Annotated in this window: 52 protein-coding genes (1 of these 52 cut by a window edge); 16 read left to right on the forward strand and 36 right to left on the reverse strand. The window is 70.6% G+C overall.

All coding sequences use genetic code 11. The features are described 5' to 3' along the window. The first annotated feature begins 82 nt into the window (after window positions 1-82). The 3 genes from J3S20_RS30935 to J3S20_RS21910 all read left to right on the forward strand — a co-directional run bounded on the left by J3S20_RS30935 (window position 83) and on the right by J3S20_RS21910 (window position 3,187). Window positions 83-2,455 (forward strand): mechanosensitive ion channel domain-containing protein, encoded by a 2,373-nt coding sequence (locus J3S20_RS30935; RefSeq protein ID WP_216838684.1) that lies wholly within the window; start codon window positions 83-85, stop codon window positions 2,453-2,455. Window positions 2,456-2,587: 132 nt separating this feature from the next. Then, window positions 2,588-2,893: a hypothetical protein gene (locus J3S20_RS21905; protein WP_216838685.1), complete on the forward strand. Its 306-nt coding sequence runs from the start codon at window positions 2,588-2,590 to the stop codon at window positions 2,891-2,893. Window positions 2,894-2,935: 42 nt separating this feature from the next. After that, window positions 2,936-3,187: a hypothetical protein gene (locus J3S20_RS21910; RefSeq protein WP_216838686.1), complete on the forward strand. Its 252-nt coding sequence runs from the start codon at window positions 2,936-2,938 to the stop codon at window positions 3,185-3,187. Between the two features lies 1 nt (window position 3,188). Here the strand turns inward: J3S20_RS21910 and J3S20_RS21915 are convergent, their stop codons facing one another. Then, entirely contained in the window at window positions 3,189-5,414 is a 2,226-nt protein-coding gene (locus tag J3S20_RS21915; protein WP_216838687.1) for a primosomal protein N', read from the reverse strand. Window positions 5,415-5,512: 98 nt separating this feature from the next. Between J3S20_RS21915 and fsa the strand changes: the two genes are divergently transcribed. Genes fsa through J3S20_RS21930 form a run of 3 tightly spaced genes read left to right on the forward strand, consistent with a single transcriptional unit; the run spans window position 5,513 to window position 7,811 of the window. Further along, entirely contained in the window at window positions 5,513-6,169 is a 657-nt protein-coding gene (gene fsa, locus J3S20_RS21920) for a fructose-6-phosphate aldolase (protein WP_216838688.1), read from the forward strand. Further along, the gene (locus J3S20_RS21925; RefSeq protein ID WP_216838689.1) at window positions 6,166-6,876 is read left to right on the forward strand and encodes a DUF484 family protein; all 711 of its coding nucleotides are present in this window, start codon (window positions 6,166-6,168) and stop codon (window positions 6,874-6,876) included. The genes fsa and J3S20_RS21925 overlap by 4 nt, the downstream gene beginning before the upstream one ends. A 2-nt stretch (window positions 6,877-6,878) precedes the next feature. Further along, complete coding sequence (locus tag J3S20_RS21930) at window positions 6,879-7,811, forward strand: tyrosine recombinase XerC (RefSeq protein ID WP_216838690.1); 933 nt, start codon at window positions 6,879-6,881, stop codon at window positions 7,809-7,811. Window positions 7,812-7,853: 42 nt separating this feature from the next. On the opposite strand, the gene J3S20_RS21935 is transcribed toward J3S20_RS21930, so the two are convergent. The 4 genes from J3S20_RS21935 to lpdA form a co-directional block, all read right to left on the reverse strand. Continuing rightward, a complete protein-coding gene (locus tag J3S20_RS21935; protein WP_216838691.1) occupies window positions 7,854-8,390 on the reverse strand; it encodes a DUF4142 domain-containing protein in 537 nt (178 codons plus the stop codon). A gap of 92 nt (window positions 8,391-8,482) precedes the next feature. Beyond that, window positions 8,483-8,773: a hypothetical protein gene (locus J3S20_RS21940; RefSeq protein ID WP_216838692.1), complete on the reverse strand. Its 291-nt coding sequence runs from the start codon at window positions 8,771-8,773 to the stop codon at window positions 8,483-8,485. Window positions 8,774-8,831: 58 nt separating this feature from the next. Further along, complete coding sequence (locus J3S20_RS21945; protein ID WP_216838693.1) at window positions 8,832-9,911, reverse strand: DNA adenine methylase; 1,080 nt, start codon at window positions 9,909-9,911, stop codon at window positions 8,832-8,834. A 255-nt stretch (window positions 9,912-10,166) separates the two neighbouring features. After that, complete coding sequence (gene lpdA / locus J3S20_RS21950) at window positions 10,167-11,591, reverse strand: dihydrolipoyl dehydrogenase (RefSeq protein ID WP_379793697.1); 1,425 nt, start codon at window positions 11,589-11,591, stop codon at window positions 10,167-10,169. Window positions 11,592-11,681: 90 nt separating this feature from the next. Between lpdA and J3S20_RS21955 the strand changes: the two genes are divergently transcribed. Continuing rightward, the gene (locus J3S20_RS21955) at window positions 11,682-12,539 is read left to right on the forward strand and encodes an AraC family transcriptional regulator (protein WP_216838695.1); all 858 of its coding nucleotides are present in this window, start codon (window positions 11,682-11,684) and stop codon (window positions 12,537-12,539) included. Window positions 12,540-12,542: 3 nt separating this feature from the next. Here the strand turns inward: J3S20_RS21955 and J3S20_RS21960 are convergent, their stop codons facing one another. The 6 genes from J3S20_RS21960 to J3S20_RS21985 form a co-directional block, all read right to left on the reverse strand. After that, a complete protein-coding gene (locus tag J3S20_RS21960) occupies window positions 12,543-13,943 on the reverse strand; it encodes an amidase family protein (RefSeq protein ID WP_216838696.1) in 1,401 nt (466 codons plus the stop codon). A gap of 52 nt (window positions 13,944-13,995) precedes the next feature. Next, window positions 13,996-14,772: an enoyl-CoA hydratase/isomerase family protein gene (locus tag J3S20_RS21965; protein ID WP_216838697.1), complete on the reverse strand. Its 777-nt coding sequence runs from the start codon at window positions 14,770-14,772 to the stop codon at window positions 13,996-13,998. Continuing rightward, window positions 14,769-15,416: a 3-oxoacid CoA-transferase subunit B gene (locus tag J3S20_RS21970; protein WP_216838698.1), complete on the reverse strand. Its 648-nt coding sequence runs from the start codon at window positions 15,414-15,416 to the stop codon at window positions 14,769-14,771. The genes J3S20_RS21965 and J3S20_RS21970 overlap by 4 nt, the downstream gene beginning before the upstream one ends. A gap of 290 nt (window positions 15,417-15,706) precedes the next feature. Then, window positions 15,707-16,387: a 3-oxoacid CoA-transferase subunit A gene (locus tag J3S20_RS21975; RefSeq protein WP_216838699.1), complete on the reverse strand. Its 681-nt coding sequence runs from the start codon at window positions 16,385-16,387 to the stop codon at window positions 15,707-15,709. A gap of 55 nt (window positions 16,388-16,442) precedes the next feature. Then, complete coding sequence (locus J3S20_RS21980) at window positions 16,443-17,303, reverse strand: MaoC/PaaZ C-terminal domain-containing protein (protein WP_216838700.1); 861 nt, start codon at window positions 17,301-17,303, stop codon at window positions 16,443-16,445. A 2-nt stretch (window positions 17,304-17,305) separates the two neighbouring features. Further along, window positions 17,306-19,396 carry an acetate--CoA ligase family protein gene (locus tag J3S20_RS21985; RefSeq protein WP_246603150.1) on the reverse strand — a complete coding sequence of 697 codons (2,091 nt, stop codon included), beginning with the start codon at window positions 19,394-19,396 and terminating at the stop codon, window positions 17,306-17,308. Window positions 19,397-19,704: 308 nt separating this feature from the next. On the opposite strand from J3S20_RS21985, the gene J3S20_RS21990 reads away from it, so the two are divergent. Then, window positions 19,705-20,133 (forward strand): hypothetical protein, encoded by a 429-nt coding sequence (locus tag J3S20_RS21990; protein ID WP_216838702.1) that lies wholly within the window; start codon window positions 19,705-19,707, stop codon window positions 20,131-20,133. A gap of 6 nt (window positions 20,134-20,139) precedes the next feature. Here the strand turns inward: J3S20_RS21990 and J3S20_RS21995 are convergent, their stop codons facing one another. From J3S20_RS21995 to J3S20_RS31160, 3 genes are all read right to left on the reverse strand, one after another. Beyond that, window positions 20,140-20,412: a hypothetical protein gene (locus J3S20_RS21995; protein WP_216838703.1), complete on the reverse strand. Its 273-nt coding sequence runs from the start codon at window positions 20,410-20,412 to the stop codon at window positions 20,140-20,142. A 208-nt stretch (window positions 20,413-20,620) separates the two neighbouring features. Further along, complete coding sequence (locus J3S20_RS22000; protein WP_216838704.1) at window positions 20,621-21,256, reverse strand: acetyltransferase; 636 nt, start codon at window positions 21,254-21,256, stop codon at window positions 20,621-20,623. Between the two features lie 2 nt (window positions 21,257-21,258). Continuing rightward, a complete protein-coding gene (locus J3S20_RS31160) occupies window positions 21,259-22,767 on the reverse strand; it encodes a lytic transglycosylase domain-containing protein (RefSeq protein WP_343215275.1) in 1,509 nt (502 codons plus the stop codon). 378 nt (window positions 22,768-23,145) lie between these two features. On the opposite strand from J3S20_RS31160, the gene J3S20_RS22010 reads away from it, so the two are divergent. The 4 genes from J3S20_RS22010 (at window position 23,146) to J3S20_RS22025 (ending at window position 27,926) form a co-directional block, all read left to right on the forward strand. Continuing rightward, window positions 23,146-23,751 carry a glycine zipper 2TM domain-containing protein gene (locus J3S20_RS22010; protein ID WP_246603151.1) on the forward strand — a complete coding sequence of 202 codons (606 nt, stop codon included), beginning with the start codon at window positions 23,146-23,148 and terminating at the stop codon, window positions 23,749-23,751. Window positions 23,752-23,814: 63 nt separating this feature from the next. Continuing rightward, on the forward strand, window positions 23,815-24,657 hold the full coding sequence (locus J3S20_RS22015; protein WP_216838706.1) for an ABC transporter permease: 843 nt from the start codon (window positions 23,815-23,817) through the stop codon (window positions 24,655-24,657). Between the two features lie 12 nt (window positions 24,658-24,669). After that, the gene (locus J3S20_RS22020) at window positions 24,670-25,407 is read left to right on the forward strand and encodes an ABC transporter ATP-binding protein (protein WP_216838707.1); all 738 of its coding nucleotides are present in this window, start codon (window positions 24,670-24,672) and stop codon (window positions 25,405-25,407) included. Next, window positions 25,404-27,926 carry a glycosyltransferase gene (locus J3S20_RS22025; protein ID WP_216838708.1) on the forward strand — a complete coding sequence of 841 codons (2,523 nt, stop codon included), beginning with the start codon at window positions 25,404-25,406 and terminating at the stop codon, window positions 27,924-27,926. The genes J3S20_RS22020 and J3S20_RS22025 overlap by 4 nt, the downstream gene beginning before the upstream one ends. Window positions 27,927-27,950: 24 nt before the next feature. On the opposite strand, the gene J3S20_RS22030 is transcribed toward J3S20_RS22025, so the two are convergent. The 9 genes from J3S20_RS22030 to J3S20_RS22070 form a co-directional block, all read right to left on the reverse strand. Beyond that, window positions 27,951-31,085 (reverse strand): glycosyltransferase, encoded by a 3,135-nt coding sequence (locus tag J3S20_RS22030; RefSeq protein WP_216838709.1) that lies wholly within the window; start codon window positions 31,083-31,085, stop codon window positions 27,951-27,953. Window positions 31,086-31,087: 2 nt separating this feature from the next. Beyond that, complete coding sequence (locus tag J3S20_RS22035; RefSeq protein WP_216838710.1) at window positions 31,088-32,080, reverse strand: GHMP family kinase ATP-binding protein; 993 nt, start codon at window positions 32,078-32,080, stop codon at window positions 31,088-31,090. Continuing rightward, the gene (locus J3S20_RS22040; RefSeq protein ID WP_216838711.1) at window positions 32,077-33,015 is read right to left on the reverse strand and encodes an NAD-dependent epimerase/dehydratase family protein; all 939 of its coding nucleotides are present in this window, start codon (window positions 33,013-33,015) and stop codon (window positions 32,077-32,079) included. The genes J3S20_RS22035 and J3S20_RS22040 overlap by 4 nt, the downstream gene beginning before the upstream one ends. Further along, entirely contained in the window at window positions 32,999-34,012 is a 1,014-nt protein-coding gene (locus tag J3S20_RS22045; protein ID WP_216838712.1) for an NAD-dependent epimerase/dehydratase family protein, read from the reverse strand. The genes J3S20_RS22040 and J3S20_RS22045 overlap by 17 nt, the downstream gene beginning before the upstream one ends. After that, complete coding sequence (locus J3S20_RS22050) at window positions 34,009-35,286, reverse strand: class I SAM-dependent methyltransferase (protein ID WP_216838713.1); 1,278 nt, start codon at window positions 35,284-35,286, stop codon at window positions 34,009-34,011. Before J3S20_RS22050 ends, J3S20_RS22045 begins: the two co-directional genes overlap by 4 nt. Further along, entirely contained in the window at window positions 35,279-36,211 is a 933-nt protein-coding gene (locus J3S20_RS22055) for an NAD-dependent epimerase/dehydratase family protein (RefSeq protein ID WP_246603152.1), read from the reverse strand. Before J3S20_RS22055 ends, J3S20_RS22050 begins: the two co-directional genes overlap by 8 nt. 82 nt (window positions 36,212-36,293) lie before the next feature. Then, window positions 36,294-37,550 (reverse strand): glycosyltransferase, encoded by a 1,257-nt coding sequence (locus tag J3S20_RS31165; RefSeq protein WP_216838715.1) that lies wholly within the window; start codon window positions 37,548-37,550, stop codon window positions 36,294-36,296. Further along, complete coding sequence (locus J3S20_RS22065; protein WP_216838716.1) at window positions 37,547-38,752, reverse strand: HAD-IIIA family hydrolase; 1,206 nt, start codon at window positions 38,750-38,752, stop codon at window positions 37,547-37,549. Before J3S20_RS22065 ends, J3S20_RS31165 begins: the two co-directional genes overlap by 4 nt. After that, window positions 38,745-39,317: a D-sedoheptulose-7-phosphate isomerase gene (locus J3S20_RS22070; protein WP_216838717.1), complete on the reverse strand. Its 573-nt coding sequence runs from the start codon at window positions 39,315-39,317 to the stop codon at window positions 38,745-38,747. The genes J3S20_RS22065 and J3S20_RS22070 overlap by 8 nt, the downstream gene beginning before the upstream one ends. Window positions 39,318-39,444: 127 nt before the next feature. On the opposite strand from J3S20_RS22070, the gene J3S20_RS22075 reads away from it, so the two are divergent. Beyond that, entirely contained in the window at window positions 39,445-40,431 is a 987-nt protein-coding gene (locus J3S20_RS22075; protein WP_216838718.1) for a methyltransferase domain-containing protein, read from the forward strand. A gap of 18 nt (window positions 40,432-40,449) precedes the next feature. Continuing rightward, window positions 40,450-41,655, forward strand: a complete 1,206-nt coding sequence (locus J3S20_RS22080; protein WP_216838719.1) for an FkbM family methyltransferase — start codon at window positions 40,450-40,452, stop codon at window positions 41,653-41,655. Here the strand turns inward: J3S20_RS22080 and J3S20_RS22085 are convergent. Continuing rightward, complete coding sequence (locus J3S20_RS22085; RefSeq protein WP_216838720.1) at window positions 41,652-42,770, reverse strand: ATP-grasp domain-containing protein; 1,119 nt, start codon at window positions 42,768-42,770, stop codon at window positions 41,652-41,654. The two genes, J3S20_RS22080 and J3S20_RS22085, sit on opposite strands and share 4 nt — an antisense overlap. Further along, window positions 42,770-44,164: a cytochrome P450 gene (locus tag J3S20_RS22090; RefSeq protein ID WP_216838721.1), complete on the reverse strand. Its 1,395-nt coding sequence runs from the start codon at window positions 44,162-44,164 to the stop codon at window positions 42,770-42,772. The genes J3S20_RS22085 and J3S20_RS22090 overlap by 1 nt, the downstream gene beginning before the upstream one ends. Before the next feature lie 68 nt (window positions 44,165-44,232). Between J3S20_RS22090 and J3S20_RS22095 the strand changes: the two genes are divergently transcribed. Further along, entirely contained in the window at window positions 44,233-44,973 is a 741-nt protein-coding gene (locus tag J3S20_RS22095; RefSeq protein WP_216838722.1) for a hypothetical protein, read from the forward strand. A 4-nt stretch (window positions 44,974-44,977) separates the two neighbouring features. Further along, a complete protein-coding gene (gene crtD / locus J3S20_RS22100) occupies window positions 44,978-46,462 on the forward strand; it encodes a 1-hydroxycarotenoid 3,4-desaturase CrtD (RefSeq protein ID WP_216838723.1) in 1,485 nt (494 codons plus the stop codon). On the opposite strand, the gene crtI is transcribed toward crtD, so the two are convergent. The 11 genes from crtI to bchC all read right to left on the reverse strand — a co-directional run. After that, window positions 46,459-47,985 (reverse strand): phytoene desaturase family protein, encoded by a 1,527-nt coding sequence (gene crtI, locus J3S20_RS22105; protein WP_216838724.1) that lies wholly within the window; start codon window positions 47,983-47,985, stop codon window positions 46,459-46,461. The genes crtD and crtI overlap by 4 nt on opposite strands. 16 nt (window positions 47,986-48,001) lie before the next feature. Continuing rightward, window positions 48,002-48,430, reverse strand: a complete 429-nt coding sequence (locus J3S20_RS22110) for a YqaA family protein (RefSeq protein ID WP_216838860.1) — start codon at window positions 48,428-48,430, stop codon at window positions 48,002-48,004. Between the two features lie 144 nt (window positions 48,431-48,574). Then, on the reverse strand, window positions 48,575-49,648 hold the full coding sequence (gene pufC / locus J3S20_RS22115) for a photosynthetic reaction center cytochrome PufC (RefSeq protein ID WP_216838725.1): 1,074 nt from the start codon (window positions 49,646-49,648) through the stop codon (window positions 48,575-48,577). Continuing rightward, a complete protein-coding gene (gene pufM, locus J3S20_RS22120; RefSeq protein WP_216838726.1) occupies window positions 49,645-50,655 on the reverse strand; it encodes a photosynthetic reaction center subunit M in 1,011 nt (336 codons plus the stop codon). Before pufM ends, pufC begins: the two co-directional genes overlap by 4 nt. 21 nt (window positions 50,656-50,676) lie before the next feature. Further along, window positions 50,677-51,504 carry a photosynthetic reaction center subunit L gene (gene pufL, locus J3S20_RS22125; protein WP_216838727.1) on the reverse strand — a complete coding sequence of 276 codons (828 nt, stop codon included), beginning with the start codon at window positions 51,502-51,504 and terminating at the stop codon, window positions 50,677-50,679. A gap of 150 nt (window positions 51,505-51,654) precedes the next feature. Further along, window positions 51,655-51,840, reverse strand: coding sequence for a light-harvesting antenna LH1, alpha subunit (gene pufA, locus J3S20_RS22130; protein WP_216838728.1), 186 nt, complete (start codon window positions 51,838-51,840; stop codon window positions 51,655-51,657). A gap of 36 nt (window positions 51,841-51,876) precedes the next feature. Beyond that, window positions 51,877-52,056 (reverse strand): hypothetical protein, encoded by a 180-nt coding sequence (locus J3S20_RS22135; RefSeq protein ID WP_168034689.1) that lies wholly within the window; start codon window positions 52,054-52,056, stop codon window positions 51,877-51,879. 139 nt (window positions 52,057-52,195) lie between these two features. Beyond that, on the reverse strand, window positions 52,196-53,656 hold the full coding sequence (gene bchZ / locus J3S20_RS22140) for a chlorophyllide a reductase subunit Z (protein ID WP_216838729.1): 1,461 nt from the start codon (window positions 53,654-53,656) through the stop codon (window positions 52,196-52,198). A gap of 3 nt (window positions 53,657-53,659) precedes the next feature. Then, window positions 53,660-55,141: a chlorophyllide a reductase subunit Y gene (bchY, locus tag J3S20_RS22145; protein ID WP_216838730.1), complete on the reverse strand. Its 1,482-nt coding sequence runs from the start codon at window positions 55,139-55,141 to the stop codon at window positions 53,660-53,662. Window positions 55,142-55,144: 3 nt separating this feature from the next. After that, window positions 55,145-56,164, reverse strand: a complete 1,020-nt coding sequence (locus J3S20_RS22150; RefSeq protein WP_246603153.1) for a chlorophyllide a reductase iron protein subunit X — start codon at window positions 56,162-56,164, stop codon at window positions 55,145-55,147. Then, on the reverse strand, window positions 56,161-56,246 hold the final stretch of the coding sequence (bchC, locus tag J3S20_RS22155) for a chlorophyll synthesis pathway protein BchC (RefSeq protein ID WP_216838731.1). It continues 844 nt past the right edge of the window; only the last 86 of its 930 coding nucleotides appear in the window; its start codon lies beyond the right edge, outside the window; it ends in the stop codon at window positions 56,161-56,163. The genes J3S20_RS22150 and bchC overlap by 4 nt, the downstream gene beginning before the upstream one ends.

Genomic DNA, 56,246 nt, shown 5'->3' on the forward strand with positions numbered 1-56,246 from the left:
CGCTGCAACATGGCGGGAGCGCGGAGGCGCGCCCGGGCCTTCAGGGTTGACCTTCGGCAGACGCAGGGGGATCACGCCCCGCATGCGCCATCTCCTCCATCTCCTGCCGGTCCTGGTGCTGCTGTTCGGCGGCACCGCCTTCGGCCAGACGGCCGCACCCGCCGCCCCCCGGGCTGCGACACCCGCCGCGACACCTGCCGCCGCCCCCGCCCCGTCGGAACTGGAGCGGCTGCTGTCCACGCTGCGCAATGACGCCGCACGGGCCGATCTGCTGCGCAACCTGGAGACGCTGCTGGCCGCCCAGCGCAGCGCCGCGCCCCCCGCCGCCAGCGGCACGGCGCCCGCCACCCCCGCCCCTGCCGCCCCCGCGCCCGCCGCCGCGCCCGCGCCGGATGCCGCCCCGCCGGCCGCCGCCCCTGCCGCGGATCTGCTGGCGCCCAATACGCTCGGCGCGCAGCTGCTGACCGGTGCCTCCCAGCGGCTGCAGAGCTTCTCCGAAAGCCTGGTGGCGGCGGCGGAGGCGGCGACCGACCTGCCCTCCCTCGCCCGCTGGGCGTCGGACTTCGCGCGCGACCCGGTCACCCAGACCCGCGTCATCGATGCCGCCTGGAAACTGGCCCTGCTCTTCGCCGCCGGCCTGCTGGCCGAATGGCTGACGCGGCGCGGCCTGCGGCGCTGGTCGGACAGGCTCGATGCCCTGGCGCCAGAGAACGGCGATGCCTGGACCTGGATGCGCCGGGTACCGCTGGTGCTGGCCCGCCTGATCCTGGACCTGGTGCCGCTGGCCGCCTTCGCCGTCATCTCCTACGGCATGATCAGCGCGGTGCGGCCGCTGCCGACCACGGAACTGGTCCTGCTGCTGGCGAACAATGCCTATCTGGCGCTGCGCGCCATCATGGCGCTGTCGCGCATGCTGTTCTCCCCGGCGTCGAGCCATCTGCGCCTGGTGCCCTGCCAGGACGAGACGGCGGCCTATGTCACCGTCTGGGTCCGGCGCATCGTGGCGGTGGCCATCGCCGGCTTCGCGGTGGCCGAGGCCGGGCTGCAATTCGGCCTGCCCTGGGCCGCCTATGACGGCGTGCTGCGGCTTTCGGCGCTGATCGTCTCCCTGCTGCTGATCATCGTCATCCTGCAGAACCGCGCCGCCATGGCCGACCTTCTGCGCGCGCCCGAGCTGAAGCCCGGCGACCAGCCGGACCGCATGCGGCGCCTGCTGCGCATGCTGCGCGACCGCCTGGCGGAGGTCTGGCACGTCCTCGCCATCCTTTGGCTGATCGCGCTCTGGGGCGTCTGGGCGCTGGAGGTGCGCGACGGCTTCGAACGGCTGCTGCGCGTGTCCCTGGTCACGCTGGCCATCTTCGGCATCGCCAAGCTGGTGGATGAGCTGGCGCGGCGGGCCATCACGCGCGGCTTCAGCATCGGGCCGGACCTGGCGCGCCGCTATCCGGGGCTGGAAGCGCGGGCCAATCGCTACGTGCCGGTGCTGAAGGGCATCCTCAGCGCTCTGATCATGATCGTCACCCTGCTGTTCCTGCTGGAAGCCTGGGGCGTCTCGGCCTTCGCCTGGTTCCGCCGCGGCCAGCTCGGCGCCCGGCTGCTGGCCTCCCTGGTCTCGATCGGGCTGACCGTCGCGGTGGCGGTCACGGTCTGGGAAGTGGCCAATGCCGCCATCCAGCGCTACCTGGTGCGCCTGTCGCGGGACGCGCAGGCGGCGCGATCGGCGCGGGTGCGGACGCTGATGCCGATGCTGCGCACCCTGCTGTCCGGCACCATCCTGGTCTTCGTGGCGCTGAACGTGCTGACCGAGATCGGCATCAACGTGGCACCCCTGATCGCCGGTGCCGGTGTCATCGGCCTGGCCATCGGCTTCGGGTCCCAGACCCTGGTGCGGGACGTCATCACCGGCATCTTCCTGCTGTTCGAGGATGCCGTGGCGGTGGGCGACGTGGTCTCGGTGGGCGGGCTTTCGGGGGTGGTGGAACAGCTGTCCATCCGCTCCATCAAGCTGCGGGCGCAGGACGGCTCGATCCACATCATCCCCTTCAGCGCCGTCACCACGGTGACCAACATGACGCGCGACTTCTCCTTCGCCGTGCTCGATGTCAGCGTCGGCTATGGCGAGGACACCGACCGGGTTGTGGAGGTGATGAAGGAGGTGGCGGCCGATATCCGCGCCGATCCGAAATTCGCCCCGATCGTGCGCGACGAGCTGGAGGTGCTGGGCGTCGAGCGGCTGGCTGATTCCGGCGTGCTGATCCGCGCCCGCATCAAGGGCGAGCCGATGGCGCGCTGGAGCATCGGCCGTGAGTTCAACCGCCGCATCAAGCAGCGCTTCGACCAGCTGGGCATCGAGATCCCCTATCCGCACCAGAAGCTGGTCATCGACCGCCAGCAGGCCCGCCACCCCGCGGAGGACTTCCCCGAGGGCCAGGAAGGCGCTAAAGCGAAGGCGTGACGACCTTCCGGATCCTCACGGGCCGAATTACCGGCCCGGCCGCCTGACCCGATCCCCCCGCGGGGGGATGGGCGCATGCGCGGCCGGGTGCCTGCACGGTTCTTCGCCAGCCCGATCCGGAGTTTTCTAAAGATGTCCTTCTACGATCCCGAGCCGCTTTGCGCGGCGCGTTTCACCGTCACGGCCGATGCCGAGCCCGGCCTGCTGCCGCGCATCCTGGAGCCCTTTGCCAAGCGCGACCTGATCCCCGATGTCGTGCGGGCCTCGCGGGAGGGGGAGCTGATCCGCGCGGAGGTGGCGCTGCAGGCCATGCCGCTCTGCATGGTGCATCTGGTGGCGGGCAATCTCGGCCAGATCATCGGCGTGCGGCGGGTGGAGGCGATGGAAGGCCGCGTGGTGCGCCCCCCTTCGCTGGTCGAGATGGCAACGGCCGCGTGATCGGCGCCACCGATTGAACCAGGGGGGTGGCAGGGCGATATCATGGCCATCATGCAATACCTCCTCGCCTTGCTCGTCCCGCCGCTGGCGATCCTGTTCGCCGGCAAGCCCTTCCAGGCCGTGTTCAACGGGCTGCTGTGGATCGGCGGCCTGCTGTTCATCCTGCTGCCCTTCGTCGCCGGCCAGGCGGCCTGGGGCATTGCGGTGATCTGGGCGCTGGCCGTGGTGCACGGCCGCCGCAGCGAGGCGCGCGACCGGCAGCTGGTCGAGGACGCGCTGCGCCGGCGGGGGTGAGCTACATGAACCCCACCGGGTCCACATCCACCTGGACCCGAACGGAGTTCGGCAGCACCACCCGGTCCAGCCACTCCCGGATCAGCGGCTGCACTTGCACATCTTTCCGGGCCTTCAGCAGCAGCCGCCGCCGGTGACGGCCGCGAAGTAGCGCGAGCGGCGCCGGCGCCGGCCCCAAAACCTCCACCCCCTCGCCTCGCGGCGCCGCCAGGCCCAGGTCGCGGGCGGCGCGGTCGGCCTCCCGCTCATCCTCCGAACTCACCACCAGCGCCGCCAGCCGGCCGAAGGGCGGCCAATGCCCGGGCCGGCGTCCCTCGGCCTCGGCTTGCATGAATGCGTCGAAATCGCCGGAGACGAGGGCCTGCATCACCGGGTGGTCCGGGTTGAAGGTCTGCATCAGCACCCGCCCCGGCGCCTCCGCCCGCCCGGCCCGACCCGCCACCTGGTGCAGCAGTTGCAGCGTGCGCTCCGCCGCCCGCAGGTCGCCGCCGGCCAGGCCGAGGTCGGCATCCACCACCCCCACCAGCGTCAGCCCCGGAAAATGCCAGCCCTTGGCGACAATCTGGGTGCCGATGATGAGGTCCACCTGCCGGTCCGAGATCGCCGCCGCCGCCGCCGCGGCCGCGGCCGGGCCGGGGATGGTGTCGCTGGCCATGACGATGCGGCGGGCATCGGGGAACAGCGCGGTGGCTTCCTCCACCACCCGCTCCACCCCCGGCCCCACGGGGGTCAGTGTGCCGGGCGCGCTGCATTCGGGGCAGATGGGCGGGATCGGCTCGGCATGGCCGCAATGGTGGCATTGCAGGCGTTTCTGGGCGCGGTGCTCCACCAGCCAGGCGGTGCAGTTCGGGCAGCGCATGCGGTGGCCGCAGGCGCGACAGAGGGTCAGCGGCGCGTAGCCGCGGCGGTTGAGGAAGAGCATCGCCTGCTCCCCCCGCGCCAGCGTGTCCCGGATCGCCTCCACCAGCGGCGGCGCCAGGAAGCGGCCGCGCTCGGGCGGTGTCTTGCGCAGGTCCAACGCCTCCACCACCGCCATGCCGGCGGCGCCGTGGCGCTCGGGCAGGTCGAGGTGGCGGTAGCGGCCGGATTCCACATTGGTCAGGGTCTCGAGCGAGGGTGTGGCGGAAACCAGCACCACGCTCGCCTGGGCCAGCCGGGCGCGCACCACGGCCATGTCGCGGGCGTGATAGACCACGCCTTCCTCCTGCTTGAAGGCGGTCTCGTGCTCCTCATCCACCACGATCAGGCCGAGATCGGGGAAGGGCAGGAACAGGGCGGAGCGTGCGCCGACCAGCACGCCCACACCCCCCTCCGCCACCGCCCGCCAGGTCTTTGCCCGGGTCTTGGCGCCCAGTTCGGAGTGCCACAGCGCCGGGTCCACCCCGAAACGCTTGCGGAAACGCTCCAGCCACTGGGCCGAAAGGGCAATCTCCGGCAGCAGCACCAGTGCCTGGCGGCCCTGGCGCAGGCATTCGGCCACGGCATCCAGATAGACCTCGGTCTTGCCGGAGCCGGTGACGCCGGTCAGCAAGGTCACGCCGAATTCCCGCGCCTCCACCTGCGCCCGCAGCGCCGCCGCCGCCGCCGCCTGTTCCGCGCCGAGCACCGGGCCGGGATGGTCCGGATCGGGTGGGGCGAAGGCGGCGCCCTCGGGCAGCAGCGCCGGCACCAGCATCCCGGCATCGGCCAGGCCGCGCACCACGGCGGGGGAAACCCCGGCGGCGGCGGCGATTTCCGCGCCCATGCGTACCTCCCCCGGCCGCAGCACCGCCAGCACCCGGGCGCGGCCGGGCGTCACGCGCCTGGGCGGTTCGGCGTTGGAAAGCTGCCAGCCGGCGCGGGCCGGCGGCGGTTCCAGCCCGCCCGGGCTGCTCATGGCCATGCGCAGCACGGCGCCGGGCGGGCTCAGCGTATAGGCGGCGACCCAGGTGACGAAGCGGCGCAGCGTCTCCGTCATCGGCGGCGCATCCATCACGCCCAGCACGTCGCGCAGCTTCTTCTCCGGCAGGTCAGGGTCCGCCACCCCGTCCCAGGCCACCCCCACCAGCTGCCGCCCGCCCAGCGGCACCACCACGAAATCGCCGGGCTCCACCGCCAGGCCCTGCGGAATGCGGTAGTCATAGGCCCCGGCCGCCAGGGGAAGGGGCAGCAGCACACGGATTCGTGGCCTGGAAGCCACGCCTGATGGTTGGTTCGACTCCGACGACTTCCACCCGGGCGGGCGCATGCTATAAGCTCCGAGACGAACGAAACCGAAACAAACTGTCGCGGAATGTGATTGCGAAGCCTGTTTCGCACGCGCCGCCGACAAGGGAACCGAGCCTGATGAAATTCTTCGTGGATACCGCCGATGTGGCCGAGATCCGGGCCCTGGCGGAATCCGGCCTGGTCGATGGCGTCACCACCAACCCGAGCCTGATCGCCAAGTCCGGACGCAAGATGTCGGAGGTGATCGCCGAGATCTGCGCCATCACCGAGGGCCCGGTCAGCGCCGAGGTCACCGCCACCGATTTCGCCGGCATGCTGGCCGAGGGCAAGTACCTGCGCGGCATCGCCAAGAACGTCGCCGTGAAGGTGCCGCTGACGGAGGCCGGGCTACGCACCTGCCGCGCCCTGTCGCAGGAAGGCACGCCGGTCAATGTCACGCTGTGCTTCTCCGCCGCCCAGGCCCTGCTGGCGGCCAAGGCCGGCGCGGCCTTCATCTCCCCCTTCGTCGGGCGGCTGGACGACATCGCCCATGACGGCATGACGCTGATCGGCGACATCGTCCAGATCTACCGCAACTACCCGGGCATCAAGACCGAGGTGCTGGTGGCCTCCGTCCGCCATCCCGTCCACCTGGTGCAGTCGGCCAAGCTCGGCGCCCATGTGGCCACCCTGCCGCCGGCGGTGATCCGCCAGTTGCTGAAGCACCCGCTGACCGATAGCGGTCTGTCCGCCTTCCTCGCCGACTGGGCCAAGACGGGGCAAAGCATCCTGTGAGCCAGAACGCCGCGACCATCCTCGACTGTGGACTCGATCCGACGGCCGAGGAGGTCGCGGCGTATCTGCGCGACCACCCGGATTTCCTGCTCCACCGGCCGGAGCTCTACCGCACCCTGCTGCCGCCGCGGCGCCTGCATGGGGACAACCTGACCGACCACATGGCGGCCATGATCCTGGCCGAACGCGCCCGCACCCGCGCGCTGGAGGCCGAGGTGCAGGCGGCCATCGAGGATGGCCGCGCCGGCGCCACGCTGGTGATGCGCGTGCGCCTCGCCGTGCTGGCCCTGATGCGCGCCCGCGACGTGGTGGAGACGGTGAGCCAGGAACTGCCCGCGCTGATGCGGGTGGAAAGCTGCACCCTGCTGATGGAACCCGCCCCGCTGCCCGCCAGCCGGACCGCCGACCGCAGCTTCGCCGGCTTCCGCCGCGCCGGCATCCTGCCCCTGCCCGCCGGCGCCGTTTCCCGCCTCGTCGGCCGCGGGCGGGATGCGCGAGTGCGGACGGAGGTCACCGAGGCCCTGATGCTGCATGCCGAGGCCGCCGGCCTGGTTTCGCGCGACGCCCTGGTGCGGGTGCCGCTGACCTGCGGCACGCCCTGCCTGCTCGCCCTCGGCGCGCGGGAGGCCGCGGCCCTGCCGACCCGGCAGACCACGACAACGCTGGCCTTCCTGGGGCGCACCGTGGCCGCGGCGCTGTCGCGCTGACGATGACGGGTGAGCAGGCCCTGGCCGGCTGGCTCGCCACCCTGGCCAGCGAGCGCCGCGCCAGCCCGCATACGGTGGAGGCCTACCAGGCCGACCTGTCGCTGTTCCTTGGCTTCCTGACCCGGCATCTGGGGGAGGAGCCGGATGTGGCGGCACTCGGCGCCCTGCGCCCGGCCGATATCCGCGCCTTCCTGGCGTTCCGGGCGCGCGAGGGGGATGGCAACACCACCCGCGCCCGGCGGCTGGCCGCGCTGCGCGGCTTCCTGCGGCACCTGGCGCGGCGGCACGGGCAGCCGGTTACCGCCATCTCCGGCCTGCGCGGGCCGCGTGCCGCCAAGCCGGTGCCGCGGGCGCTTTCGGCAGAGGAAGCTCGGGAGGTCGCCTCCGGCATCGGCGCGGTGCACGACCCCGATCGCGCGCAGCAGCCGCGCATGCAGGCGGCGCGGGATGTGGCGCTGTTCACCCTGCTCTATGGCTGCGGGCTGCGCATTGCGGAGGCGCTGGCGCTGGATGTGCAGGATGCGCCGCGCCCCGGCCAGCAGGGCGCGCTGCGCGTCACCGGCAAGGGCGACAAGCAGCGGCTTGTCCCGGTGCTGCCGGCGGTGCGCCAGGCGATGGGCGAATGGCTGGCCGAACACCCGGATCCGCGGCCGGAGGCGCCGCTTTTCGTCGGCGCCCGCGGCGCGCGGCTGGACCCCGGCGTGGCGCAGCGTTCGGTGCGCAACTGGCGCCGCCTGGCCGGCCTGCCGGAACATGCGACGCCGCATGCGCTGCGCCATTCCTTCGCCACCCATCTGCTGGGCGGCGGGGCGGATCTGCGCGCGATCCAGGAATTGCTGGGCCATGCCAGCCTTTCCACCACGCAGCGCTACACAAGCGTGGATGCCGCCGCGCTGCTGGAGACCTGGCGGGCCGCCCATCCCCGCGCCGATTGACGGGGGGCGGATCGAGGGGGCCGGGGCCCCCTTCCCGCGGCCTTATTGCGGACGCGGCGCCTGCAGCGCCTGGGCCCGCTGCAGATGCATGCGGATGGCCGGCAGGTGCTTGGCGGCGAAGGCCTTCAGCGCCGGAACCTCGCCGTTCTGGGCATAGGATTCGTACAGCGTCGCGGCGTCCTGATGCGCCTCGACCTGCATCTGCACATACCAGCGGTTCAGCTCGTCGCCCTCATAGCCGCGCAGCGTCGCAAGCTTCGCCTGCATCCGGTCGTCGCCCGTGGCGGGCGTGCGGGTGGAGGCCTCCGGCAGCGCGCGCAGCTCGGTCGACATGGCGGTATGCGCCGTGACCATGTCCTGCGCGAACTGGCGGATCTGCGGATGCGTGCTTTTCTCCAGCAGGTACTGGCTCGACTGGATCTCGAAGTTGTTGGCGATGGTGGCGCGCTCGACGAAGACATTGGCGCCGATGCTGGTGCTGCTCAGCAGGTCCAGCACCGCGGTCGGGCGGTCCTGCGCCATCAGGGCGGTGGCGGGCAGCAGCATGGCGCCGGCAAGGAAAAGGCTGCGTCGGTTCATCGAGGTCTCCTGGCGTTGTTGGCTTCTGCACAGGAAACGTGGCAGGCCCGGACGGGTTGCGCCGGAGACGGTGACAGACCTGGGGGCGGCGCTCAGCGCCTGAAGATGCGGCGGTAGCCGCCCCGCAGGCGCTGCATGGTGCTGTCGGCGCGCAGGATCATGCGCGTTTCCATCACCTCCACCTTCGCCACCGTCTGCGGCCAGCGGGAATCCGCCCAGGCCAGGCCGCGATGCGCCCAGAAATACTGGTGGCGCAGGATGAAAAGCCCGAGGGCGAAGAACACCACGCCGGGCAGGATCGGCAGCAGCCCGCCGAGCGGGCTGATCGCGATCAGCGACCAGCCGGCGCATTTGCGCCGGAAGGAGGGGCGGTATTCCATCATGGGCGGCAGATGGTCCTGCCGTAGCCGGCATGCAACGCCGCCCGGCATCGCCCATCCCTCAAACGGCCTCAGGCAGCCGGACGGCCACCGCGCGATAATCCTGGTCCCGCGGCAGGTCCAGGCGCCGGTCGCTGGCGACATAGAGCCGCTCCATGGTCGCCTCCGGGCCCGGCGTGCCCACCTTCTCCCCCCGCGCATTGTGGATGCCGAGGCGGGTGCCGGCATAGCGGCGGTGCGGCACCTCCAGCACATGCAGGAAGCCGCGCCCGGCCAGCATCCGCTCCAGCTCCGCCCGCGCGAGAAAACCCTCGGCGCCGAAGGAGACCACCAGGGTGCGGGCGCGGAGGCTGCCGATCAGCCGGGCGAAGGCGGGGCCGATGCCGGCGCGGCTGTTGAAGGGGCTGCGATGGATCCTGCAGGCCGCCCGTTTCTGGGCGCGGCCATAGGTCTGCGGCCGGTCCCAGCGCACCAGCGTCTCCCACAGGTGGTAGTTGGAGAGATAGGCGTGCTGGTCATAAGGCGGGTCGAGATAGGCGACATCGCAATCGATCGACCCCGCCAGCGCCAGCGCATCCTCCCCCAGGGCCAGGCAGGGGCCGGAGGCAGGCTGCGGCAGCAGTTCCGGCAGGCGCAGCGCCAGCGGCTTCAGCGCCCGCGGCGCCAGTTCCCGCATGAAGGACATCTGGTGGCCGGCGCAGCTATCGACCCGGTCCGCCGCCTGGACCAGGGCGGTCAGCAGCACGGCGCGCAGCTCCGGCTCCGGGTCCAGCCGCTCCACCGCCTGCCGCATCGCCTCCAGCCGGGCGGCATTCACCGGGTGCAGGTAGCGGGCGGTCTCGGCATAGGTGGCGGTGAACCAGCCGGGGGCGGGCGGCAGGTGCGACAGATCCGCGAGCAGCTTTTCCGCGCGCCGGCCCCAATGCTCGGTATCGGCCTGAACCAGGCCGCAGGCCAGAGTCCGGGCGAATTCCAGCTCGTCATTCGCCACCACGCGCCAGCCGGCCGCCTTCAGGGCATGGGCGACGCGGGCGGAGCCGGAGAACAGATCTGCCACCACCGCCCGGTCCCCGGCCGCGGCCCCCACAGCCCGCAGGATCTGCGGCAACAACCCGCGCTTCGACCCCAGGTATTTTATCATGCTGCCGCGGTCTGGCGGCGAAGGGGGCCGCCCCCCTCCCGCGCGGTAGGCCAGCCGGGAGGTTCAGGAACGTCCTGCAAGTCGAGCGCTCCCACACACCCCACGCTGGCGGCGCGGCACGCGCCGAGGCCGCGAATGCGGCCCGCGCCCAAACCATCCTCCCCACCCGCGCGCCAGTGCACCGGCGCGCAAGGCAAGCGGCCGTAGGCCGCGCCCGTCACGCCTCCGGCGTGCCTGGGCTACGCTTGAGGGCTACTAAATATGCAAAGCCCGGCCGCCGACGGCCAGCGCGGCTTCCTTCACCGCCTCGTTCAGCGAGGGATGGGCATGGCTGGTGCGGGCCACATCCTCCGCGCTCGCGCCGAATTCCATGGCCACCGCGATCTCCGCGATCAGCGTGCCGGCATCGGCGCCCAGGATATGCGCGCCGAGGATCCGGTCCGTGGTCTTGTCCGCCAGGATCTTCACGAAGCCGTCCACATCGCCCATGGCGCGGGCCCGGCCATTCGCCGTGAAGGGGAACTTGCCGACGCTATAGGCGGCGCCGCGAGCCTTCAGCTGCTCCTCGGTCTCGCCGATGCTGGCCACTTCCGGCCAAGTGTAGACCACGCCCGGAATGGCATTGTAGTTCACATGGCCATGCTGGCCGGCCAGGATCTCGGCCGCGGCCACGCCCTCCTCCTCCGCCTTGTGCGCCAGCATGGCGCCGGCGATGGCGTCGCCGATGGCGTAGATGCCCGGGACATTGGTGGCGAAATGCGCGTCGGTGACGACGCGGCCGCGCGCATCCGTCGCGACGCCGATCTCGGCCAGGCCGAGGCCCGCGGTATAGGCGCGGCGGCCGATCGCCAGCAGGACGACATCGGCCTTCACCGTCTCCGCCGCCCCACCGGCGGCGGGCTCGATGGTGAGCGTCACGCCGTCCTTGCCCTTCTGCGCGGCGGTGACCTTGGACTTCAGCTTGAACTTGATGCCCTGCTTGGCCAGCACGCGCTCGAACTGCTTGCCGAGTTCGGCATCCATGGTCGGCACCAGCCGATCGAGGAATTCCACCACCGTCACCTCGGCGCCGAGGCGCCGCCAGACGCTGCCGAGTTCCAGCCCGATGACGCCGCCGCCGATCACCACCAGGTGGCCGGGTACCTTCTCCAGCTCCAGCGCGCCGGTGGAGGTGACGATCTGCTTCTCATCCACCTCGACGCCGGCCAGCGGCATGCTTTCGCTGCCCGTGGCGATGACGATGTTCTTCGCCGCATAGGTGGTCTCGCCCACCTTCACCTGGCCGGGGGCGGGGATGGAGGCCTCGCCCTTCAGCCAGGTCACCTTGTTCTTCTTGAACAGGAATTCCACGCCCTTGACGTTGGCGGAGACGACCTCGCCCTTGCGGGCCTGCATGCGCGCCAGGTCGATCTTCACGCCTTCGACGATCACGCCATGGTCGGCCAGCTTGTGCTTGGTTTCCTCGAAATGCTCGGAGGAATGCAGCAGCGCCTTGGAGGGGATGCAGCCGACATTCAGGCAGGTGCCGCCCAGCGTCGCCCGCTTCTCCACGCAGGCCACCTTCATGCCGAGCTGCGCCGCGCGGATGGCGCAGACATAGCCGCCGGGACCGGCGCCGATGACGATGAGGTCGAAGCTTTCGGACATGTAGAAGGATCCTGCGAATGCTGGCCGGACCATAGCCCGCGCCGCGCGGGGTGCAAGTTCGGCGAAGCCCGCAAGCGCGATCAAGCGGCGCTGGGGCAGGATGCTGGCGCAGAGGGAACCCGCATGGCCGCAAAGCTTCTCACCCGGCAGGATTACGGACGGCGCATCGCCCGCGCCATCGCGCTGATCGCCGCCGATCCGGCGCGGCCGCCGAGCCTGGAGGCGATGGCCGAGGCCGCCGCCTTCAGCCCCTTCCACTTCCACCGCATCTACCGCGAGCTGACCGGCGAGACCCCCGCCGAGACCCTGGCGCGGGAGCGCCTGTCCCGCGCCGCGGCGATGCTGGTGCGGCAAGGGCTGCCGGTGGCCGCCGTGGCGAAGCGCTGCGGCTATGGCTCCGCCGCCGCCTTCACCCGCGCCTTCCGCGCCGCCTATGGCGTGCCGCCCGCCGCCTATCGCGACGGCGGCGGCATCGGCGCCCCCCTGCCCCCACCCGCCCCGGAGGAGACCGGCATGTTCGAGGTGACCATCCGCGAGGAGCCCGCCTTGCGCCTGGCGGCCCTGCCGCATCGCGGCAAGTATGAGGCGATCGGCACGGTCTATGACCGGCTGATGGCCTGGGCCGGGGCGCGCGGCCTGATGACGCCGGAGGCGCGCTTCATCGCGCTGTATCACGACGACCCGCATTCGGTGCCGGAGAAGGATCTGCGGTCCGAGGCCGGGATGACGGTGCCGCCGGGCGTGGAAGCCAGCGAGGGGGTCCGCATCCTGGACCTGCCGGCCACGCGCCTGGCCGTGCTGGTCTTCAGGGGCCCCTATGCGGAGCTGGAGGGCGCCTATACCTGGCTCTACCGGCAATGGCTGCCGCAGAGCGGAGAGGAGCCGGCCGACCAGCCGGCGCGGGAGGACTACCTGAACGACCCGCGCAGCCTGCCGCCCAGCGAATGGCTGACCGCGGTGATGCTGCCGCTGCGATCCTGACGCCTACCCTGCGAAGGGGTCCACCGGGCTGGCCGGCACGCCAGCGGCCTCGATCACCTCGGCGGCAGCGAACAGAATATCCTCGCGGTAGCGGCCGGCCAGAAGCTGAGCGCCCACCGGCACGCGGCCGACCAGGCCGGTGGTGACCACCAGGCCGGGCAGGCCCATCAGCGGCAGGCCCACCTGGGTCAGCTGCGCCTCCATCACCTGGCGGAAGCGCGCCGGGCTGCTGACATCGTCCTGGTCCGGGAAGGGCAGCTCGGCCGAGACGGGCGTGATGGCCACCGGATAACGCTCGAAGAAGGCCATCCAGGCGCGGACGAAGCCCGCCCGCTTCTGCAGCCCGTCCATGAAGGCGTTGAGGTCCGGCTCCGGGCACAGCGCCTCCATCTGCGCCAGTACGAAATCCGCATCCGGATCGGCCTCCTGCCGATAGGCGGCATTGGCGCCGCGGCGGCTTTCGGCCAGCCAGAGCATGGCCTGGATCGAGGCCGGCTCGCGCAGCGGCGGGCAGTCCACCTCTTCCACCACCCAGCCATCCGCTTCCAGCCGCCGGGCGGCATCGCGCAGCGCCGCCTCCACCTCCGGCACCGTGGCCAGGCCTTCGGGGCGGATGCAGAGCGCGGCGCGTTTTTCCACCGGCGGGCCGGCATGGGCGGCCTCGACCCACCAGGGGTCCCGCACATCCCGCTGGCTCATGGCCGCGAAGGACAGGCGCAGGTCGGCGATGGTACGCGCGATGGGGCCGGAGACAGCCATCAACTGCCCGCCGACATGCCGCTCCGCCCCCGAGGCATTCCAGGCCGGAATCCGCCCGAGCGTCGGCCGCAGCCCATGCACGCCGCAGGCATAGGCCGGGTAGCGGATGGAGCCGCCGATATCCGTGCCATGCCCCACCGCGCCGATGCCCGCCGCCACCGCCGCGGCCGCGCCGCCTGAGGACCCGCCCGGCGTGATGCCTGGGTCCCGCGGGTTCTTCGTATGCCCATGGATCCCGTTGCGGCAGAACCAGCGCAGCGAAAAGGCCGGCGTATTGGTGCGCCCCAGCAGCACCACCCCGGCCTTGCGGAAATTCGCCACCACCGGATTGTCCTGCTTCGCCACCAGGTTCTTCTGGATGCGCAGGCCATTCGTCGTGGCATAGCCGGTCTGGTCGACATTGACCTTGATGGTGACCGGCACGCCCGCCATCGGGCCGGGATCCTCGCCGCGCGCCAGCGCCGCGTCGATCACCGCGGCCTGACCCAGCACATCCTCCGGCCGGTGATCCACCACGGCGTTGATGGCGGGATTGGCGGCATCGAGCCGCGCCAGCGCGTCCCGCGCGACCTCCGCCGCACTCACCTGCCGGCTTCGCACCAGCGCCGCGATCTCGGTGGCCGGCAGGCGCCAGTATTCGGTCATCGCGGAACATCCCCTTGCGTCGCCATCAGGCTGCGGCGCGAGGGGGAAACGGTCAACCGCCGCCGAAGACCGGCTCGCGCTTGGCCATGAAGGCGTCCCGCCCCTCGGCATGATCCGCCGAGAGGAAGCACATGGTCTGCCAGTCCCGCTCGCGCTCCAGCGCCGCATCCAGCCCCTCGGCCAGCATGCGCTTGGTCAGGGCGATCGGCAGGGCGGCCTGGGCGGCCAAGCCGCGCGCGATGTCCTGCGCGGCTTCCAGCGCCGTGCCCTTCGGCACCACGCGATCCACCAGGCCGATGCGCTCCGCCTCGGCGGCGTTCATCGGTTCGGCATAGAAAAGCACCTGCCGCGCGCGCGCCACGCCGATGCGCGCCGGCAAAGTGAAGGGCAGGCCGAGATCGGCCATGAGCCCGACCTTGTTGAAGCCCGCCATGAAGCGCGCCTCGGCCGAGGCCACGATGGTGTCGCTCGCACAGGCCACCGAGAGCCCGGCGCCCACGCACCACCCCTCGACGGCCGCCACGATCGGCAGCCGCCCGCCGACCATCAGGCGGATGATGCGATGCGTGCGCCGCATCCTCTCCCGCCCCTGCTCGGCATCCCGCACATCCATGCCCGAGATATCGCCACCCGAGCAGAAGGTCCCGCCCGAGCCCGTGACCACCACCGCGCGCACCGAGACATCGCCCTGCGCCGCCTCCAGCGCCTCGAACAACTGCTCCCGCAGCGGCACGGACAAGGCATTGCGCCGCGCCGGATTGTCCAGCGTCAGCGTCAGCACGCCACCCTCGCGCGCCTGGACCACGCGCATCACCGGAGCCTCGCTCATGCGTCGGTGTGCAGCACGGCGCCGGTCTGCGCCTGCAACTCCGCGAAGGACATGCCCTCCGCCAGGATCTCCCGCAGCACGAAGCCGCGGCCCTGCACCACATCCACAACGGCCAGGTTGGTATAGACCCGCTGCACCGCCCCCGGCGCCGTCAGCGGATAGCCGCAGCTCTCCACCAGCTTCGGCCGGCCATCCTTCGTCGTGTGGTCCATCACCACCCACAGCCGCTTGGCCCCCGCGGCGAGGTCCATCGCGCCACCCACCGCCGGCGCCGAGTCATTCTCGCTCGTCGCCCAATTCGCGATGTCGCCATTCGACGCGACCTCGAACGCCCCCAGCACGCACAAATCGATGTGCCCGCCCCGAATCATCCCGAAACTGTCCGCGTGATGGAAAAAGCTGCCCCCCGGCCGCAGCGTGACCTGCTGCTTGCCGGCATTCACCAGCCAGGCATTCCCCTTGCCCGGCTCCGGCGCCGGACCCATCCCCAAAATGCCATTCTCGGAATGCAGGATCACCTCCCGCTCCACCGGCACATGATCCGCCACCATGGTCGGAATCCCGATCCCGAGATTGACAAACCACCCCTCCGGAATGTCCCGCGCCACCCGCGCCGCCATCCCCTGCCGCGTCACACCCGCCATCAGCTCGCCTCCAATCGGATCGTCCAGAGGACACGCGCGTGCCCTTTGGGTTGCGCTGGATGATTCGCAGGGGGACGCTGTCCCCCTGCACCCCCTGCCAAGGGGCAGTGGCCCCTTGGAACCCTTCGATTCATGAGGGGAGATGGAGAGGGGCCAGCGGGGCCGCTGGATCGGCGGGCGCTCCGGCCCCTCTCCATCTCCCCTCAAGGTCCCGTGGTCCAGGAGGCCACTGCCTCCTGGCGGGGAGGGTGCGGGAGGGGCAGAGCCCCTCCTGCGAAACCACCCAACCGCTACACCCAAGGCGCGCCGCGTTCCACCTGGACGACGCGTTGGACGAAGATGCCGGGGGTGTGGACGTGGTCGGGGCTGATCTCGCCGAGGTCCAGGATGTGGTGGGTTTGGGCCACGGTGAGGGTGGCGGCCATGGCCATGACCGGGTTGAAGTTCCGGCCGGATTCTCGGTAGGTCAGGTTGCCCCAGCGGTCGGCTTGCCAGGCTTCGATCAGGGCGACGTCGCCGGGCAGGGCGTGTTCAAGGATGTGTTCGCGGCCGTTGAAGACGCGGCTTTCCTTGCCCTGGGCGAGTTTGGTGCCGGCGCCTGTCGGCGTGAAGAAGGCGGGGATGCCGGCGCCGGCGGCGCGCATGCGTTCGGCGAGGGTGCCTTGCGGGACGATCTCGAGCTCGAGTTTGCCGGCGCGGTAGAGCTCCTCGAAGACGGTGGAGCCGGCGGAGCGCGGGAAGGAGCAGATGATCTTCCGGACGCGGCCTTCCATCATCAGCCGGGCCAAGCCCACCTTGCCGGCGCCGGCGTTGTTGGCGACGACGGTGAGGTCGCGTGCGCCCTGTTCCAGCAGGCCTTCGATGAGTTCGTCGGGCTGGCCGACGGCGCCGAAGCCGCCCATCAGCACGGTGGCGCCGTCCTTCACGCCTTCCAGGGATTCGGCGATCGACTGGACGATCTTGTTGATCATATCCGCCCTCAATTTGCGCGGTGTCAGGTAACCGGCTTGGTGGTGTGCGTCCAGCTTACCGGCTGCGGAAGGCGCCGTGGCTGATGACGGTGATCTCTCGTTCCACGACCTTGGCGCGGAAGGCGGCGCCGGTGGGGGTACGCCAGATTTCGGTACGGATAGTCTCGCCCGGGAAGACGGGCGCGGAGAAGCGGCATTCCATGCGGCCGAAGCGGTCCGGGTTGTGGTCGCAGATGGTTGCGAGCAGGGCGCGGCCGACCACGCCGAAGGTGCCGAGGCCGTGCAGGATGGGGCGCGGAAAGCCGGCCTTGGCGGCGAGCGCCGGGTCGCTGTGCAGCGGGTTGTGGTCGCCGTTCAGGCGATAGAGCAGCGCCATTTCGGGCCGCGTCGGCAGGTCCAGCGTGATCTCGGGCACGGTGTCGGGCTCCGCCGCCAGGCGTTTGACGGGGCCATCGGGACCGCCGAAGCCGCCATCGCCACGCAGGAAGGTGGTGTTCTCCACCGTGGCCAGCTTGGCGCCCGTGGACTCGTCGATGATGTCGCGCGCGGTGTAGAGCAGCGCGCCCTTGCCGGCGCCGCGATCCACCAGGCCGGTGACGCGGGATTTGCCGACCACCGTGCCGCTGGTCGGCAGGGGCGCGAAAAGCTCCACGGCCTGTTCGCCGGCCACCAGCTTCACGGCGTCCACGCCGGTGGCGGGGTCCGCCAGCCAAAAGCCGGGATAGCCGAGCACCACCGCCATGGTCGGCAGCGCGCGCATGGCCGGGCCTTCGGTGACGTAGCGCAGCGCCTCGGCGTCCATCGGGTCCTGGCCGAGACCCAGCGACAGGGCATAGAGGGAAGAGTCCTGCCAGCGGAGGTCCTGCCGGATTTCCGGGATCGGGAAGTGCAGCAGCGTCTGATAGTCGATCGGCATGGTCAGTCCGTGAGTTCGAGAACGGCGTCGGCGGCGAAGGCGCCCTGCCCTTCCGGCAGCACCAGCAGCGGGTTGATTTCGGCCGAGGCCAGGCGCGGCCCGGCCGCCGCGCCGAAACGGGACAGGGCGACGAGCGCCTGCGCCAGCGCCGCCACATCGGCCTTCGGCTTGCCGCGCGCGCCATCCAGCAGCGGAAAGCCGCGCAGCGACCGGATCATCGCCTCCGCCTGCGCCGCATCCACCGGGCAGCGGCGGAAGGCGACATCGGCAAAGATCTCGATGAAGACGCCGCCGAGGCCCACCATCGCCATCGGCCCGAAGACGGGGTCACGCACCACGCCGAGCGCAATTTCCGTCCCGCCCACCACCTGCCTGGCAATCAGCACGCCGTCGATGCGGGCATTCGGGGCATGGGCGCGGGCGCGCTGCTTCAGCAGCGCAAAACCCTCGCGCACTGCCGCGGCATGGCCGAGGTTCAGCAGCACGCCGCCGATCTCCGACTTGTGCAGGATATCCGGCGACAGGATCTTGGCGACCACCGGATAGCCGATGGCCTCCGCGGCATTCACCGCATCCTCGGCGCTCTGGCAGGCGGCTTCCGGCACCAGGGGGATGCCGGCAGCTTCCAGGATGCGCTTGGCATCGGCCTCATTGGGCGAGACCGCAGGCAGCGGGATTTCGGCCAGGTCCTCGGCGGCGGCCGGCGCTTCGGCGAAGGCGGCGCCGAAGCGGCCCATGGCGGCCAGGGCGACCACGGCGCGGGACGGGTCCTCCATGCACAAGAAGCCGTCGGCTTCCCATTCCCGCACCCGCTCCAGGGGCGCGAGGATGGACAGCAGAAAAATGCGGTCGGGATGGGCGTCCAGCACCTTCTTCAGCTCGGCCCGCAGCCGCGGCGCGGTCGAGGGGCTGGCGCCCCATTGGGTGAAGAAGGCGATGACGCTGGCATAGCCGCCATCGGTCACCATGCTTTCGGCGAAGGCGCCGATCACGCTCATGTCGTTGAAGGCCTGCGCGGTGCAGTCCACGGGATTGAGCGGCGAGGAGAAGGGCACCAGTTCCTTCAGCTTCTGCTGCGCCGCCTCCGGCATCGGCGGCATGGGCAGGCCCACCGCCTCCGCCGCATCGGACATCAGCACGCCGGCACCGCCGGAGATGGTGACCACGCCCAGCGAATTGCGCGCCGGAAAGATGCCGCGCTGGGCGACGTAGCAGACGTCCAGCAGTTCCTCGGTGGTGCGCGCCCGGTGCACGCCGAATTCGGCCAGCACGGCGTCCATCACCCGGTCGTCGCCGGCAATCGACGCGGTGTGGGACTGCGCCGCCGCTTGGCCGAGCGCGCTGCGCCCGACCTTCATCATCACCACCGGCTTCTTCGCGGCGCGTGCGGCCTGCAGCGCGGCGATGAAGCGCGGGCCGTTCTGGATGCCCTCGGCATAGGCGGCGATGACCTGCACCTCCTCGCTTTCCGCCATCCAGCCGATGATGTCGGACAGGCCCAGGTCGGCCTCATTGCCCGTGGTCACCAGCACCGGGGTGGCGATGCCGCGGTCCCGCGCGGCGGCGAACAGATGGCTGCCATAGGCGCCGGACTGGCTGGCGATGCCCACCCCGCCCATGCCGCGGGCGGCGGGCCGCGGCCAGCCATTCTCGAAGCTGGCGGAGAAGATGGGGAAATAGCCGAGCGTCGCATTGAACATGCCGAGGCAGTTCGGCCCCAGCAGCCGCATACCGGAGGGTCGCGCCGCCTCCAGCAGCCGCGCCTGCATCGCAGCCCCCGCCTCCCCGGTCTCCGCAAAGCCGGCGGTGAAGACGATGGCGGCGCCGCAGCCCTTGGCGCCGAGATCCGCCACCGCCTGGATCGCCGCCTCGCCGGGGATGGCCACGATCGCCGCATCCGGCGCCTGCGGCAGGGCCGCGACGCTGGCGAAGGCCGGCACGCCCTGCACCGTCGCCCGGTTCGGGTTCACCGGCATCAGCGCGCCCTCCCGACCCTGGGCAAAACCCTGGGAGAGCATATAGGCTAGCGGCCGCCCGCCGATGCGGGTGGCGTCGTCGGAAGCACCGACCACGGCGACGGAGCGCGGCCGCAACAGCCGATCGAGATCCCGGAATGCCAGCGACGCCTCCCCTGAGCAGCGGTCGGCAAATTGCGGGAGGCCGGGGGGCGCGGCAAGACCCGCCCCCCTTGCGGCATCGTGATGCCGACCGCGCGGCATCCCGGCGCGGTCCTGACGCGCCCCCCCAAAACCCGCCGGAAACATGGATCTTCGGGGCGCGGAGGCGGCCCGGCGCCGCAGGCCGGCCACCGCCCGATCCGCCCCACCCGGCCCAGGCGCGGGTTGATCGCCCGAGGCGCTGCCTCATCTGCCTCAAGAGGACGTAGCAGGAGACAGTCTGGATGCGCGGCACCTTCTTGGCGGCCACCCTTGCCCTTGCGGCCCTGCCGGGCTTGGCCCTGGCGCAGGAATTCGACAGCGGCTGGCGGCGCATCGCGCCGGGCGACCTGGTGAACCTGGAGCTGAACGGCGGCGGCGTGCGGCTAAACAACTTCGTGGTGGCGCCCGCCGGTGCGCAGCGGGAGGGGGAGACGCTGGTGAACTACACCTTCTCCGCCACCGCCCTGAAGCAGGTGGAGGGGCGGCGCAGCGTGCGGGTGGAGCTGGTGGGCGTGACGGAGGAGCGCATGCCCACCATCACATCCTCGCTCGTCTTCAATATCTCGGCACGGGAGCCGAACCGGACCTCGATGGACCAGCACCGCTTCGTCGCGCTCCCGGCGGATATCGCGGCGACGGAGGCCTATATGGTGCGGGTGGTGGTGCCCTGACCTGACTCAGCCGATCAGCAGGCCGAGCATCACCATCGCCGCCAGCAGGACCCCACCGGCCAGCAGGGCCGTCACCAGGCTGCTGCGGGCCCCGGAGCCGCTCTCCTCCTCATCCCAGCCCGAGGAGACGGTGGGGTAGTGCGGGCGCGACAGCCCCGCGCCGCCATCCGTGGCGGGCGGCGCGGCCCGGGGCGGCAGCATCCCCTCGGCGAGTTCCGCCGGAGGGCGCAGGCCCAGCAGGCCACGCGGATCATCGGGATTTTCGATGCGGGTCGTCATGGGGGACAGTATTTCCCCCCCGGAAGGACCCGGCCACCATCCCTGGGTCGCACAGCCCGGTTTTTTCGACAGCCGGACGCGGGAGGCCGGGGGGCTGCGGACAACCCTGCCGCCGCCCGTCCCATTCTTCCAAAGCCTGGCCGCTAGATCCGGCCCGGCCGTCGCCCACCGCGTGCAGGGGCGGGGTCGACGATGCAACCGTCGCGGTTCATTCAGGCAAGGGCCTGGCCGGCACGCCGCCCACTCGGGCCCCATCGGCGATCGGCCCGCCCAGCGCCGCGCCGGGTGCGACCAGCACCCCCGCCCCCAGCGCCACCCCCGGCCGCACCACGGCCGCCGCCGCGACCAGGCTGCGGGCCCCGACCGTGACGCCGCCGCAGAGCACCGCGCCAGGGCCCAGATGCACCGCATCCTCCAGCCGGCATTCGTGCTCCACGATGGCGCCCGTATTCACCAGCACTAGCCGTCCCAGCCGCGCCTGCGGCCCCACCACCGCGCGTGCCATCACCTGACAGCCGGCCCCGATCATGGCGCTGGGCGAGACGATGGCGGAGGGATGCAGCACCACCGGCAGGCCGAAGCCCGCCGATTCGGCCAGGGCGCCGAGTCGCGCGCGGGCTTGATTGTCACCCACCGCCACCGCCGCCTCCGCCAGCCCCTGGCGGCGCAGTTCCGGCAGCTTGTCGGTGGTGCCGAGCACGGCGCAGCCCAGCAGCGGGCCGCGCGGCGCGCCATCATCCAGCAGCCCGGCCACGGGCCGGCCCATGGCGCGCAGCGCCTCGATCACCACCAGGGCGTGCCCGCCCGCGCCGATGACCAGCACCGGCGCCGGCAGGGGGCGCATGGTCAGACGCCGGGCGCCACCACGATGCAGGCGCTGCGCATGCGCTCGCAGGCCTGCTCGGCGGCGGCGCGGTCCGCCAGCCCCTGCACGCGCGCCCGGTAGAGCGTGGTACGGCCCTGCGGCGCGGGCTGCACCAGGGTGCGGGTGCCGGAGGCGCCGATACGATCCCGCGCCTGACCGGCCGCGGCGCGGGCCAGGTTCTCGGAGGCGAAGGCGCCGACCTGCACCGCCCAGCCACCGCCGCCGGCCGGTGCCGCCGCCGCCGCCGGGCGGGCCGGCAGCGTGCTGGCCTGCGCCTGCGGGATGAAGGAGAAGCCGCTGCGGGCGGGCGAGGCCGCCAGGCCCGGCGGATCGACGCGCACGAAGGGCAGGCTGGTCGGCGCGGCCGGCTGCAGGGCGGCCAAAGCGGGGGCGAGCTGGCGCGGCGCCGGGTCCCGCGTGATCCCCGCCTGGGCCAGGCGGCTGCTGGGCGCCGGCGGCGGCGGGGCCGCCATGGCCGGGGGGACGACCAGCGGTTCCGCCTGGATGCTGCCGGGGTCGCCCGGGCTCACCACCGGGTCCATCCGCGCCATCTGCACGCTCGGCTGCGCACCCGTCTGCTGGTAGCTGGCGAAGCTGCTGCCCAGGCTGGATGCGGCGGCCGGCTGGCTGTCGCCGGGGCTCGAGATCGGCTCCATCCGGGTCTGGAAATCGCCCAGGCTGGCGACCGGCGCCATGGCGACGACCATGCCCTGCGGCGCCGCGGCCGAGGCCTGGCTGACGATGACGCCCCCGGCCGAGGCCAGCTGCGTCGGCGCCGGCGTATAGGCCTGGGTCGAGCCATCCGGAATCGGGTCCATCCGCACCACCGGGCCCGGCGGCAGGCTGGCCACCTGCACGCCCGGATCCACCGCGCGGCGCTGGTCGCGCAGCGCCAGCATGGTTGCGGTATCGCCGCGGCGCGGGCCGGCCGGGATGCTCAACGGGATTTCGGCGGCGGCATAGATTTCCGGCGCCGCGCGGCGATTTGGATGCGCGCCCTGGATGCGCGGGCCGATGCGGGCGACGTAGTTGCGCGTCTCCGCCGGCAGGCCGCGGCCGCCCCAGAGGTAGTCCTCCAGCCGCCGCGGGCCGGCGTTGTAGGCGGCCAGGAAGCCCGGCGCGCCATACAGCTCATACATCTCCCGCAGATAGGCTGTGCCGGCCATCAGGCTGTCCCAGGGATGATAGGGATCGGAGCCGAGACCGTACTTCGCCTGCAATTCGCGATAGGTGCCGGGCATCACCTGCATCAGCCCCATGGCGCCGACGCGGGAAGTGGCGGAAACCCGCCCGCCCGATTCCTGGCGCATCACCTCGCGGATCCAGCGCTCCGGAATGTCGAATCGCTGCGAGGCCTGGCTGATATAGGGGCCCCAGGGATCATGCGAGGGACCCGGCGGGTCGTAGCTGGAAGGCCGTGCCCATTGGGAATTGGAGACGCTGGCCGTGGTGACCGGCCGCTGGGTGGTCTGGCCGCAGGCGGCAAGCATTCCCAGAAGCAGGCAGGCAGCCAGGGGCCGTCCTGCAGCGCTGAACCGGTTCATGCCAGGCTCTCCGTCGGTTGCGGGTGCCGATCCCCGAGGCCTGCCCCCCCGGCCGTGGCATCGCCCCCAAAGCGATGCCCGGCCCAGGCCAACCCCGACTTCCGTCCCGTCGTTCAAGTCTGCTCGCAAGTCCTAGAGCCAATTGCCTAACCCATTGCGACCGGCCGAGGCAAGGACGAGATCATGGCGGCGAGGCGGGCTCGTTGCCCTCATCGCGCCATCGTGGTGGAACAGCTTGTGGTTCATACCCATCTCTGGCGCCGCGGCACGAAGCCGCGGCCCTGATGCGGCTTCGGCCGCCGATACCGCTCCGAGGATGTTCCGATGCGCCTGACCAAAAGGCTGATGTCCCAAAGGCTGATGTCCCAAAGGCTGATCCCGGCCGTGGCGGCCCTGGCCCTGGTGGCCACCCTGCCCGCCTGCGCCCCGACCCAGACCGGCAACACGGTCTCCGCCCGCTCGCTCGGCTCCGCCGCCTCTGTTTCCTACGGCACCATCGTCGGCAGCCGGCCGGTGCAGGTGGCGGGCGGCGGCAGCGGAGTCGGCACGGTGGGTGGCGCGGTGGCGGGCGGCATCGCCGGCAGTTTCATCGGCGGCGATACCCGCTCCAACCTACTGGCGGGCCTCGGCGGCGCGCTGCTGGGCGGCCTGGCGGGCAGCGCGGTGGAAGGTGGGCTGACCCGCGGCACCGCGATCGAGTTCATCGTGCGCGAGGACAATGGCGGCGATATCGCCGTGGTGCAGACGAATGAGGAAGGGCTGCAGGCCGGCGACCGGGTGGTCATCTCCCGCTCCGACCGCGTCCGGCTGTCCCGTGCCGCGGGCGGGCCGCCTCCCCAGGGCTATGCACCCCAGGGGTATGCCCCGCAGGGTTATGCCCCCCAGGGAGGTTATTCGACGCCGCAGGGCTATGGGGTGAACCCTAAGTAAGGAGCCGGCCCGGCCGCGCGCCGCCACTGGCCCGGCGCTTTCGGCCGGGCTATGAGCCGCCGCATGCTCGACCAAACCGCCGCGCCGATCCCGGCCTATCACGTCGATGCGGCGGACCCGCAGCGCCTGCGCAAGGCGCTCGAGGACCTCCGGCTCGGCGTCAGCCGCTGGCGCCTGGCCTCCAGCCTCGCCTGGCTGGATATCCGCAACCGCTACCGCGGCTCGGTGCTCGGCCCCTTCTGGCTGACGCTGTCTACCGGCGCCATGCTGCTCGGCCTCGGCCTGCTCTATTCGGCGCTGTTCCAGATGTCGCTGCGGGAGTACCTGCCGCACCTGGCCGTCAGCCTGGTGATCTGGAACGCCATCAGCCAGATGGTGAACGACGCCACCACCAGCCTGACCTCCTCCGAAGGCATCATCCGGCAATTGCCGCTGCCCTATACCGTGCACGCGCTGCGCTGCGTGATGCGCAACGGCATCATCGCGGCGCACAATTTCCCGCTGATCCTGGTGATCTTCCTGATCTGCGGCCACCTGCCGGGGCCGGAGGCGCTGCTGGCCATACCGGGCTTCCTGCTGATCGCGATCAATTCGGTGGCCGTGGCGCTGTTCCTCGGCATGGTTTGCGCGCGCTTCCGCGACATCGGGCCGATCGTCGGCAGCACCATGCAGCTGGCCTTCTTCCTGACACCCATCCTGTGGAAGCCGAGGCTGCTCGGGCATTGGGAGGCCTGGATGCCGCTGAACCCCTTCTATGCGATCCTGGAGACGGTGCGCGGCCCGCTGGTGGAAGGCGGCGGGCCGCCGCTCGCCTGGCTGGCGGCGGTGCTCTACACCCTGGCCACCGTGACCATCGCCGCGGCCTTCTTCGTGCGCTTCCGCGGCCGCGTGGCCTTCTGGGTCTGAGGGGGCACGACCATGGCGGTGATCGAAGCCAAGGGGCTCTGCCTCGACTTCCCCTATTACCATATCGGCGCGCGGTCGCTGAAGAAGCGGCTGATGGGCAAGTCCCGGCTGCATACCGACCCGTCCAACCGCATCGTCGTCACCGCGCTGCGCAACCTGACCTTCCGCATCGGCACCGGCGATCGCGTGGCGCTGGTGGGTCCCAATGGCGCCGGCAAGACCACGCTGCTGCGGACACTGGCCGGCGTCTATGAACCGGTCGCCGGCAGCCTGACCGTGACCGGCCAGATCGGCGCGCTGATCGACGTGGCCGCCGGCATGGATACGGAATCGACGGGGCGGGAGAATGTGCGCCTGCGCGGGCTGTATCGCGGGCTGGACGATGCCGCCTGCGACCGGCTGGCGGAGGAAGTGGCCGAATTCGCCGGCCTCGGCGATTTCTTCGACGTGCCGATCCGCACCTATTCGGCCGGCATGGGCGTGCGGCTGGCCTTCGCCATGGCCACCGCCATGCAGCCGCAGGTGCTGCTGATGGATGAGTGGTTCCTGGCCGGCGACGCCGCCTTCATGGCCAAGGCGGAGGAACGCCTGGCCCGGCTGGTGGGCGGCGCCGATATCATGGTGGTCGCCACCCACGACTTCGCCGTGGTGCGGCGCTGGTGCAACCGGGCGATCCGGCTGGAGGGCGGGGTGATCCTGGCCGATGGCCCGGTGGAGGATGTGCTGGGCGGCCTGGAAGCGACGGCGTGAACGGCCCCCGGCCTTTCCTCTGCATCGCCGACCCCAGCCTGCGCGACTTCGTCGGCCATCATTTCTCCTACGACCACGCGGTGGCGGAGGCGGCGCGGGAGGCAGGCTTCACCCCCCTGGTGCTGGGCCACCGCGCGCTGCCCGAGGATGTGGCCCGCCAGGCCGGCGCCCTGCCCTGCTTCCGCGACGATATCTTCGCAGGCCTGCAGGGCGGCGGGCCGATCCGGAGGCGTCGCGACGACCTGCTGCGCAACCGCCGCTTCGCCGAGGACCTGCTGGCCGGCCTGCCGCGGGACCTGCCGCCGGGCTCCATGCTGCTGGCCCATATGCTGACCAAGCGGCAGATGCTGGGCCTTGCGCGGGTGGTGGAGGCGCTGCCGAAGCACGTCACCATCGTGGCCCTGCTGCGCTACCAGACGGAATTCTACGATGACGGGCTGACCGCCCGCGCCTTCGCCCGGCTGCGCCGCGCGGTGGCGGGCGGGGCGAAGCTGCGGCTGGCTTCCGACAGCGCCCGGCTGGCGCGGCGCATCGGCCGCCTGGCCGGCCTGCCGGTGGAGGTGCTGCCCATCCCGCATACCCCGCCGGAATTGCCGCCGCCCGCCCCCCCGCAGGGCCGCGCGCTGCACATGGTCAGCCTCGGCAATGCGCGGGACGAGAAGGGCATCCTCGAGATCCTGGAGGCGATCCGCCTGCTGCGGGCCGAGCCCGCCGGGCTAGAAGGGCTGCGCTTCACCCTGCAGGCCAATGACGCGGTGCCGGAGATTGCGGCGGCGATCGACAGCTTCGCGCTGGAACTGCCGGAGCAGGTCCGCCTTCTGCGCCGCGCCCTCTCGCCCGAGGCCTATGCGGCGCTGCTGGCCGAATCCGACCTCGTACTGCTGCCCTATTGGCGCGAGATCTACGAGGCGCGGACCTCCGGCGTGCTGCCGGAGGCGCTGGGCGGCGGGCGCCCGGTGATCTGCACCGCCGGCACCTGGATGGCCGATGAGCTGGCGCTGTGCGGCGCCGGGCTGCTGGTGGCGGATCACGATCCGGCGGGGCTCGCCGCCGCGATCCGCCAGGCGCATGCCGCCTGGCCGCGCCTGGCCGCCGGCGCCCTGGCCGGCCGCGCCTTCTGCCTGGCGCGCCATGGCGGCGCGCCGCTGATGCGCGCGCTGATGGCCCCGCCGCCACCGCCGCTGCCGCCCGAGCCGCCGCGGCGCGTGCAGGTCTTCTATCCCTGGCCGGATTTCCTCGGCCGCAGCGCCGGCGCCAGCCTGCGCAGCAACCTGATGGCGGAGGTGGTGGCCCCGCATGTCGAGGAGCTGCGCGTCATGCAGGACGGCGCGGCGCCCACCACGCGGCGCGGCAATATCCTGGTGGAGGCGCTGCATGAGCGCCGGCTGATCGGCCTGGCCAAGGGCCTGACCTGGCGCGGCCTGCGCCTGCTGACCCGCCCGTTGAGCGGCGCGGCGCAGCAGGGGGAGGTGCTGTTCCCCTGGCTGCATCTGCAGCGCATGGTGGACCCCTTCTTCCGCCGCCGCATGGAAAGGCTGATCGGCGGCTCGGACGCGGTGCTGCTGGAATACGGCTTCTGGTCCGCCCCGGTGCTGGAGATCTGCGAAAGGCTCGGCGTGCCCTGCGTGCTGACGGCACATGACGTGATCGAGGATCGCGTCGCCGGATCGGCCCTGCTGCGGCGGCTGACGGAATGGCTGGAACGGCGCGCCCTGCGCCGCGCGCCGCATGTGGTGGCGGTGACGCCGGGCGATGCGGCGCGTTTTGCCGCGCTCGGCGTGACGGCGCAGGTGATTCCCAATCCTGTCGACCTCGGCGCCATGTCGAAGCCGCTGCCGGCGCCGCCGCGCCTGCTGCTGGAGCGCCTCGGCATCGACCTGCCGGACCGGCCCTTCGGCCTGTTCGTCGGCAGCCGCCACCCGCCGAACATCGCCGCCGTGGCCGCGCTGCGCGAGGTCGCCGCGCGGATGCACCAGGAGCTGGGCGAGGCCGCGCCGATGATCGTCGTCGCCGGCAGCGCCGCCCCGGCCGAGGAAGCGCCCGGCTTCCTGGCGCTGGGCCAGGTGCATGCGATGGCGCTGGCGGCGCTGTACCAGGCCGCGTCCATCGCCCTGGTGCCGCTGCCGGAAGGCACCGGCAGCTCGCTGAAGACGCTGGAGGCCATGGCGGCCGGCCTGCCCGTGCTCGGCACCGCCGTCGCCTTCCGCGGCCTGGCGGTGACGCAGGGCGAGCAGGGCCTGGTGGAGGATGCGCTGGAGCGCTGGCCTGCGCTGCTGCCGGCGCTGACGGCTGATCCGGCGCGGCTGGCGCGGCTGGCCGAGGGCGGACGCGCACTGGCCGCCCGCTACGACCATCGCCTGGTGATGGCGGCCTATCTGCCGCTGCTGGGCCTGGCCGAGGATGCGGCGCCGATGCCGGCGCTGCCGCAACTGCTGGCGGAAACGCCGCCCTTCCCGGCCCGCATCGCAGCGCGACCGGCGCTGCCCGCCTTCAGCGGCGGAACCCTGCCCGTGGACTGAATCCTTCGCGCCCTGGCGCAGTCGTCAGGCCGCGCTCCAGGACCAGAAGTGCTGCTCGTAGCGGTTGTCGTTGAAGACCTGGAAGGGCGGATCCGCCGCCAGTCCCAGCCTTTCCCGCTGCCGCCGCGCCTGCGCCTGGGCCTCGCGCAGTTGCCGAATGCCCCAGAGGCGGCGGGGGATGCCGCTGCCGGGGCGGCGCATATCCTCCGGCACTTCCTCGAAGCCCCGCACCAGCGCCAGCGCCCGCCGGCTCTCCTGCCAGGCGGCAGCCGCCCAGTCCGGCCGGTCCTCCCGCCGCAGCAGGTGGTCGGCCAGCGCCTCGGCCAGGTCGAAATCGGTGGAGAGATGGCCGCAATAGGATTTGCGATAGCCGAAGCAGTCCCGCAGCAGCGCCGCCGCATCCTCCGGCGCGCGCTGGCCGAAGGCATAGTCCATGCCCGGCGCGCTGCGCCACAGGTACCAGGCGCGCAGATCCTCGATCTCCGCCCGCGGATGCTGCGTCGTGCGCTCCTCGGGGTAGTTGTTGAAGATGCCGAGCGGGGCGGGCACGTGGATGCTGCGGATATGCGGCATCACCCGGTTCTTGAACTCGGTATCGCCGGCGGCCCGGAAGCCTTCGTCGTAATAGCCGAAGCGGTCGTGGATGGAGCGGCGATACAGCGCGCCGACCCAGGACAGGTAGCAGGTCTCCAGATAGACCAGGTCCTGCCGATAGCCGGTGCGGTCATAGACCATGATGTCGCTGTCGTAGACGCCATGGCGATCGACATTGGTGACGATGCTGTCCGCCATGGCCCAGTCGGCGGAGCCATCGGCATCCAGCGCATCCGCCAGGCGGCGCAGCGCGTCCGGGTGCAGCCCCTCATCGGCGCCGAGGAAGGCGAGGTAGGGGGCGCGGGCCAGCTTGATGCCGCGGTTCCAGGCCGCCTGGATCGTCTCCCGCTCCGCCGAGCGGGCGTAGCAGATGGGCAGGTCCGGATGCGCGGCGGCGAAGGCGGCGAAGGCGCCCTGCTCGTCGGCCGGGGAATTGCTGTCCACCAGCACCACCTCCAGCCCGCCCTGTTGCGCGAGCGTCTGGCGCGCCAGCATCCCCAGGAGCGTCGGCAGCTTGTCGGCGGCGTTGTAGAGCGAGGCGATGACGCAGGCGCGCGGTCGCGCAGCAGGGTCGCGCCGATCGTCCAGCACCGCCAGCGGCAGGTCCGGCTTGGTGCGGTTGCGCGCATAGGCGCCGCGCATCAGGTCGAGGCAAAGCGCGCCGCGATCCGCCGCATCGCCGAACATCGCCTCCGCCGTCAGCGCCTCCTGCACGAAATTGTGCTGGCGCAGGGTATGGGCGATGAAGGGCAGGTCGCCGCGGGGGTCGCCGCCGACCCAGCGCAGCGTGCGCAGCAGGTAGGTGGCGGCGGTCAGCGGATTGCCCAGCCGGCGTTCCAGCCGCGCCATCTCCCGGAACAGCGGCACGCGATCGGCCAGGTGGGTGCCGCTGGCGGCGCTCAGGCAGCGCAGCTTGTCTTCGATCTCCTCCGCCCGGCGTTCCGGCATCTCCCGCAGCGCGGCCAGCAGGGGCGGCAGGCGGGACAGGTTGCGGACCTGGTCGTATTCCTTCTCGCCGAAGCCGCCACGCCGGCGGATGGCGCCATCCACCTGCCCGATCAGCGCGCCGCGGCGGGAATGGCCGGGCGGCGTGGCCAGCACGGCCTGCAGCCGGCCGTTGATGTCCAGCACCTCCGACCGCGCCTGGTGCGGCAGAAGGCGCCAGGCGCTGCGCAGCGCCCGCTTCACCGGCAGCACCGCATGCACCCGGCGCGCGCCAGCCAGCAGCGCGGCGCGGCCCTGCGCCAGCCGGGCCTCGGCGGATTGCCGCAGCCCCTGCGGCGGGTCCATCAGCGCGGCGGAAAGCTGCGCCACGATCTCGATCGCCGCCTGCTGCGCCCGCAAATCGGCCGGGCCCTGGGCCTCATGCACCCGGTCCAGCCCGCTGGCATCCGGCACCAGCGCCGCCTGGTGCAGCGCCTGCGCCAGCCGGTCGCGATGCGCGTCATAGTCGCCCAGCACGCCGGCCGCCGCCGCCGCCGCGCCGCGCGCGCAATCGATGTCGATCACCGCCCAGTCCAGCGCCGGCAGGCGCGCGCGCAGCCATTCCGCCACGCCCGCCCGCTCCGAGACCAGGGTGGGGCAGCCGCTGCAGATGGCCTCCAGCGCCGTCAGGTTGAAGGTATCGTGGCGGGAGGGCAGCAGCAGCAGGCTGCGCCCGGACAGCAGCGCCTGCACCGCGTCCCGTCCCATCGGGCCGGTCATCTCCAGCCGCCCCTCCAGCCCGCGGCGGCGGGCGGCGGCGCGCAGCAGCGCCTCCGACCCCTGGCCGAGCCGGTTCGGGCCTTCCGGGCCGATCAGCAGCAGCCGCCGGTAGCTGTCCGGATCCAGGCCCCAGGCGGCATCGAGGAAGAGGTCCGGGCCCTTCCACTTCTCCCGCCGCCCGAGGAATGCAAGGTCCGGCGCGCCGTCCCGCCGATCAGCCGCGCGTGGCGCCGGCGCGCCGGTGATCACCAGCGGGTCGAGCAGCGTGACCGGCGCCGGCACGCGCCGCTGCCAGGCGCGGGCATAGCTTTCGCTGATGGCATAGCGCGCATCCGCGGCGCGGAACTGCAGGTGTTCGCGCACGCGGAGTTCCGCCAGCACCCGCCCCTCATCCTGCCCGGTCGGCCAGCCGCCGCGGAAGGCGTCGGAGAGGGTGCCGTGCATGGAGACGACGACCCGGTCCACCGTGCAGCCTTCCGCCGCCAGCGCCAGGCGCATGAAGGGGCCGAGCTGGGTGTAGTCCGGCACATCCACCACGTCGAAATCGACGCGGCCGCAGGCCAGGGCGACGGAGCGCGCCATGTTGCGCGCGATCTGCCAGACCCAGAGGAAGTGGTGCAGCGTCTCCGGCACCTCCTGCGGCAGGGCCAGCAGCGGCTCCACCAGCGGGATGGCCTGGGCATTGACGGGGCGGGGCGCATCGGCCGCTTCCTGCCGCCGGAAGTAGAACCAGCTGTCCTGCGGCCGGTGCTGCATCATGCGGCGGAACACCGCCTGGCCGCCGCCGACCTGGCCGAAGAGGTCGGAATCCAGCACCAGGATCCGGCGGCCTGCCGATCCCTTGGTCTCGGCAGAGGCCATGCTCAACCCCTGAGGATGGTGGCGCCGAGCGTATCGAGCCCGACGGGAATGAGGGAATGGTCCGCCATGTCGGACCGAAAGCCGGCCTGCCGGTCGGGCGGCACCAGCATCAGCAGGAAGCCGCCGGCGCCGGCGCCGCAGAGCTTGCCGCCCAGCGCGCCGGCGGCGCGAGCCTTGTCATACAGCGCATCGATCTGCGGGCTGGAGACCTTGGAGGAGAGGCGCTTCTTCGTCTCCCAGCCCTCATGCAGCATGGCGCCGAACTCGGCGAGCATGGCGGCCGGGTCGCTGCCCTCCAGCACCGTCTGCGCCTGGTCGACCAGCGCCAGCAGATGCGTCAGGTCCTTGTCCGAGGCGCCGGACTTGGTCTTCGCCATCTGCTCGTCCAGCGTGGCGGAGGCGAAGCGGGTCATGCCGGTATAGACAAGGAACAGCGAGCCGGTGAGCGCCGCCTGGCAATCCGCGGTCATCTGGATCGGGCTGATGCGGGTGCGGCTGCCTTCGAAATCGAAGCGGTTCAGCCCGCCGAAGGCGGCATGGTGCTGGTCCTGCACGCCGCAATTCTCGCCCAGCAGGCCGCGCTCCACATGCACCGCCTCTCGCGCCAGGTCCATCTTGGTGGCGCCGCGGCCCAGCAACTCGAACAACAGGTTCACGAAGCCCACGGTGAAGCTCGATGAGGAGCCGAGGCCGCTGCGCGCCGGCAGGTCCGCCATGATCGAGATATCGAGCGGGTTACCGTAGCCGTAGTGGCGGATCGCCTCCCGCACCACTGGATGCTCGATCGCCTCCAGCTCCCTCACCTGCTCCATCTTCGAGTAGGAGATGCGGTAGCGGTAGTCGAGGATATTGGTCAGCCGCAGCGCCGCGACATAGACATACTGGTCAATCGCCATGCCCAGTACGGCGCCGCGGGCCCGCGCGAAGTATTCGGGGTAGTCGGTGCCGCCGCCGAAGAAGGACACGCGCAGCGGCGTGCGGGAGACGGTCATCATCGGGCGGCGGCTCCAGCCTGGCGGGCTGCGAGGATCTGCGCCACGCCCTGCTCCACGCTCAGCTTCGGCGTCCAGCCGGTCTTCGCGAGGAAGCGGCTGGAATCCAGGCTCTTGTAGCCGGCCCCCTGGAAGGAGCCGGGCGGGCTGACGATGCGGGCGTCCCAGCGCAGCGCGGCCAGGATCGCGCGGGCGCAGTCGCCGATCTCGACGGGGGCGTTCGGCGTCACGTTCAGCACGCAGTCGGTGAAGGCGTCGTCGGCAGCGATGATGGCGTCGATCTGGTCATGCACGTGCAGAAGGTCGCGCACCGTGCGGGGGTTCCCCCAGACCTCAAATTCCGTCGCGCCGGAGGCCTGGGTGCGGATCGCGCGGTCGATCATCGCGGCCATGAAATGCGCGCGCGTATCCTCGGTATGCGCATGCGGGCCATAGACCGTGGCCAGCACGCAGTGCAGCCAGCGCATGTCGTACTGCTTGCCGAAGACCTCGCAGCCGGTGGCGAGCAGTTCCTTGGCCAGCGCATAGCCCTGCACGGAAGGATGCGGCCGGCCGATGCCGAATTCCGCCTCCGGCGTCGGATGGTCGGCCTCCGCATAGGTGCAGGAGGAGCCGAGCGAGACGAGCTTGGCCTGCGGCTGATGCGACCGCCAGGCATCCAGCACGTTCAGGTGGATGCGCGCATTGTCGCGTAGCAATTCCCCCTGCATCGCGTATTGGATCTGCCCGGTGCGCTGCTTCGTCACCGCATGGAAGATCCGGCCGGCCTTGGGCGCGTCGCGGAAAGCGCGATCAACGACGGCGAAATCCGTCAGGTCTCCCGCGGCGCGGCCGATGGCATGCACCAGCCAGCCCTCGGCCTGCCATCGCTCCACCAGGTTGCGCCCCAGAAAGCCATCGGCACCGAGGATGATGGTGGCGCTATCGGCGTAGGGCATCGCGATACCAGGCAAGTGTTGCGGCCATGCCGTCATCCAGGCTGCGGAAGGGGGCGAGGCCCGGCAGAAGCTGGCGCAGCTTCGCCGCCGTGGCGCGGCGCACCTTCACGCCGCGATTGCCGGCGGCCGGCGGCGAGGTGAGCTTGATGGGGCGCTGCCGGCCGGCGGCGCGCATGGCGCATTCGGCGAGCTCCCGCACGGTGCGGGTCTCGCCATAAGCCAGGTTCGCCACATCCGTCACACCGCGCAGCTTCAGCGATTCCACGAAGGCCGCGGCCGCGTCGCCCGCATAGATGAAATCGCGCTCCGCATCCGGGTCGCCGCGCACTTCGAATTCCGGCGCATCCCCGGCGGCGCGGATGACGAAGGCGGTGGCGACATGGGCCTCGGCCTCGTCCAGCGTGTCGTGCGGGCCGTAGGGGTTGGTCAGGCGGAAGCTGATCGTGTGGATGCCGGCGCGGCGGCGCCAGAGTTCCCCGGTGATTTCGCCCCAGCGCTTCGACCAGGCATAGGCGGCCTCCCCGTCATGCGGCCAGTCGTTCAGGTCGAGCGGCAGGGCATCGTCCTGCACCGCCCAGCTGGCCGGATAGACGGCGGAGGAGGAGGCGGCGCGGATTTCGGTGATGCCGCGGGCGAGCGCGAAGCGATAGACCGCCTCCGTCATGGCAAGGTTCGCGGACAGGATCTCGGCCTGCTGCTTGCCGAAGATGGAGGCGAAGTAGCGGAAGGCGGCGACATGGATGATGGCGGTGCCGGCCGGCAGCGCGGGCAGCCCATCCACCGCAATGGCTGCGACGGTCTGCGTGCAGCCCGGCACCGGCGTGCCGGAGGCAGTGACGCCGATCAGCATCGGCACCTTCCCGACCAGCGCCTCCACCACATTGCGCCCGATGAAGCCGCTGGCGCCCCAGACGAGAACCGCGGGCGGCAGGCCTTCGCCCTGCGGCCGATTCAGACCTTCGCGCCCTGCGGCGCTACGGTCATCGGACGCAATCACGCCGACTCCTTCCCGTAGGCATGCACCTTCGGGATCGGCACGATCAGCTCGCCACCGCCGGCCAGATAGGCCTTCTCCTTCACCAGGAACTCATTGATGAAATTCCAGGCGAGGACGAGATAGGCGTCCGGCCGCGCGCCTTCCTCCGCCTCGATCGGAATGCGCACGCCGGGGATGGCGAGGCCGACCTTCATCGGGTTCTTCTCGACCGCCTTCTGCACCAGCTCCGGCCCGATGCCGAAGCTGTTGAGCAGCGTGGCGCCCTTGGCCGGCGCGCCATAGGCCCAGACCGATTTGCCCGAATCCTTGTAGCCCTGGAGCAGCGCGACGAGGCGGGTGCGCAGGTCCAGCACATTGTCGGCGAAGCGGCGATAGGTCTCGATCTCACCGAAGCCCTTGCGGGTTTCCTCGGCCTGCATGCTGCGGACGCTGTCCTGCACAGGGCGCACGCCCTTGCGGGCCACATGCGCCTCGATGCTACCGCCATGGATATCCACCAGATCGGCGGAGAACACCTCCAGCCCGTGCTGCTCCAGCAGGGCGGAAAGCGACTTCAGCGTGTAGTAGCAGAGATGCTCGTGATAGACCTGATCGAAGGCGGTGTTCTCCACCATGCCGCCGAGGTAGATCGCCTGCACCACGAAGACGCCGTCATCGGCCAGCAGGCTGGCGATGCCTTCGACGACGCTATGCAGCTCCTCCAGGTGGAAGAAGACGCCGGCGGCGGTAATCACCTTCGCCGGGCCGTATTCCTTTCGGATATCGGCGCAGCATTCGGCGTTGAAGAAGCGGTGCCAGGTCGGCACGCCTGCCTCCTGCGCCAGCTTCGCGACATTGCCCGCCGCTTCCACGCCCAGCACGCGGGCGCCGCTGAAGGCCCATTGCTTCAGCCAGGTGCCGTCATTGCTGCCGATATCGACGACCAGGTCGCCGGGCTTCACATCATAGGCGGCGGCGATGCGCTGGCTGGTGGCCAGGAAATGCGCCGGCAGCGTCTTGGTGGTGCCGGAGACATAGGGATAGTCGGTGAACATCGATTCCTTCGGAATCGTATGGTCGATCTGCACCATGGTGCAGTCGCGGCAGAAGCCGACGCGCAGCGGGTAGTGCGGCTCCACGCCGGGCGCGAGGTCCGGCCGCACCAGGCGGTTGCAATGCGGCTGGTCGCCGAGGTCGATCACCAGCTCCACCCGATGCCCACCGCAGCAGCGGCAGGACATGTCCAGCATCACGCCGGGCGGCGGCACCACCATGCGGGATGTCGCCTCAGACATTGGCGAAGCGCCCGTTGCGCAGCATGCGGTAGCCCTTGATCAGCTCCTGGATGCCGGCATCCAACCCGTGATCGGGCATCCAGCCGGTGGCTTCCAGCTTGTCGTTGGAGACGATGTAGTCGCGCTTGTCCGGATCCTCGCCCACCGGCGCCTCCAGCCAAACGAAGCCGGGCACATGCTTGGCGATGCGGTCGCAGAGCTGCGCCTTGGAGAGGTTGGCCTCCGACAGGCCCACATTATAGGCCTGCTGGCGCATGGCATCGACATGGTCGATGCCGTGCAGGAAGGCCTTCACCACGTCGCGGATATGGATGTAGTTGCGGCGGAAATGCGCCTCGAACAGCACCACGGCGCGGTCGTTCACCGCGCGCCAGGTGAAGTCGTTCACCAGCAGGTCGAGCCGCATGCGCGGCGCCATGCCGAAGACGGTGGCCAGGCGGAAGGACAGCGAATTGGGATGCGACAGCACCGCATCCTCCGCATCCACCTTGGTGCGGCCATAGAGGCTGACGGGGCGCAGCGGCGTTTCCTCGGTGCAGAAGGCATTGCCCTCACCCACGCCGTAGCCGGAATTGGTGGTGGGATAGGCGATCAGCTGCTGCTTGCCGGCGCGCTTCACCAGGTCCACCACCGCATCGCGATTCAAGGAGGTGGCGCCGATCTGGTCCCGCGCGCAGAGCGGCGCGCCGACCAGCGCTGCCAGCGGCAGCACGATATCGGCCTCCTTCAGCAGGGGCTCGACCACCCGCATGTCGCGGCAATCGCCGCGCACCGGGTTGAAATTCGGATCGGCGCAGGAATGGGCCAGGAAAGGTTCCCCTGCTGTGAAAGTATCCAACACGGTTACCTGCCAGCCACGGCCCAGAAGCGCCGGAACCAGCATGGAGCCGATGTAGCCGGCGCCGCCGGTGACAAGCACGCGCATATATTTTCTTTCCCTGGCCATCAAGAAGTCCCGGCGCGTATAGGAGTTGCCGTCCGACCGGGCAACCTCGGGTGGCACCCGATCATGGCGATGGCGTGGCGCCATTCACCCGCCCGAGCAGGGCCTGCAGCAGGGAATCCGCATTGTGCCGGGCGCGCCAGGCGGGCGCGCCCTGCTGCGCCGCCCGGGTCAGCCCCGGCAGACGGTCCAGCGCCGCCGCCAGCGCCCTGCCGGCGGGCGTGCCGGCCGGGATGGCCACCGCCCGGTCCGGCCCGGCGGCCTGCTCCATCCAGCAGCCCGCCGGCACCACCGCCGGCAGGCCCAGCGCCAGGGCTTCCGCCAGGATGCCACTGCTGCGCGCGCCATAGGTCGGGCCGTCATAGGGCAGCAGCAGCAGGTCGGCTTCGGCCAGCAGTGCCGCATAATCCGCCGGATCCAGCGCCTGCTCGATCAAAGTCACATCCGCGCGGGCGCGCAGCGCGCGGTGGGCCCGCTGCACCAGCGGGTCGGCCTCGGACCCCACCGGGCCGGACTGCACGGTGAAGCGGGCACGGCCGGCGACGGCGGCGATGGCCTGCGGCAGGGCGGCATAGCCCTTCTCCGCCCTCGCCCCGCCGGCGAAGACCACATGCGGCGGCTGGCCGATCGGCCGCGGCGCCAGCGGCGGCACCTCCACCGGCAGCGGCACCGGCCGCACCGGAAGGCCGGACAGGGCGGCGAATTGCGCGGCCAGCGGCTCGGTATCGGCGAAGAGGTGCAGCGCCGGGCCGAAGCGTGCCTCCAGCCGGCGCAGCAGCCCGGGCAGGGGCTCCGGCGCCGGGTCATCCGCCTCCATCTCCGCCGGCATCCGGCGCAGCACCACCAGGAGTTGCATGGACGGGAAGCCCGGCGCCATAGCCACCCCGTGCAGATTGGCGCCGGAGACGCTGTGCAGCAGCAGCCGGTCGTCCGGCGCCGGGTCCAGAGCCGCCAGGGCCCGCGCCAGCTCCGCCCCCAGCGGATCCACCGCATCGCCCCGGCGCAGCCGCCGCCGCAGTTCACGCAGGGGCGGCGCCACCAGCCCGGCCAGCGGCGCCGGCAGGCGCGCCGCCAGGCCGAAGGCCAGTCGCCGCGCCAGGCCGCCACCGCCGGCGGTCTGGTAGCTGGCGCCGAGCACCGCCTGCACCGGAATGCGCCCGCCCTGTAGCCTGCCGGTGAAGCCGCGCCCGGCCAGCACCAGCGGCTGCAGCCCGGCGCGCTGCGCCGCCTCCGCCACCGCCTGGCTGTAGGACAGATGATGCCCGAGCGGCCCGTTCAGGCCGGGATCGGCGATGACGAAGCGCCCGGCCGGCGCCGTCACGCGCGCAGCAGCCGCGCCACGAAGGCGTCCAGGTCGCCACCCTGGAAGAGATGCCCCGGCACGCCGCAGGCGGCGGCCGCGGCGATGTCGCTGTCCTTGTCGCCGATCAGGAAGGAGCCTTCCACGCGGATCGGCCAGGCGGCCAGTAGATCCTCAATCATGCCCGGCTTCGGCTTGCGCCGGCGGCAATCCAGCCGATAGGCCGGGAGCGGCGCCTCCGGATGGTTCGGGCTGTATTCGAAGGCATCGACATGCGCGCCGGCGCCGGCCAGCACGCCGGCCATCCAGCGATGCATGACGCCGACCTGGGATTCGGGGAACTTGCCCTTGGCGACGCCGGCCTGGTTGGTGACCACGAAGACGAAGTGCCCGGCATCGTTCAGCCGCTTCACCGCGGCCGCCGCACCCGGCATCCAGCGCACCTGGGCGGGGTCATGCGGCCAGCCGGTATCCTCGATCAGCACGCCGTCGCGGTCCAAGAAGACGGCGCGGCGGCGCGCCATGGCCGGGATCACGGTCTGCGCCGCGGCCAGGTCCTCGGGGATGCCGATATCGATGAAATCGCCGTCATAGAGCCCGCCGCGCAGCAGCCCGGCCTCCGCCAGCTTCGGAAAGACCTCCGATTCCAGGGAGACCGCACCCGGCCCGATATGGTCCAGGATCGCGCGGCGCAGCCAGTAGATGCCGCCATTGATCGGCCCGGTCCGCCCCGGATCGCGCGCCGCGAAGCCCGTGATGCGGCCATCCGCCGTGACCTGCACCGTGCCGTAGCGGGCACCGGGCGCGGTGCGGCGCAGCGCCAGAGTGGCCAGGGCGTCGCCGGCCTGCAAAGGAAGGTCCAGCAGGTTCACGTCGAAACGCGTATCGCCGTTCAGCAGCAGGAATTCCGGCTCCAGCCGGTCCGCGAAAAGCCGCAGCCCGCCGCCGGTGCCGAGCGGCTCGGGCTCGATCACCACCTCGATCCGGCTGCCGCGCACCTGCGTGCCATCGTAGCGATCGGCGATGGTCCGGCCGAGATAGCCGGCCAGAAGGGTGATGCGGGGGATGCCGAAGCGGGCCACTTCCTCGATCAGCCAGTCCAGGAAGGGGCGGCCCGCAACCTCGACCATCGGCTTCGGGATGGCATTCGTCAGCGCGCCCAGCCGCGTGCCACGGCCACCGACCAGGATGGCCGCCTGGGCCGGCACGGCCGGCTCAGCCATCTGCCAAGCGGGCTTCCACGGCGGCGCAGTAGCAATGGTAGAAGGCCAGGTGGACCTGCTGGATGGCGGGGGTGGAGCGGGAGGGCACCGCCAGCAGATGGTCCGACAGCGCCGCCATCTTGCCGCCGCCCTGGCCGGTCATTCCGATGGTGGTCATGCCGAGCTTCCGCGCGGCCTCGAAGGCCAGCAGCACATTCTCCGAATTGCCGGAGGTGGAGAGGCCGAGGATGACGCCGCCGGCCTCGCCATAGGCTTCCACCTGGCGGGAGAAGACGGTGGCGAAGCTGTAGTCGTTCGACCAGGCGGTCAGCACCGCGGGGTTGGAGGAGAGGCAGATCGCCTTCAGCGCGCGGCGTTCGCGCAGGAAGCGGCCCACCATCTCCCCCACGATATGCTGCGCATCGGCGGCGGATCCGCCATTGCCGCAGACCAGCAGCGGCTTGTTGGCGGAGAGCGCCGCGACGGTTGCATCCACCGCCGCCTGCATCACGGAATCCAGCCCCTCGGCGCGGGTGGCGGCCAGCAGGGCCTCGGCCTCGGCCAGCCAGGAATCGAGCGTGAACATCCTCAAGCGGCGCCCCTTTCGACCAGGCGAATTGGCTGCGCCGCTTACACCAGCGGCGCGACTCGGTCGAGCCTGGACGCAGGCTTGCGCGGCGGCTAGACCAGCCTGAATTCGATTTGGGGTTGAAATGCGTGCCAGGCTCCTCGACCTGATCCGCCGGGCAACGGGCACCACCGCCCTGGCCCGCCGCTTCGATGCGCTGGAAGCCCGGCTGGCCGAGATGGCCGAGACGCTGGCCCGGCCGGCGCCGCCGGCCCCGCCGCCCACGCCGGGCCTGACGGCGGCGGATCGCGACGCCATCCTGCATCAGGTCAACTACACCAATCACAATTTGTATCTGCACCTGAAGGAAGCCATGCGGGTGCGGGAGCTGGCGAACCGCGACCTTCTGCTGGCGATCGACCGGCTGGCGCAGATCCTGCCCCAGGCCCCGATGGTCTTCGAGGCGGCGAAGCCGGTGGCGGTCGATACCGACGACCATCTTTTCCCCTGGGGTGCCGCGCAGGACAACACCCGCTCCCCGCGCTTCGTCGCGGCCTGCGAGCGGCATTTCCCCGGGCGGGCGCTGACCTTCATGGATCTGGGCTGCTCCGGCGGCGGCCTGGTGCTGGACTTCATCCTGCGCGGCCACCAGGCCTATGGCGTGGAGGGCAGCGACGCGCCGCAGCGGGCCCAGCGCGCCGAGTGGCGGCTGCTGCGGCACAACCTGTTCACCGGCGACATCACCTGCCCCTTCGCCCTGCGCCCGGCACCAGGCGCCCCGCCGGTGGCCTGCGACGTGATCTCCGCCTGGGAGGTGATGGAGCACATTGCCGATGAGGACCTGCCCGGCCTTTTCGCCAATCTGCACACCCACCTGAAGCCGGATGGCCTGTTCATCGGCTCCATCGCGCTGGGACCGGACGACAACCCCGTGACCGGCGCGCGCTACCACCGCACCGTGCAGCCGCAGGCCTGGTGGCGGGCGCGCTTCGCGGAGCTCGGCCTGCCCATGCTGGACCGGCACGACTTCGCCTTCGAGGATTTCTGCCGCGGCACCAACAACGGCCCGATCGACGAGAACTATCGCCAGAATCCCGAAATCGGGTTCCACTTCGTCGCCCGCCGCTCCTGACCCCAGGCAAGGACTGCCATGCGCCAGACCATCCTCAGCTTCCTCCGCCGCGCCACGGGAACCGCCCAGCTGCGCCAACAGGTCGTGCTGCTGGAGGAGGAGGTGGCGCGGCTGCTGCAGGCGCCCCGCGGCCAGGCAACTTCCCCCAGCAACCCGGCGCTGGAGCGCCTGGCGCGCCATGCCGATTTCCCGCTGCAGGCCTGGTGGGAACGCTCGCTGTGGGAACCCGTGGTGCAGCTGGCGGTGCGGGATCATGTGCGGCCCGGGGATATCGCCTTCGATGTCGGCGCCAATGCCGGCGCCTTCGCGATGCAGATGTCGCGCCAGGCCGGGCCGCGCGGCACCATCTGCGCCTTCGAGGCCAGCCCGCGCATCATCGGCCGCACCCAGCACAACCTGCTGCAGGCGGCCTGCCACAATGTCACGCTGTATCACCGCGCCATCTGGCACCGCAGCGGCGACTTCGTGCATATCGCCGAGGGCAGTCACCTGAACGACCGGGTGGAAAGCGGTGCTGGCGGCATCCCGGTGCCGACGCTGGCGCTGGACGATTTCATCGCCGCCACCGGCCTGATGCCCAGCTTCATCAAGATGGACATCGAGGGGGCGGAGCTGGATGCGCTGCGCGGCAGCCCCCGGCTGATCGCGGAAGGCCGGCCAATCATGGCGCTGGAACAGGCGCCCGACGACATGCGCTGCCACGAATTGCTGACCGCGGCTGGCTACCTGGCGGTCGACCTCGGCAGCTACAAGCGCATCACGCGCGGCGAGGATTTCGCCAATCCGACCGGCGTGAACAACGTGCTCTTCGTGCCGGAGGAGCAGACCGCCGCCTCGCCCTATTTCGATTCGCGGCAGGAGCTTGTGGCGAAGCTGGAGGCCGGTGCCTTCACCCGCGATGCCGCCGGCGGCGCGCGGCTGGCGCAGCCGATGGAGCTGCCCGCCGGGCGCTACCTGGTGCGCGCCGATTTCTCCGCCCAGGGCCGGGACAACGAGGTCTATGCCGGCGTCGATGCGGATGGCGAGACGGTGTTCCGCTACCACACCTTCACCGCCTTCATGGCGGAATGCTATCGCGACTGGGTGGTGCAGCTCGACCGCCCCGGCCGCATCGAGCCCTTCCTGCGCTTCCTGAACGGCCGCGATGCCACGCTGGACTGGCGCGGCGCGGAGGTGATCCGGCTGCCGGCTTTCGACAGCGTGGCGCCGCCGCTGGTCTTCTAGTCGTACCAGCCGACATCCAGCGTCGCGACTTCCCCGAAGGGCACGCGGCGCTGGGCGGCCATGCGGATGATGGGCCAGGTGGTCCAGGGCATGGCGAGCAGGGGCATCGGATCCGCTGCGCGCCAGCAGACGTCGCGCGTGGTCAGCAGGGCGCGCAGGTTTCGGCCGAAGGGGCCGCGGCGGAATAGCGAGAGCTGTGTCTCCGTCAGGCAGGACCAGAATTGCTGCAGCCGGGTCTCCGGGCGGTGACGCGGGGCGGGTGCGGTCGGGTCCACCACGGCGCGTGCGAGATCGGCCGATTCAAAAAAATGCAGCCCGCTGGTGGTGCGCGGATTGCACTCCAGCCCCCAGGGGCGGCCGCCCGCATCCACGATCAGGTCGAAGGCGATGAAGCCGGACCAGTCTGCGGCGGCGACGAAGCGGCGCACCCAGTCCTCGATGGCGGGGTGCGCCACGCGCTCGAAGGCCACGGCGACGGAGCCGGACATCTGCGTGCCGCGATAGATGGTGGTGGCGAGCGCACGGCCCTGATGCGCCAGCGTGCAGGTGCTGAATTCGGCGCCCGCGACGAAGCTTTGCACGATGCTGGGCACCTCCGCCGGCGGCAGCGCCGCGCCCTGCGGCAGCATCACCACGCCGCGGCCGGAGCAGCTGTGCACCGGCTTGATCACCACGCGACCCGCGGCCGCGATCGCCACCGCCGCGGGATCGCCGAGCGGCGCGGAGGCCGGCACATCCAACCCGTGGCGCTGCGCAAACGCCACAAAACCGCCCTTGTGGTGCAGCGGCAGCAGCGCCTCGGGCGGCATGGTCAGCACGCGCACGCCGGCTGGCAGCAGCGGGGGCAGGTGGGCGACATGCATGGTCTCCTCCGAGACCGGCAGCACCAGCTCCACACCTTCGTCGCGGACCACCTGGGCCAGCGCCTGCAGATAGGCCTGCTTGCCCTCGGCGGGCGCCGGCACGCGGATGGATTTCGCGACGGCGCGGGAGGATCCGCAGAGATGCCGCGCAAAGGGCTCCGCCACCGCCACGCGCCAGCCGATCTCCGAAAACCCGCGCGCGAGGTCCAGCGCCTTGGGCAGGCGGCCCAGCGTCAGCAGCACGGTCGGCATCAGGCGGTGGTCACCCGCATCCGGATCTGCCGCGCCGGCCGCGTGGTCAGCCGCGCGGCGGGGCGCACGGATTGCGGCGCCGCCAGGTGGAAATCGAAGCGGCGGAACAGGCGGGCGATCAGGAGCACGGCCTCAACCGTTGCGAAGGCGGCGCCGGCGCAGATGCGTGGGCCGATGCCGAAGGGGATATAGGCGCCTGGCGTCATCTCCGCCTCCCGTTCCGGCAGGAAGCGGTCGGGGTCGAAGGCATTGGGGTTGGTCCAGTAGCGGCGATGGCGGTGCAGCAGCCAGGGCGCCACCATGATCAGCGCGCCGCGCTTCACGCGATAGTCGCCGATGCGCGTCGCCTCATTCGCCACGCGCGGCAGGAAGGTGATGGGCGGATAGAGCCGCAGTGTTTCGCGAAAAATGTTGCGGGTGAAGACCAGGCGCTTGGTGTGTTCGAAGCTGATTGGCCCATCGCCGCAGACGGAGGCGACCTCGGCGCGCAGCCGCGCCACGAAATCCGGCCGCGAGGCCAGTAGAAAAAACACCCAGGTCAGCGCGCTGGCGCTGGTCTCATGCCCCGCCAGGAACAGCACGCCGAGCTGGTCGATCAGCTCCTCCCGCGTGAAAGCCTTGCCTTCGACGTCATGCGCGGCGACCACGGCGCTGGCGATATCATCGAAGCTGTGGCCGGCTTCGAGGTGGCTGTCGAGCAGTTCGCCCAGGCTTCGGCGAATCAGCGCGCAGCTGTCCAGCACCGCCCGGGTCTGCGGGATGCGCGTCCAGGCGCGGTCCATGATCAGGCGGCGGATCTCCACCTGCGCCACGCTGCGTTCGAAGAAGGTGAAGGCGTCGAAGACCTCGTGCGCCACGCGGGATTGCAGGCTGGTGGAGAAGACGGAGCGGCAGATGATGTCGGCGGTCAGATGGCTCATCGCCAGGTCGAGCGAGAAGTCCTCGCCGGAGGCCACCGACCGGTCCAGCGTTTCCTCCGCCGCATCGATGCCGGCTTCCATGCTCGAAAAGGCACGGTTCACGCGCATCAGCGTCAGCGCCGGATCCATCATCTGCCGCTGGCGCTTCCAGGTGGCGCCGGAGCTGACGAAGATGCTGTCGCCGATCAGTGGCTCCAGCGCATTCACCATCAGGTCCGATTTCGGGAAGATGCCCTCCGCATCCACCAGCACCTGGCGCACCAGCTTCGGCTCGTTCACCACCACGATGGAGCGGCGCGAATAGCCGAGCGGGCCGATCGGCATGGTATAGGCCTCGCTCGGCAACAGGCCGAGCAGGTCTCCCTCCCCTTCCAGCAACGCGCGGAACAGCGCGACCACGGGGGAGCGCGGCCTGGGGTGTGGCGGCACGAAAGCCCCGCCCGGCCTGGCGCCAAAGCCTTCCATCACCGCCATTTCCTCGCCTTGCAGCCGGAACTGTCAAGTGTCATTGTCATTTGCTGTCAAGGTAGGAGAACAGGGCGATGGAGCTGATGCTGTTCCACAGCCTGATCGTCGCCCATATCCTCACCGGCACCACCGGCGCCATCGCCTTCTGGGTGCCCGTGCTCGGGCGCAAGGGTGGAGTGAACCATCGGCGCTGGGGACGCGTCTTCACCTATGCCATGCTCGCCACCGGCAGCTTCGCGGTGGCGATGAGCCTGCTGACCCTGGCGGATCCGCTGGGCACGCATCCGCACCTGGCGGCGGATTACAGCCCCGCCTTCCTGCGCGGCGTTTTCGGCTGGATGATGCTGCATACTGGCATCCTGACCATCAACCTGGCCTGGTATGGCTGGCTCTGCATCACCAACAAGCAGCGCCACGCGGCCAACCGCACGCCATTGAACCTGGCGCTGCAATACGCCGTCATCGCCGCGGCGCTGGTCTGCGCGCTGCAGGGGTGGCTAATCGACCAGAAGCTGATGATCGGCATCGCCGTGGTCGGCGTCGCCACCGGCCTGACCAACCTGTGGTTCCTGCACAAGCCGCGCGTGGCGCGGGAGGATTGGCTGAAGGAGCACATCAAGGCCTTGGTCGGGGCCGGAATCTCCGTCTACACGGCCTTCATGGCCTTTGGCTCCGTGCGCGTCTTCCCGGAGCTCGCGCTGCATCCGGCGATGTGGAGCATTCCGCTGATCGTCGGCCTGGCGCTGATCATCTGGCACCGGCTGGAGGTGGAGCGCCAGGCGCGCAACCGGCAGCGGCTGCGCGCGGTCGCCTGATTCCATGCATGTCGTGGTGATCGGCGCGGGGATCGGCGGACTCACGGCCGCGGCCGATCTCGCGCGGCAGGGGGTGCGCGTTTCGGTGCTGGAACGCGCGGCGACGCCCGGCGGCAAGATGCGGCATGTGCAGGCCGGCGGCGCGGCCATCGATGGCGGGCCCACCGTCTTCACCATGCGGTGGATCTTCGCGCAGCTTTTCGCGGATGCGGGGCGGCGGCTGGAGGATGCGCTGGTGCTGCACCAGGCGGATATCCTGGCGCGGCATGCCTGGCGGGAGGGCGGGCGGCTCGACCTGTTCGCCGATGTGGAACGCTCGGCCGAGGCGATCGGCGATTTCGCCGGCGCGCGGGATGCGCAGGGCTTCCGCGATTTCGCCGCCCGCAGCGCGGATATCTTCCGCACGTTGCAGCACAGCTTCATCGCGGCGCAGCGCCCCTCGCCGCTCGACCTGGTGCGGCGCGTCGGCCGGCTGGATGCGCTGTGGCGGACGGCGCCCTGGGCGACGATGTGGCAGGCGCTCGGCCAGCATTTCCAGGACCCGCGGCTGCGCCAACTGTTCGGCCGCTACGCCACCTATTGCGGCTGCTCCCCCTTCCTCGCGCCCGCCACGCTGATGCTGGTGGCGCATGTGGAACAGGATGGCGTCTGGCTTGTGGAAGGCGGCATGCATCGCGTGGCGCAGGCCGTCCGCGAGCTCGCTGAGAGCCAGGGCGCGACCTTTCGCTTCAATGCGGAGGTACGGGAAATCCTGGTGCAGGGCGGCCGCGCCGCCGGGGTGCGCCTGGCCGATGGCGAAACGCTCGCCGCGGATGCGGTGGTCTTCAACGGGGACGTCGCCGCGCTCGGCCAGGGGCTGCTCGGCGGCAGCGCCCGCCGCGCCGCGCGGGACACGCCGCGAGCCGCTCGCTCCCTCTCCGCCGTCACCTGGTGCATGCACGCGGTGACGCGCGGCTTCCCGCTGACCCACCACAACGTCTTCTTCGCCGAGGACTACGCCGCCGAGTTCCAGGCCATCTTCCGCGAACGCCGCATCACGGCCGCGCCCACGGTCTATATCTGCGCCCAGGAACGCGGCCAGGCCGAGGTGACGCCCGGCACGCCGGAACGCCTGCTGCTGCTGGTGAATGCCCCGGCCGATGGCGACCTCGGCGACCTGTCCGCCGATGCGATGGACCAGCTGCAGCACCGCACGCTGGCGCTGCTGCGCCGCTGCGGGCTGGAGATCGAGGCGGCGCCCGCCCAGACCACCGCCACCACCCCCGCCGGCTTTCACGGCCTGTTTCCGGGCACTGGCGGCGCGCTCTATGGCCGCGCCAGCCACGGCGCCACCGGCACCTTCGCGCGACCCGGCGCCATCTCCCGCCTGCCGGGCCTATTCCTGGCGGGCGGGTCCGTACATCCGGGGCCCGGCGTGCCGATGGCCGCCATGTCCGGCCGACTGGCGGCGGCGCGGGTGATGGCGGAGGCGCCGCTCAGCCGCGGCTAGTCGGCGCGCGCCCTGGCTACCTCGCTGCCATGCGGCACCACCTGGTCCAGGATCCTGGCCGAGGAGACCACGCCGGGCACGCCCGCGCCCGGATGCGTGCCGGCGCCGACGAGGAACAGGCCGGGCAGGTCCTCGCTGACATTATGCGGACGGAACCAGGCGGACTGGAACAGCTGCGGCTCCAGCGAGAAGGCGGCGCCCTGCACCGAAAGCAGCCGATCGCGGAAGTCCTGCGGCGTCAGGATGCGGGAGGTGACGAGGCTGGCGCCGAGGCCTGGCAGCACCGTCTCCTCCAGCCGCTTCTCGATGGCGGCGCGATAGGGTTCCGCATGCCGGGCCCAGTCCGTGCCGCTGCCGAGATGCGGCACGGGCGAGAGCACGTAGAAGCTGTCGCACCCCGGCGGCGCGAGGGAGGGGTCCGTCGCCGTCGGCCGATGCAGGTACAGCGAGAAATCCTCCGACAGGATTTTCCGCTTGAAGATGTCGGTCAGCAGTTCCTGGTAGCGCGGCCCGAGCACCATGGTGTGGTGGTAGACATCGTCGAAGCGGCGGTTGGTGCCGAAATACCAGACGAAGAGGCTCATCGAGTAGTTGGCGCGCGCCACCTTGGCATCCGTCCAGCGCCGGCGTTTCTGCTCCGACAGCAGCTTGGTATAGGTCCAGCCGACATCGGCGTTGGAGACGACGATATCGGCCGCCAGCGTCTCGCCACCCGCCAGGCGCACGCCGCTGGCCTGGCCGTCCCGCACGGTGATCTGCTCCACCTCCACGCCGGTGCGCAGGCGGCCGCCGAAGTGGTGGATCAGGTCGACCAGCCCGTTCACCACGGCGCCCATGCCGCCCATGGCGTAGTGCACGCCGTGCAGCCGCTCGAGATGCGCGATCAGGCAGTAATAGGCCGTGGTGTTCAGCGGATTGCCGCCGATCAGCAGCGGATGGAAGCTGAAGGCGATGCGCAGCTTGTCGTTGGTGAAATAGTCGCTGACCTTGCTGTAGACGGTGCGATAGCCCTGCAGGCGCAGCATGTCCGGCACCGCGCGCAGCAGTGTCGACAGCTGGTGGAAGGGCTGGTCGGCCAGCTTGGCGAAGGCGACCTCGAAAATCTTTTCGCTGTCGGCGATGAAGCGGGCGAAGCCGGGCAGGTCCTCTGGCGCGATGCGGGCGATCTCGGCGCGCGTGGCGTCGAGGTCCGCGCTGCAATTCATCACCGTGCCGTCGTCGAAGCGGATCTGGTAGAAGGGGTTCATCGCGCGCAGATCGAGGTGATCCGCCATGCGCTGCCCCGCCAGCGCCCACAGCTCCTCCAGAAGATAGGGCGCCGTGATGATGGTAGGGCCGGCGTCGAAGGTGAAGCCATCCTGCCGGTAGACATAGGCGCGGCCGCCGGGCGCATCCAGCTTCTCCACCACCGTCACGCGCCAGCCGCGCGCGCCGAGGCGGATGGCGGCGGCCAGGCCGCCGAAGCCGGCGCCGATGACCACCGCATGCGGGCGATGATCCAGCGGCAGGGTGGTTCCGTCCATCACGCGGCCTCCGGCATCAGGTGAAGCCCAGCGTCGCCAGGGCCAGCAGGGTGTATCGTCCGGTCTTGGCGATGGCGACCAGCGGCAGAAAGCGCCAGAAGGGCTCGCGCAGCACGCCGGCGGCCAGCGTCAGCGGGTCGCCGATGATGGGCGCCCAGCTCAGCAGCAGCGACCAGTGGCCCCAGCGGCGGTACCACCCACTGGCCTTGTCCAGCGCCTCCGGCTTCACCGGAAACCAGCGCCGATCCTGCCAGCGCACCAGCTGACGGCCCAGCGCCCAGTTGATGACGGAGCCCAGCGTATTGCCAGCGCTCGCCACCGCCACCAGCAGCCAGGCGGGCTGTTCGCCCAGCAGCAGCAGCCCGACCAGCAATGGCTCCGACTGCAGCGGCAGCAGGCTGGCGGCGCCCAGCGCCACCACGAACAATCCGGGAAGTTCCAGCATATCCGACACGGCAGCCCTCATGCCGCATCGCGCACGGGATGAAAATGCCACAGGGCCGGCGCCGCCCGAAGGCGAGGCCGGCCCCGTATTGGGCAGGGTCTCGGGCACGGTCGCCCGGCCATGCCGGCCGGGCGCCGTCGCGGGTCACTGCGGCGTGGCCGAGGCTGCCCGCAGCGGACCCTGGGAGACCAGGTTCAGCTCCGGATAGTCCTGCAGCATGGGCGCGCCGTAGAAGGGCCGGTTGGCGCCCTGGTGGCAGGTGGCGCAGTTCACCTTCAGCGCATCGCCCGCCGGGCCCAGCCGCGGCATATGCGGGCCTTCCGCCGGCCCACGCGGATGCGCGGCCCAGAGCGGCGTCAGCGGCACGATATAGGCGGTGTTGATATCCCGCACCATGCGGATGCCGTGCCAGGCGGTCAGCCGCGCCGGCGGGCTGCTGGACCAGTTCGCGAAGGACCGGCTATTGTGGCAGAAGGTGCAGTTCACGCCGAGGCCTTCGGACATATGCATCATCAGCGCATAGGTCCATTCGGTCTGCTGGATGTTCGCCGTATTGCCATTGGGGTGGGCGGCCGTGCTGATCACACGGATCTCGTTGTCCTGCAGCAGGAAGGGCGTGAAGGGCTCGCCGGGCAGCGAGCTGTCATTCGCCACCGGGGCAGGGTGGTTCTGCCCGCGCGGCGCCTGCAGGCCGTTTTGCGCCAGCACCGTGGAGGCCCAGACCTCCGCCGGCACCGGGCGGCCGCGGTGGCAGGTGTAGCAGGTGACGCCGGTATTGCCGACATGCGGCTGCCAGTCCGCGTTGATGTGCCGCGTCATCTGCAGCATGCGGCGGGAGACCACCTTGGTATAGACCTCGTCCGAGGCCATGTTCTCCACGTTGTGGCAATAAGCGCAGCCCTGCTCGGGTGCGATCCACTCCGTCATCGCCTGCATGATGCGGCCGAACTGCGCGACGCTGAGCTCCCCCAGCACCTGCACGTTCTCGTAGATCTCCCTTGCCTTCTCGCCTTCGGCATCCGCGGCCTCAGGCGCTTCGGGAATGCGGTTGGCAGCCAGGCGCACCGCCTGGGTCCGCGGATTGACCACCTGCTCCATGGCCGTGCCGCGGAAGCCCACCTGCGTGGCGCGGACCGGTGGCCGTTCGAAGGTCATCAGCACGATCACGACGCAAAGAGCTGCGGCGAAGACCAAGCCAACGCGTGCCGTGAGGCTCATCGCGGTGCTCCTTGCAAGGCCGGCGTTGCGGCCAGCGCCGGATCCACGACCGGCTGCCAGATCTGCGGATAGGCCGGCGCGAAGTGCCGATCGACCGCCCAAAGGTACCAGTTGTCCACCACCGTGCCGGTCAGCAGGATGCCGAGGCCGCCCGTCAGCGGGCAGAGCACGGCAAACCACCAGGCCCAGCGATGGATGCTCTCGAAGCTGGCGTTGAAGCCCATGCACCAGCGCCAGAACAGCGCACCACGTTCAGCCGCCGTGCCACGGTCCAGCACCAGCTCGATCTCACGCTCACCGCCGTAGCGGCCGAGTGCGAGGATGGTCGCGCCATGCATGGCAAAGAGTAACGTCGAGCCATACAGGAAGACGATCGAGAGGGCGTGGAACGGGTTGTAGAACAGGTTGCCGTAGCGGATGGAAAAGGCCGCGGTCCAGTCGAGGTGCGGGAAGATGCCGAAGGGCACCGCCTCGCTCCATGAGCCCATCAGCACGGGGCGGATGAAGCCCAGCACCAGGTACAGCCAGATGGCGGCGGCGAAGGCCCAGGCCACATGCGTGCCCATGCCGAGCGCCCTGGCGCGGCGATAGGTACGTGCCCACCACAGCAGGATGGAGACCGTGAGGCAGAAGCCGGCGACGATCCACCATCCGCCTTCACGCATCGGCGGGATGCGCAGCCCGTATTGCGCGGGCGGCGGCTCCAGCGCCAGCCAGAAGAGCTGGCGGATGAACTGCACCGGATCCCAGTTGACCGAGGCCAGCATATTCAGGCCGATGATCTCGAAGGCGATGAGGCCGAAGACCAGCGACAGCACGCCGAGCGTGCCGAGATAGACGGGGCCGACCTGGGCATCGCCGATCTTGCCGAACAGATGGACGAAGGTGCCGGGCAGCTCGCGTTCGGAATTGCCGGCGAGCAGCTGGGCCGTCCCCATCGGCGTGCCGGGATAGGGCACGGGGCCCCGGACCTGCACGCGGGTGAAGAGGTTCTGATATTCAGGCATCTGCGTTGTCCCCCTTCCCCGTCACTTGTTCCAGATCGGCAGGTTGAGCCACCAGCCCCACCATTCCGGCCATCCGCGTGTCCAGAATGGCCCGCTGATGACGATGCAGACTGCGCTCCAGAATCCCGCCGACAGTGCCAGGAAGAGGCCGAGGCGGTGGATGCCGAGCGTGCCGATCGAATAGCCGATCAGGTCGCGGAAATAGGTGTTCTCATGTTCCGCGGTCTTCACCACCTCGCCCTTGGCGGGGTTCAGCGCGGAGAGCACCAGGCCGCCGTGCATCGACAGCGCCAGGGTGGTGGTGAAGAAGAAGGTCACCGCCAGCATATGCGCCGGGTTGTAGTGGAAATGCAGGTGCTGGTAGCCGACGTTCGACACCCAATCGAGGTGGCTGAAGATGCCGTAGGGAAAGCCATGCCCCCAGGCGCCCATCAGCACCGGCCGGATCACCACCAGGGTGATATAGGCGAAGACCGCAACGCCATAGGCAATGGGGATGTGATAACCCATGCCCAGCTTGCGGGAGATTTCGGCCTGGCGCAGTGCCCAGGACACGAAGGCGCCGATCGCGCAGACCGTGATGGCCTGCCACAGCCCGCCCTGCGCCATCGGCGCCAGGCGCAGCCCGTAGCTGAGGTCCGGCGGCGCGATGTTGATGAGCCAGGGATTGAAGGTGCCGCCCATGGCCGCGCCCATCAGGATCAGGCCGACACCGATGAAGGTGAAGAAGGCCGTGGTGACCCCGAAGAAGCCGATCCAGAACGGACCTATCCAGAAATCGAACAGGTCCCCGCCCACCAGGGTGCCCCCGCGGACGCGATATTTCCGCTCGAAAGTCATTATCGCCATCGCATGACGCTCCCAAATGGGCGCGACCTGCGCCCGCCTGCCCGTGTTGTCGTCCCGAGCAGCGGGCGAGGCCCGCTATCCTTGCCTCGCCCGCTGTTGCGGGGCGACCTCGCTCCGCTTGCGCGGAGCGACACCGGCGTCTGCGCCTTGCTAGCGCATGACCCCGACCGGTTGCCCCGGGGTGAAGGTTGCCGGCGTCGCGCACCAGCCCCAGTGATCGCAGTAGCGGGGCGAGCTGAGCACCACGATGTGCAGCAACCCCGAGACGGCAATCACGCCGACCATCGCCAGGAACAGCGATCGCCGCGGGTCCACCACCATCCAGATCTTATGCATTGCCTCTGTCTCCTCTCTGTCGTCGGGACCCGCGCCTCAGAAGAAGCGCCAGTCCGGCGGCACGATCTGGTTGCCGTAAACCAGCGGCCGCCACAGCCACACCAGGATATGCGCGCCCATCGAGGCGAAGACGGAGAAGGCCCAACCCTGGATCAACAGGGAATGGATCTCTCGCGCCTCGCCTTCGGTCAGGCCGGTCTTTGAACCTTCGGCCATCAATTCGACCTCCAACTGGCCTTTCGGCCGATACCGCGCTGCTCCCGCGCGGCGGGGATGGAACCGGCGGGAAACCGCCGAGGCCGATTCGCAAACCGCTTGCTGCGGCTGGCGAGATCGGAGGTATGCAGGGGTCGCGTCATGCGACGCCCTCCGCAACTTGGTGCGCGACCACGTCGCCCAGCTCGCGCTGGACGCGTTCGCGCAGGATGCGCGTCTCGCCGGCCGCGCGGGCGGCGCGTTCCACGGCCTCGCGCAGGCGCTTGGCGGCGGAGATGCGCAGCAGGAAGGGCTCGGCCTCGACATGCGCATCGAGCAGGGCGACGGCATCGTCCTCCCAGGTCTCGGCGGCACGCGCGGGCGTCGGCTCGACGCGGTCGAGATCGGTGCCGAGCGGAATCATGTGGAACAGCGCATCGAACAGCGCGTTGCAGTATTCCTGCACGATGTAGGTCGCGCCGGCATAGCCCATGAAGGGCGTGCCGGTGGCGCGGCGGATGATGGCGCCGGGGAAACTGGCCGGGATGTACATCGCACGGGACTTCAGCTCCGCCGCATACATCCGTTCGTTGAAGCTGCCGAAGAGCACGAGGGGCGGCGACTTCTTCATCGCCTCGCGCACCGCCGCATTGTCCGGCTTCTCGCCGGCCTTGCGGCTGAAGGCGAAGGCGCAGGGCACGCCCATCTCTTCGCCCAGGAAGCGTTGCAGCCCACGCGCGTAAGTGTCGGTCGCGACGACCGCGAAGCTGGCACTGGCAAAGAAATCCTGGGTGACGCTGCGCCACAAATCCCAGATCGGCTTGATGGTGGTGTGCTTCTCACGCTCGATGAAGGGCTCGGGGTCGAGGCCGGTCATCTCGCCGAGCTTGCGGAGGAAGTTGGTGGTGGCGAACAGGCCCATCGGCGCACGCAGCCAGGGACGCTCCAGCTCCTCGCAGAGCTTCTGGCCGAATTCGCGATACATGCAGACGTTGACATCCGCATCCGGCAGCTTGGCGATGTCCTCGACATGGCTGCCGAGGGGGAACACCAGATTCACCTCGCAGCCGATGCCTTCCACCAGGCGCCGGATCTCGGCCAGGTCGGACGGCATGTTGAAGGTGCCGTAGATCGGGCCAATGATGTTGACGCGCGGCGTAGTGCCGAGCTTCGGGTTGCGCGCGCGCATCTTGCGGCCGCGAGCGCCGAATTCGGTCCAGAGCCACATGATGGCGCGGTCGGCGGCCTGCCACTGGTCCTCGTCGATGGTTCGGCAGATGAAGCGCTGCAGGTTGCTGCCCTGCGGCGTCACGCCGCCGCCGATCATTTCGGCGATGGAGCCGGTGACGACGACAGCCGGCAATTCCTTGTCCTGCGTGCCGGCGGCGCGGCGCATGGAATCCTCGGTGCCGTTCTTGGACAGGCTGTCCTCGTCCAGACCCGTAACCACCACCGGCAATTCATGCGGCGGCAGCGCATCCGTGTAGTGCAGCACGGCTGTGACGGGCAGGTTCTCGCAGCCCACCGGACCGTCGATCACCACGCGCAATCCGCGCACGGCGGAGAAGGCGTAGATCGCACCCCAATAGCCACCAGCCCGGTCGTGATCGAGGACAAGCATGCGTCAGGTCCCCACCGATTCTTCGGCTTTCGCCTTGGCCGCCTGGATCTTGCGCTGACGCTCCCGGAAGCCCGGCGGGTCCACCGGCTTATCGCGGAACCCGTAGCCCGCACCATCCGGCGTGCCGACGCCCTCGAAGAAGCTGACCATGCGGCTGAACCGCTCGCGCCCCTTGGTCTGCGCCGCGACGATGCTGGCCATGGAACCGGCGCCGGCGGCGCCGAACAGCGGCCGCGCGGAGACCATATTGGTGAAGTAGAGTGCGGGGATGCCGAGCTCCTTGGCCTTCTGCACCAGTGGCGTGGTGCCCAGCGCCAGGTCCGGCTTCACCTCCCGCATCGCGGCCATGTCCTGCTCCAGGCTGGCGCGGTACTGCACATGAGTGCCGCGCGCCTCCAGCCATTCGCGGTCGGCGTCGGACCATTCGGTGCGCGGGCAGGCGGTGCCGACATAGGGCACTTCTGCGCCGGCCTCGACCATCAGCCGCGCCACCAGCAGTTCGGAACCCTCGTAGCCGGAGACGGTGATGCGTGCGCTGATCGGCGCCGCGGCCAGCGCGGCCTTGATGGCCGGCAGGGCCCGCGCCTTGGCGGCATCGAGCTGCGCCGCGGTGCTGCCGGTGGCGCGCGCGATGGCATCGAGCCAGGCCGCCGTTCCGTCATGCCCCACGGGGCCGGAGCCGACGACGGGTCGCCCGGCGGCGCGAAATTCACGGATGCTGGCAGTGTAGAAGGGATGCACGGCGGCAACGACTTCGCAATCCAGCGCGGCATAGAGGTCGCGCCATTCGCGCGCCGGCGTCTGCGGCGCGACGGTCAGGCCCATCGGCGCGATCATGGCGCCGACGCCCATCGGGTCCGCCGGGAACAGCTCTCCGATGAGCGCGACGGTGCGCTCGCCATCGACCATCTGCCGCGGCCGCGCCACGGGGCCGGCTTCGGCCTCGCCGCGGGCATAGCGCAGCATGGCGCCGGCCAGCACGTCCTTGGCCTCTGCATGCGTGGGCACACCGAAACCCGGCACATCGATACCGATGATGCGCACGCCGTTGATCTGCTTCGGCAGCAGGTCGAGCGGGACGCCGGAGGCAGTCGGCACGCAGAGATTGATGATGACGACGGCGTCGTAGTCCTCGGGCTTCGCCGTCTCCGTCACCGCATCCCGGATATCCTCGAAGAGCTTTCCGGTGACCAGCGTCTCGGAGTTGAAGGGCACATAGCCCACCGTGCGCCGTGCGCCATAGAAATGGCTGGTGAAGGTCAGGCCATAGACGCAGCAGGCGCTGCCCGACAGGATCGTGGCGGTGCGCCGCATGCGCAGGCCGACGCGCAAGGATCCGAAGGCCGGGCACATGCTCTGCGGCTGGTCATGCGGCCCGCGCGGGTAGTTCTTGGTCAGTTCGTCCATCACCAGGGACTTGCCGGCGGCGCGCGCGGCCGCCTCCAAAGTCTCACGGCCTCCGTGGCAGCCGGCGGTCTCGGTCATGGCTCAGGCGCCCTCATAGACGACTTCGAGGGACGGCTTGTTCAGCACCTCGGCGCCGCACATGTCCTCCATCGTCGCCGGATCCAGCACCACGCCGCGGCCAACCGCATCGCCCTTGAACAGGTTCAGCAGATTCTCATGCGTCAGCGGGTAGGGACGCATCGGCGGGGCGCCGGCGACCTGCAAAGCGAGCTCCTCGAAGACGCTGGCCCATTGGCCGCCGGGCACGCCGACGATCTCGTAATTCGCCGACTTGCGGCGGATGTCGTCATCGGCCGGGATCGCGGCCAGCACCGGAATGCCGACCTCCTTCGCGAAGGCCGCAGCCTCCCCCGTACCGTCATCCTTGTTGATGACCATTCCGGCCACGCCGACATTGCCGCCGAGCTTCTTGAAGTACTCGACCGCGCTGCAGACGTTGTTCGCCACATAGAGCGACTGCAGGTCGTTGGAGCCGACCACGATCACCTTCTGGCACATGTCGCGTGCGATCGGCAGGCCGAAGCCGCCGCAGACCACGTCGCCCAGGAAGTCGAGCAGGACGTAGTCGAAATCCCACTGGTGGAAGCCGAGCTTCTCCAGCAGTTCGAAGCCGTGGATGATGCCGCGCCCACCGCAGCCGCGGCCGACTTCCGGCCCGCCGAGTTCCATGGCGAAGACGCCGTCGCGCTTGAAGCAGACGTCGCCGATCTTCACCGCCTCACCGGCCGCCTTCTTCTTGGAGGAGGTCTCGATGATCGTCGGCACGGACCGGCCGCCGAACAGCAGGCTGGTGGTGTCGGACTTCGGATCGCAGCCGATCAGCAGCACGCGCTTGCCCTGCTGCGCCATCATGTAGGACAGGTTCGCCAGGGTGAAGGACTTGCCGATGCCGCCCTTGCCGTAGATGGCGATGATCTGCGTTTCCTTCTTCACCGGCCCCGAGGCGACGGCATCCGGCTCCTGCGCCGCTTCCTCGCGCAGCGCATCCGCCATGCTCTGCTGCGCCGTGGTCGCCGCGGGCGATGCCGTATGTGCGTTCATGAGCATGCTCTCCAATCGAGGATCATCTTGAGGCACGCGGGATCGTCGAAGGCGGTGCGGTAGGCGTCCTGCGCGGCGGTGG

The sequence above is a fragment of the Falsiroseomonas tokyonensis genome, assembly GCF_019024325.1.
Lineage (GTDB): Bacteria > Pseudomonadota > Alphaproteobacteria > Acetobacterales > Acetobacteraceae > Falsiroseomonas > Falsiroseomonas tokyonensis.

Coding starts and splice junctions, on each gene's coding strand:
- J3S20_RS30935 (WP_216838684.1), top strand. CDS start 83: ATGCGCCATCTCCTCCATCTCCTGCCGGTCCTGGTGCTGCTGTTCGGC.
- J3S20_RS21905 (WP_216838685.1), top strand. CDS start 2,588: ATGTCCTTCTACGATCCCGAGCCGCTTTGCGCGGCGCGTTTCACCGTC.
- J3S20_RS21910 (WP_216838686.1), top strand. CDS start 2,936: ATGGCCATCATGCAATACCTCCTCGCCTTGCTCGTCCCGCCGCTGGCG.
- J3S20_RS21915 (WP_216838687.1), bottom strand. CDS start 5,414: ATGCGCCCGCCCGGGTGGAAGTCGTCGGAGTCGAACCAACCATCAGGC.
- fsa (WP_216838688.1), top strand. CDS start 5,513: ATGAAATTCTTCGTGGATACCGCCGATGTGGCCGAGATCCGGGCCCTG.
- J3S20_RS21930 (WP_216838690.1), top strand. CDS start 6,879: ATGACGGGTGAGCAGGCCCTGGCCGGCTGGCTCGCCACCCTGGCCAGC.
- J3S20_RS21935 (WP_216838691.1), bottom strand. CDS start 8,390: ATGAACCGACGCAGCCTTTTCCTTGCCGGCGCCATGCTGCTGCCCGCC.
- J3S20_RS21940 (WP_216838692.1), bottom strand. CDS start 8,773: ATGATGGAATACCGCCCCTCCTTCCGGCGCAAATGCGCCGGCTGGTCG.
- J3S20_RS21945 (WP_216838693.1), bottom strand. CDS start 9,911: ATGATAAAATACCTGGGGTCGAAGCGCGGGTTGTTGCCGCAGATCCTG.
- lpdA (WP_379793697.1), bottom strand. CDS start 11,591: ATGGTCCGGCCAGCATTCGCAGGATCCTTCTACATGTCCGAAAGCTTC.
- J3S20_RS21955 (WP_216838695.1), top strand. CDS start 11,682: ATGGCCGCAAAGCTTCTCACCCGGCAGGATTACGGACGGCGCATCGCC.
- J3S20_RS21960 (WP_216838696.1), bottom strand. CDS start 13,943: ATGACCGAATACTGGCGCCTGCCGGCCACCGAGATCGCGGCGCTGGTG.
- J3S20_RS21965 (WP_216838697.1), bottom strand. CDS start 14,772: ATGAGCGAGGCTCCGGTGATGCGCGTGGTCCAGGCGCGCGAGGGTGGC.
- J3S20_RS21970 (WP_216838698.1), bottom strand. CDS start 15,416: ATGGCGGGTGTGACGCGGCAGGGGATGGCGGCGCGGGTGGCGCGGGAC.
- J3S20_RS21975 (WP_216838699.1), bottom strand. CDS start 16,387: ATGATCAACAAGATCGTCCAGTCGATCGCCGAATCCCTGGAAGGCGTG.
- J3S20_RS21980 (WP_216838700.1), bottom strand. CDS start 17,303: ATGCCGATCGACTATCAGACGCTGCTGCACTTCCCGATCCCGGAAATC.
- J3S20_RS21990 (WP_216838702.1), top strand. CDS start 19,705: ATGCGCGGCACCTTCTTGGCGGCCACCCTTGCCCTTGCGGCCCTGCCG.
- J3S20_RS21995 (WP_216838703.1), bottom strand. CDS start 20,412: ATGACGACCCGCATCGAAAATCCCGATGATCCGCGTGGCCTGCTGGGC.
- J3S20_RS22000 (WP_216838704.1), bottom strand. CDS start 21,256: ATGCGCCCCCTGCCGGCGCCGGTGCTGGTCATCGGCGCGGGCGGGCAC.
- J3S20_RS31160 (WP_343215275.1), bottom strand. CDS start 22,767: ATGCTTGCCGCCTGCGGCCAGACCACCCAGCGGCCGGTCACCACGGCC.
- J3S20_RS22010 (WP_246603151.1), top strand. CDS start 23,146: ATGCGCCTGACCAAAAGGCTGATGTCCCAAAGGCTGATGTCCCAAAGG.
- J3S20_RS22015 (WP_216838706.1), top strand. CDS start 23,815: ATGCTCGACCAAACCGCCGCGCCGATCCCGGCCTATCACGTCGATGCG.
- J3S20_RS22020 (WP_216838707.1), top strand. CDS start 24,670: ATGGCGGTGATCGAAGCCAAGGGGCTCTGCCTCGACTTCCCCTATTAC.
- J3S20_RS22030 (WP_216838709.1), bottom strand. CDS start 31,085: ATGGCCTCTGCCGAGACCAAGGGATCGGCAGGCCGCCGGATCCTGGTG.
- J3S20_RS22035 (WP_216838710.1), bottom strand. CDS start 32,080: ATGATGACCGTCTCCCGCACGCCGCTGCGCGTGTCCTTCTTCGGCGGC.
- J3S20_RS22040 (WP_216838711.1), bottom strand. CDS start 33,015: ATGCCCTACGCCGATAGCGCCACCATCATCCTCGGTGCCGATGGCTTT.
- J3S20_RS22050 (WP_216838713.1), bottom strand. CDS start 35,286: ATGTCTGAGGCGACATCCCGCATGGTGGTGCCGCCGCCCGGCGTGATG.
- J3S20_RS22055 (WP_246603152.1), bottom strand. CDS start 36,211: ATGCGCGTGCTTGTCACCGGCGGCGCCGGCTACATCGGCTCCATGCTG.
- J3S20_RS22065 (WP_216838716.1), bottom strand. CDS start 38,752: ATGGCTGAGCCGGCCGTGCCGGCCCAGGCGGCCATCCTGGTCGGTGGC.
- J3S20_RS22070 (WP_216838717.1), bottom strand. CDS start 39,317: ATGTTCACGCTCGATTCCTGGCTGGCCGAGGCCGAGGCCCTGCTGGCC.
- J3S20_RS22075 (WP_216838718.1), top strand. CDS start 39,445: ATGCGTGCCAGGCTCCTCGACCTGATCCGCCGGGCAACGGGCACCACC.
- J3S20_RS22080 (WP_216838719.1), top strand. CDS start 40,450: ATGCGCCAGACCATCCTCAGCTTCCTCCGCCGCGCCACGGGAACCGCC.
- J3S20_RS22085 (WP_216838720.1), bottom strand. CDS start 42,770: ATGCCGACCGTGCTGCTGACGCTGGGCCGCCTGCCCAAGGCGCTGGAC.
- J3S20_RS22090 (WP_216838721.1), bottom strand. CDS start 44,164: ATGGCGGTGATGGAAGGCTTTGGCGCCAGGCCGGGCGGGGCTTTCGTG.
- J3S20_RS22095 (WP_216838722.1), top strand. CDS start 44,233: ATGGAGCTGATGCTGTTCCACAGCCTGATCGTCGCCCATATCCTCACC.
- crtD (WP_216838723.1), top strand. CDS start 44,978: ATGCATGTCGTGGTGATCGGCGCGGGGATCGGCGGACTCACGGCCGCG.
- crtI (WP_216838724.1), bottom strand. CDS start 47,985: ATGGACGGAACCACCCTGCCGCTGGATCATCGCCCGCATGCGGTGGTC.
- J3S20_RS22110 (WP_216838860.1), bottom strand. CDS start 48,430: ATGCTGGAACTTCCCGGATTGTTCGTGGTGGCGCTGGGCGCCGCCAGC.
- pufC (WP_216838725.1), bottom strand. CDS start 49,648: ATGAGCCTCACGGCACGCGTTGGCTTGGTCTTCGCCGCAGCTCTTTGC.
- pufM (WP_216838726.1), bottom strand. CDS start 50,655: ATGCCTGAATATCAGAACCTCTTCACCCGCGTGCAGGTCCGGGGCCCC.
- pufL (WP_216838727.1), bottom strand. CDS start 51,504: ATGGCGATAATGACTTTCGAGCGGAAATATCGCGTCCGCGGGGGCACC.
- pufA (WP_216838728.1), bottom strand. CDS start 51,840: ATGCATAAGATCTGGATGGTGGTGGACCCGCGGCGATCGCTGTTCCTG.
- J3S20_RS22135 (WP_168034689.1), bottom strand. CDS start 52,056: ATGGCCGAAGGTTCAAAGACCGGCCTGACCGAAGGCGAGGCGCGAGAG.
- bchZ (WP_216838729.1), bottom strand. CDS start 53,656: ATGCTTGTCCTCGATCACGACCGGGCTGGTGGCTATTGGGGTGCGATC.
- bchY (WP_216838730.1), bottom strand. CDS start 55,141: ATGACCGAGACCGCCGGCTGCCACGGAGGCCGTGAGACTTTGGAGGCG.
- J3S20_RS22150 (WP_246603153.1), bottom strand. CDS start 56,164: ATGAACGCACATACGGCATCGCCCGCGGCGACCACGGCGCAGCAGAGC.